The following is a 57,671-nucleotide window of genomic DNA, read 5'->3' as shown; positions in this document are numbered from 1 at the left end:
CCGATTGAATTTTTTTAGCGGTTACCTTAGGATCGTAAACCGAGATATTTGCTTGTTCATTTAATAAATAATCGGCTACATATATGGCGGCAGATTCCCGCGTATCATTAGTGTCTTTTTTAAAAGCCCAGCCTAGAAATCCTATTTTTTTTCCAGAAACGGTATTGTAAAGTGTGTTTACTATGTGATCTGCAAAGCGTCTTTTTTGGTGGTCGTTAAATAGGGTAACCTGCTCCCAATAATCGGCGACAGCGTGTAAATTATAACTACGCGCTATATATACTAAATTTAAAATATCTTTTTGAAAACAGGAACCGCCAAAACCAACCGAAGCTTGTAAAAACTTAGGACCTATTCTAGAGTCCATTCCAATAGCTTTAGCTACTTCGTTAACATTAGCTTCCGTTTTTTCGCAAAGCTCTGAAATAGCGTTTATAGAGGATATACGTTGTGCTAAAAACGCATTAGCTGTTAGTTTTGATAACTCTGAAGACCATACATTGGTTCTTAAAATTTGAGCTTCAGGCACCCAACTTGCATAAATATTAGCTAAACTTTCAATAGCTTCTTCAGACTCACCACCAATTAAAACACGATCTGGATTTAATAAGTCTTGAATGGCAGTGCCTTCAGCAAGAAATTCGGGATTTGATAAAATACTAAATTTAACATCGCTACCAGTATTATCCAAAATACTTTTAATGGCTTGCGCAGTACGAACGGGAAGTGTCGATTTTTCCACCACAATTTTGTTTGTAGTCGCTACTTTAGCAATATTTCGTGCACATAGTTCAACGAATTTTAAATCTGCCGCCATACCTTTTCCTTTTCCATAGGTTTTAGTAGGCGTGTTTACAGATATAAAAATCATTTCCGATTCATCAATGGTTTTATCAATTTCAGTTGAAAAAAACAAGTTCTTTCCTCTTGTTTCTTTAACTATGTCTCCCAATCCAGGTTCATAAATAGGCAGTTTAGAAACGTCTGGGGTGTTCCAAGCATCAATTCTGTCTTGGTTTACATCAACAACAGTAACTTTTATGTTTGGGTTTTTTTTGGCTATAACTGCCATAGTTGGTCCACCAACATATCCTGCACCAATACAACAAATTTTTGTGACTTTCATTTGTGTAATTATAAGTTTTTCCAGTACCATTTAACAGCTTCTTTAAGGCCACTATTGATATCAAATTTAGGATTATAGTTTAATAGTTTTTTAGCTTTTTCTATTGATGCTAAAGAATGCGGGATATCTCCAACACGATTGTCGCGGTGTTTTATATCTATATCTAGAATGGAAGCATCAAATTCCGAAAGGTTTTGTTTTAGTAATGTTGCTAATTGTAGAAGCGTTGTCCTGTCGCCATAAGCTACATTATATACGGTGTTTAAGGCCTCCTGATTGGTTGTAGTTAATGCAAGAATATTCATTTGTATCACATTATCGATATATGTAAAATCTCTTGAATAGCTTCCATCACCATTAATTATTGGAGATTCTTTATTTATAAATTGTTTTACAAATAAAGGAATTACAGCAGCGTAAGCACCGTCCGGATCTTGACGTTTACCAAACACATTGAAGTAGCGTAAACCAATGGTATCTAAGCCATAAGATTTTTGGAAAATATCGGCATATAATTCATTAACATATTTCGTAATGGCATATGGAGATAATGGTTTACCTATTACATCTTCTACTTTAGGTAACGCTTCGTGATCGCCATAGGTTGAGGAGCTTGCAGCATAAACAAAACGCTCAATTTTAGCGTCTTTTGCCGCTACCAACATGTTTAAAAAACCAGAAACATTTACATCGTTAGTAGTTATAGGATCATTAATAGATCGTGGCACAGAACCTAGTGCTGCTTCATGTAAAACATAATCTACATTTTCGCATGCTTTTTGGCAATCTTTTAAGTTTCTAATGTCGCCTTCAATAAGTTTAAAATTAGGGTTGCTTAAAAATGGCTCGACATTTATTCTTTTTCCGGTTGAAAAATTATCCAAACAAACCGTTTTAATAGAGTTAGCTAGTAGTGTTTCGCAAAGATTAGAGCCAATGAAACCTGCACCACCAGTAACTAAAACTGTTTTATTCTGTAAATTTTGAAACATTCAATTTGGGTTTAATTTAATTTATTCAGACAAATATGTAAAAAAATAAATTAACATATGCTTTTATTATACTAAGTAAAGGTTTTTTACGACCAAAATCATAATATCAATTAACAACAGGTTTTTGTCGGTTAAAAATTACATTATATCCTAAAGTAATACTAATACCTATTAATCATGTTGAAAAATATTTTTATGTGTTTTCGATTTTATGACACGAATTCGTAAGGGATTAAATTATACGTTTATGTCTAAAACTGTAATTATTTTTGGGTTGTTAGGAGGAAAAATACTTATAACAGTTTTTTAAATGCTAAGCTAAATAAAGTATGGTTTTAAATGGCTTTATGAAATCATAACACATTGTGCTTATAGTTTTTAAATTTTAGAATAGGAAAAAAACATAGTTAAAATTTTCCCAAAACCAAGGTAATTACTTACATAATTTATTGGGTGATTATCGATAATCTACCAACTTTTACTGTAAAAAAAATCCGAAAGGTAGTTAACCGATTTTAAATACTGTTTTGGCGAAATAACAAGATTGGAGCCTTATAAATTTAAAACAATTGCTAAATTTGTGTTAACAAAATGAAATTAGATTGATTAATAGCGAATTAATTTAATTGTAATAATTGGTGATTAAATACTTTAAACTCTCAATACTAGAATCTTTATTAAAATAGTAGATTGAAGATATTTAATAATGGGTTATTACTACGTTTAACTGTTAGATCAAATTAATTTTGTTATATGTATAGAAGAGGGCTTTTTACCACGATTTACTTAGTTGTTATTTTTATGGCTTATAGGACTATGAGTTTAACTTCTTCATGTAATAGAATTAAATAAGTTATGTTGACTAAAACAAAAATTTACTTATCATCTCCTCATATGGGGACTTCAGAACGCAAGTTTGTAACTGATGCTTTTGACACCAACTGGATAGCGCCACTTGGTCCTCATGTAGATGGTTTTGAACTTGATATAAAAAACTACCTTGGAGATACTAAGGAGGTAGCGGTTTTAAGTTCTGGTACTGCTTCTATTCATTTGGCTTTACAACTCCTTGGAGTATCTGTTGGTGATGAAGTGTTATGTCAAAGTTTTACGTTTTCTGCATCGGCTAACCCTATTTTATATCAAGGAGCTTCTCCAATATTTATTGATAGTGAACGAGATACCTGGAATATGTGTCCAGAATTGTTAGAGGTAGCTATTAAAGATAGAATTGAAAAATTTAAGAAGCCTAAGGCTATTGTGGCAGTACATTTATATGGAATGCCTTATAAAGCCAATGAAATAAATGCTGTGGCCAAAAAATATGATATTCCTGTAGTTGAAGATAGTGCAGAAGCTTTAGGAAGTTCGTATTATAATAAAAAGTGCGGTACACTTTCTGATATTGGCATTATATCATTTAATGGAAATAAAATTATAACAACATCGGGCGGAGGAGCTTTAATTGTAAACACACCAGAATTAAAAGAAAAGGCTGTGTTTTACGCTACTCAAGCACGAGACAATGCGCCGCATTACCAACATTCATCTATTGGATTTAATTATAGAATGAGTAATGTTTTAGCTGGAATAGGAAGAGGGCAGATGGAGGTTCTTGATGATAGAGTGCATGCTAGAAGACAAAATTTCGAGTTTTATAAAGAGCATTTATCTCAATTTGAAGAGATAACATTTTTAGAAGAACCAGATAATTTCTTTTCTAATAGATGGATTACATGTATAGAAACACCATCTTACGAATTAAGAGAAAAACTAAGATTAGAGTTATTAAAAGACGATATAGAATCTAGACCATTATGGAAACCCATGCATACGCAACCTCTTTTTAAAGATAGTCTGCATTATACCAACGGCACATCGGAAGACCTTTTTGAAAGAGGTCTATGTTTACCAAGTGGATCTAATTTAACACAGGATGATTTGTTAAGAATCCTAACTAATATTACTAAAACCCTCAAATCATGATAAATAATTACTTTGTAAATTTCTCTCAAAAATATGCTTCTAAGTGGTTGGTATTTGGTATCGACTTAGCCTTAATAATAGTGGCATTTTTCTTTGCTTATGTAATAAGATTTAATTTTACATTACATTTTGATGTTAACCAATTTTTAGTTGAAATACCATTTATAATAGTAGTTTCGGCTATAAGTTTTATAGTTACTGGCTCTTTTAAAAGTGTTATAAGGCATACTGGGTTTACAGACGTTGTTAATGTTTTTAAATCCGTGGCATTAATATCCTTATTCTGTATTGGTTTTGTAATTACTAATAGATCCATGAGTATTATTCCAGGATTTACAATTCCACTTTCAATTATTGTTATACATGCCTTACTAAGTTTTGTAATACTTAGTTCTAGTAGATTGGCTTTTAAAATGGGATACAATTATTTAAAGTGCAAATTTTTATCTACAAAACGTGTTTTAATTTATGGGACAGGAGACTCTGCCATGGCCACGTATAACGCATTATTAAATAATGCCAGTGTAAGTTTTAATATTGTAGCGTTTATTAATGATCAGGCTAAAAACAGCTCTAAAATTATAAATGGGGTTCCTATTTTAACTTACAAAGCTTTAAGTGAAGATTATGTTTTAGATAATGATATTGATGAAATTATTATAACACCACAAAACACAGACACTAGCAAGCTAATGCAATTAATGGATAGTTTAGCTGATTCTGGTGTTAAAATAACAAAAGTACCACCAATTGAACAATGGATTAATGGTGAGTTAAGTGCTAAACAGATTAAACAAGTTCAAGTTGATGATTTATTAGGGCGTCCACCAATTGAGATTGACAACCCTAACTTATTAAGTGAGTTTAATGGAGAAACGGTGCTTGTTACTGGTGCTGCTGGTTCTATAGGTAGTGAGTTAGTAAAACAGCTTTCTAATTTTAATGTTAAACATTTAATTTTAGTAGATCAAGCTGAATCTGCACTTTATGATGTGCAACAAGATTTAAAACGTGAAGGTAAACGTAGTTATACAGCGATTGTTGCAGATATACGAGATGGTTTACGAATTGATTCTATATTTCAAACCTATAAGCCAACAATGGTATTTCATGCGGCAGCTTATAAACATGTTCCATTAATGGAGAATGCGCCTTATGAGGCTATTAAAATTAATGTGAACGGAACAAAATTATTGGCAGATACGGCTTCTCGTTATAATGTTAAGAAATTTGTTTTTGTTTCTACAGATAAAGCGGTTAATCCAACAAGCGTTATGGGAGCTACTAAAAGAATGGCAGAAATGTATATAAGTTGTCTTCAAAAAGAAAGTAGAACCAAATTTATTACAACGCGTTTTGGTAATGTTTTAGGTTCTAACGGTTCGGTTATTCCTTTATTTAAAAAGCAAATAGAGGCTGGTAGTCCATTAACTTTAACGCATAAGGACATAACTAGATATTTTATGACTATTCCTGAAGCGGCACAATTAGTACTTGAAGCAGGAACTATGGGGAAAGGTGGAGAAATATTTATTTTGGACATGGGAGAATCGGTTAAAATTTATGACCTCGCTAAAAATATGATTAAACTTTCTGGATTAAGATACCCTGAAGATATTGATATTAAAATTACAGGACTTAGACCAGGTGAAAAGTTATATGAAGAATTATTAGCTAATGGTGAAAACACATTATCGACTTATCATAAAAAAATATTGATAAGTAAAACAAGAGAATTAGACTATGAAAAAGTAAAATCGGAAATAGAGGAGCTGTGCATTACTAATCGTTTTCAAAATAATAATATAGTCATGAAAATGAAGAGTTTAATCCCTGAATACAAATCTAACAACTCTGAGTATGAGAGATTTGATAAACGCGTTAAAACGTATAAAAAAGCTAAAGGATTATCAGATAACCCTAATTCATCAAAAAAACACTCCATATAGATTAGTTATTTTTCGGTAAAATTATTTTATAAGAAAATAACCCGTATATTTATTTCGGTTAAAGCCCTAAATGATTAAAATAAGTATGAGCAAATTGTTATTATTTTTTAAAAGACCTTTACTGTCTTTTTTAATACTCCTTTTATTATTTACCTCGTGCGCGTCAAAAAAAGATGTGGTCTATTTTCAAAATGCTAAAGATTTTGAAACCTTAGTAGACACAGATACTTTTACACCAAAATTTAAAGTTAACGATATTGTTAGTGTTTTTGTTTCTACATTCGATTTAGAGGCAGTAAAGCCTTTTAATATGTATAGATCTTCGGGTACTCAGTCAGAAATTGTTGATTATATAGTAGATATTAATGGCAATATAGATTACCCCGTATTAGGGAAAATTAAATTAATAGGCTTAACTATTGAGGAGGCTAAGGCTCTATTTAAAGAAAAACTTTCTGATTACCTTAAGGACCCTATTGTAAATATTAGAATATTAAATTTTAGAATTTCAGTTCTTGGTCAAGTTAATGCACCTGGAAGATATGAAGTTTCTGGAGAGCGAATTACGCTTCTCGAAGCCATTGCCATGGCAGGAGATTTGAATATTAAGGCAGAAAGAAAAAATGTGTTGGTTATAAGAGATTTTAATGGCACTAAAACATATTCAAGACTAGACTTAACTAGTAAAGAGTTGTTTAACTCGCCTGTATATTATCTTACACAAAATGATGTTGTATACGTGCAACCTAATAAGTCTGCAATTAGTGGTGCTTCAGGTGATTCTAGAATTGGTACCTTTATATCAGTAGCATCTTTTCTTATTACAACCTCGTTATTATTGATTACTAGAAACTAGACGAAAACATGGCATTAATAGAAAATGAAAATTTATCTAATAGCAATTCTGAGGATTTTAATTTAAAGAAAATGCTACTGACTTACTTAAAACAATGGAAATGGTTTGTTTTTAGTTGTTTAGTTTGTTTAGCAGCTACTTTTTTTAAATTACGATATACCACACCGCAATATTCTGCAGTTGCTAAAATTATGCTTATTGATGATAGTGATAAATCATCAGGCGCCTTAAAGGATTTAGCACTTTTTTCGGAGAGTGAGGACGCAAAGGTTGAGGATGAAATACAAGTTATTAAATCCAGAAGTTTTTTAAGAAACATTATAAAAAAATTACATTTAAATGTTACTTATTTTGCTAAAGGTAGAATTCAAGAATTAGAGTTATACAAGAAGTCTCCAATTACCCTAAACTTTATTGAACCAGATTCCATTATTGATAATGTAAGTTTTAGTTTTTATGCTGAAATTGTTTCAAGCACTGAGTTTACTTATAAAGTGAAAGAAGATGGAGTATCCAAGAAATATACTTTTGGAGAAACCATACCAACTAATTTTGGTGGTATGATAGTTACACCAAAAGATGGAAATTTAAATGATTATATGGGTAGCACCATTAAGGTTAAAATATCAAAATTAGAAAGTCTTTCGGAATCTTTAAAAAACAGGGTTATAATTGCGCCTTCCGGGAAGTCTTCGAAGGTACTTAGTATTATCTTAACCGATCCTGTAGTTGAAAAGGCTAAGGATATTATAAATACCCTAATTGATGAATATAACAAATCTACTATTGATAAGAAGAATGAAATCTCTAATAACACAGCAGATTTCATAAACGAGCGTGTAGAACTAATCGCTGAAGATTTAGTTAACGTTGACAATAGTATTGTTAGATTTAAAACAGGTAATAAATTGACAGATGTTAGTACCGAAGCTGCAACTTTCATGCAATCTAGTACGATTAACCAACAAGAAATGGATCAATCTAAGATAGAGTTGAGCCTTTTGAATTCCATGAAGAGTGTATTGGGCGATGAGACTGAAAAATATGAACCTATACCTTCTAACTTAGGTTTTGGAGATGCTACTATTGGTGGGCTATCTACGAAATATAATGAATTACTTCAAAGAAGAAAAACATTATTAAAAAGTGCAGGTGAGCAAAATCCAATTGTTGTTGAATTGGATCAAACGTTATCTAGTATTCGTCAAAATTTAACTCAAAGTATTGATAATTCTAGCAATTCATTAAAGATTAGAATTAATAATTTACAAAACCAATCGTCTAGAATTAATTCTAAAATTTTATCAGTACCAGGTCAAGAAAGTAAATTACGTTCTATTGAAAGGAAGCAAGGGATTAAAGAGCAATTATATTTATATTTATTGCAAAAAAGGGAGGAAGCGGCTATATCTTTAACAGCTACATCGCCAAGCGCAAAAATTATTGATGAAGCATATAATAGTAATGGAGGGCCAATTTCCCCAAATAAGAAAATTGCTTATATCGCGGCATTGTTTCTTGGTTTAGCGATTCCTTTCGGAATTATTTATGTATCAAGTTTACTAGATACTAAAATTCATAATAAAGAAGATTTAGAAAAGGAAATAAAACATATTCCTGTTTTAGGAGAAATTCCAAAATTAGCTAGTGGTGATAAATTAATTGTAGAGAAAACCGATAGATCTATTTTATCAGAATCTTTTAGAATTATTAGGACTAACTTAGATTTTGTTCGCCGAAGTAAAGATGTAAAAGATTTTAATAATGTTATTTTCGTTACTTCTACTATAAACAATGAAGGAAAATCTTTTTTTAGTTTAAACTTAGCACTTACTATGGCTAATACTAATAAAAAAGTGTTGTTAGTGGGTGGCGATATCAGAAACCCTCAAATATTTTCTGCAATTGAAAAGAACTCTAAGGATATTAAAGATAGAGGTTTAACCGAATATTTAGGCGATAATACCATATCTATCGAGGAAAGCATAAATCATTTAAACGTTAATAATATTGATATAGATGTTTTATTATCTGGTGTTGTTCCTCCAAATCCAGCAGAGTTGTTAATGAGCGATAGGTTAAAGCAGTTATTTGAGGAAGCTTCAAGCTTATATGACTATGTTATTGTGGATACAGCTCCAGCCATGTTAGTTACCGATACTTTATTAATAAGTAAGTACGCCGGACATACGGCTTATATTACTAGAGCAGATTATACAGAAAAGAAAATTTTAAATTTTGCCAAAGAATTACATGCTGAAAACAAACTTAACAATATGATGCTTGTAGTTAATGATGTGAAACAATCTAATTTTGGGTATGGTGCAAAATACGGCTATTACGGAGCTCCTAAGAAAAAAGGGTTCTTTGGAAGGTTTAAAAACTCTTAAACTATAATTAAGTTAATTAAAAAAGCATCTATGTACATAGATGCTTTTTTAATTATTTATTTTATTTTTTATTAACTAGCATAATACTGAAAGGCGTCTAAAATAACTTTATTATCCACCAAGCAATCTATCTTACAAGTTCCTATCGATTCTAAAAGAACAAAGTTGATGTTACCATGATTGTTTTTCTTATCGTATTTAAGTAGCTCTATTATAGCTTCATAATCACTTTCTTCAATGACTACCTTTTCATAATAGCTAAGAAGCAAATCTTTTATACTTTGAGTCGTTTCTTTTGGGAAATCTAACAATTCTGTTGAAATATAGCTGGCTAAAATCATACCTACAATTATGGCTTCACCATGTAATAAAGTTGTCTTGCTGTCGTTGCTTAAAAAATAGGATTCAATAGCGTGACCTAAAGTGTGACCAAAATTTAAAGTTTTTCGTAAGCCATTTTCAAAAGGATCTTCTTCAACAACATTTCTTTTTATAATTACCGACTCGTGTATTAGTTCATCTAAATTATCTAAAGTTAATTTTGATAAATCTTGAAATTTATTCCAATAGCCTTCTCCTGTAATTAAACCGTGTTTAAGCATTTCGGCTAATCCAGAACGCATTTGTTCTTTAGGTAAAGTATCCAAAAAAGATGTGTCAATAAGCACTAAATCCGGATTACTTATTACACCAATTTGATTTTTTAAATGACCTAAATCAACACCTGTTTTTCCTCCAACTGATGCATCCACCATAGATAATAATGTGGTAGGTACGTTTACATAAGAAATACCGCGTTTAAAAGTACAGGCTACAAATCCTCCTAAATCGGTAATAACACCACCACCAATATTAATCATTAAACTTTTACGGTCTGCATTAAGTTCAGAAAGCGTATTCCAAACCCCAACACAAGTGTTGATATTTTTGTTTATTTCGCCAGATTCAATTTCAATAATTTCAATAATTTTATCTGTTTCAATTCGATTTATAAACTTTGGTAAACAATGCTCATGCGTGTTTTCATCCACCAAAATAAAAATTTTAGAAAAATTAGTGCTCTTAAGGTGCTCATTTATACTACTGTAACACTTTTCATTAAAATGCACAATACTATCATTAGCTTTTATAGAATCCATAAAATATATGTTGTTTTTTAAGGCTGTGAAATTAAGGAGTTTTTACATAAAATGATAACTTAGATATAATTATATTTATCTAAATTTTTTAAAATGAATACGGATTTAATTTTTGATAATACCGAAGTTGCTTTTTCCTTAAAATCAGACTCAGAATTAGAACGCGCTTATTTTTTATTTAAAATGATATCTATAGAGCCATTAGTACGCATTGGTACTGCTGCAACTAATTTTGCAATTAAGGCGCATTTGCCCATAGAAGGCTTAATAAGATCTACCGTTTTCGATCATTTTTGTGGAGGTGTAAATGAAGAGGATTGTCTTAATGTGATTAATAATATGTTCGAAAAAGGTGTGAGTTCTGTTTTAGATTACTCTGTAGAGGGTAAAGAAAGTGAAACTGAATTTGATTCGGCAAGAGATAAAATCTTAAAAATAATCGATTTTGCTAAAGCCATTGATTCTATTCCTATTGCTGTATTTAAACCTACAGGTTTTGGGCGTATCGTATTATATGAAAAAGTATCAAAAAATGAAGGTTTAACGGCATTGGAAGAACAAGAATGGCAACGGGTTATTAGTCGTTATGAATTAGTTTGTAAAAAAGCTAAAGAAAATGATGTTGCGGTTCTTATTGATGCAGAAGAAAGCTGGATGCAAAAAGCTGCCGATAGTGTTGTAACAGCCATGATGCAAAAATATAATACCGAAAAACCAATAGTTTATAATACATTACAAATGTATAGGCACGATAGGTTGGCGTTTTTAAAACAGGAACATGAAAAAGCAAAGAATGGGAAATATTTTCTTGGGTATAAGTTGGTTAGAGGTGCCTATATGGAAAAGGAAAAAGACAGGGCAGAAGAGCATGGTTACCAATCGCCCATTTGTGGAAGTAAAGCATTAACCGACGAAAATTTTAATAAAGGTTTAAATTATATTATCGACAATTTAGATTGTATGTCCATTTTTGCCGGTACGCATAATGAAGATAGTTCGTATTTGTTAATGTCTTTAATGAAAGAAAAGGGGTTGCTAAATAACGATCCGCGTGTGTGGTTCGGTCAATTATATGGAATGAGCGACCATATTAGTTTTAATTTAGCTCATAAAGGATATAATGTTGCTAAATATGTACCGTTTGGACCGGTAAAAGATGTAATGCCATATTTAATTCGTCGAGCAGAAGAGAATACTTCGGTTGCTGGGCAAACTGGTAGAGAATTGGCATTACTTACTAAAGAGAAAAAACGCAGAAAATCATTATAAACTTAACTATATAAGCGATTTTAATTTGTCTTTTATTTCTTGATTAGTCGTTTTTGGAGTAATTTTTAATAAGTCTTGAAAACTAGTTTCTTTTATTTTTGATTTTATTTTTTGTCTCACGATAAGTAAATCCTTATCATTTGTTGGAACTAATATTTCGTTATTGGTAATTATTTCTTCATTAAATTTTTCACCAGGACGCAAGCCTATTATTTTTAGTTCAATTGTATTTGGAGCTTTTCGACATTTCAGAATTAATCTATTAATAATATCTGTAATTTTAATAGGGTCGCCCATATTAAATGTATAGGTGGTTTCTTGATAATTAGTGTTGTTAGCAAGTTTTAAAATGAGCTTACACGCTTTGTGTTTACTTATAAAGTATCTAGAAATCGCTTTGTCTGTTATAGTTATAGGTTGGCTAAATTCTATTTGTTTTTTTAATAAAGGAACTACAGATCCGTTAGATCCTAATATGTTACCAAACCTAGTGTTTATAAAAATGGTGCGGCTACTAGAGTTTAAAAAAATTATATAGTTTTCTCCAATTTTTTTTGTTAATCCCATAACATTAATAGGATTTACCGCTTTATCGGTGGAAATAAAAATAAACTTTTTAACATGAAATTCATGAGCTAAATCGGCAAGTTGTTTTGTTCCCAATACATTAACTTTTACAGCTCTAAACGCATTACTCTCCATTAATGGGACATGTTTATAAGCGGCTGTATGAAAAACAATGGAAGGTTTAAATTCTTCAAAAAGAAGATGAATTGCTTCAGGGTCTGTAATATCTACTAATTTGAATTCTACATGTTTAATAGCTTCAAACTCTAACTCTTTAATTAAATGATAGAGTGGTGACTCGGCATTGTCAATTAAAATGAGTTTTTTGTATTTACAATGTATTAGTTGGTAAACCAATCCGCTACCAATAGAACCAGCAGCTCCAGTAATTAAAATAACGTCATCTGAGAAATCAAATTGTTCTTTACTTTTTAATGAAGGTTTTAAAGTTGATTTTGAATCAAACAATCCTGAATCGTCAAGTAATTCGTCTATATAATTTTTTATTTCTAGATTCATAAAGGAGGATTGCAATTCAGCACGGATAAAATATTATTAATTTTAAGGTCTTTGAAATTTATGAATATTTTAATGTAGTAACAAATCACAATTCAACAAATATTTTAACTCTATTTGGTAATTACTTTAATAACGGTTAACCCTATAAGCTTTAAATCGAATATGAAATTTCGGCGTTTTATGTATTCCTTATTATACCTTAATTTGTCAGGTATAATCGTTTTAATAAAATAGTTTTCTGGATCTTTGGCAGCCTTTAGTAATTCTACTTCATTTCTATATTTTAAAGAGGCTAAGCCTGTAATTCCTGGTCTAACTTTAAATATTTTTAAATCATCTTCGTTATAAAAATTAACATAATAACGCAACTCTGGTCTAGGCCCTACAAAACTCATGTCGCCTTTAATAATGTTTATAAGCTGCGGGAATTCATCTATTTTAAACCGTCTTAAAAAATAGCCAATTTTAGTTATTCTAGAATCATTATTACCAAGTGTTAATAGTCCTTTTTTATTGGACTCCAATCTCATGGTTCTAAATTTATAAATATCAAAATCTATATTATTTTTACCTACACGTCCTTGAATAAAAAACACAGGTCCTCTCGAGTCTAATTTTATTAAAATAGCGATGACTATTAAAATAGGAGATAGTACTATTAAGCCTATTATGGAAAAAACAACGTCAAATAGTCGTTTTGTCATACTATTTTTTGATTATTAAATTTTGTAGTGTTGCGGTACTATCGCAGTTTTCAACAATTAAACTAAAGTCTTTGTCATTATAATTAGCATCTATAATATATACGCCACAAGGTTCTTGTCTAGGACTGCTTTCGGAAAAATTAATATCTCCTTTCTTTAGTATGTATTTAATTTCAATAGAATCAATGGTTTTCGATTTTAAAAAATCAGAAATATTTTGACTGTAAATAAGGTTTTTAGAATTAATGTTTTTTAAAACTCTCGATTCTGGACCATAACTACAAGACGTTTTTTTTCCATTTAAAAAGAATGCTAAAATAATTAATCCAATAGAAAAACCACCTAGATAATAACCAATACGTTGAATAAGATTCATTTAAAATTTTTAGTGTAGGCGAATGTTATTTTAAAATATAAGTAGATTGATATCGCTATACTTTAAATCGAACCATTCACCAACAGATTTACTTGTTAAAATGCCGTGGTAAAAGTACAATCCATTTTTTAAACCTTTGTCAAATCTTAAAGAATTTTCTATTCCGCCATCTTCAGCTATTTTAAGTAAATAAGGTGTAAAGATATTACTTATTGATATTGTAGCCGTTCTTGGGTATCTTGCAGGAATATTAGGTACACAATAGTGCACTACATTATGTTTAATATAAGTTGGTTGTCTGTGCGATGTTACATCACTTGTCTCAAAACAGCCCCCCATATCTATACTTACATCAATTATTATGGCTCCCTTTTTCATAGATCGAACCAAGTCTTCTGTAACAACTATAGGCGCTCTATTTACGCCTCTAACAGCACCAATAACAACATCACATCGCTTTAGTGCTTTAAGTAAATTTTTGGGTTGAATAGTTGAAGTAAATAAAGGTCGACCAAGTTGTGATTGTATACGTCTTAACTTGGTTATTGAGTTGTCGAAAATTTTAACACCTGCACCAAGTCCGAGGGCGCTTCTGGCAGCAAATTCACCTACAGTGCCAGCACCTAAAATAACTATTTCAATAGGAGGAACACCACTAATATTACCAAACATTAATCCATTACCATTCTTTGTGTCCGAAAGTAATTCGGATGCAATTAAAACAGAAGCAGTACCCGCAATTTCACTTAACGATCTTACTGCTGGATAACTACCATCAGTATCTCGTATAAACTCAAATGCTAAGGCTGTTATTCTTTTTGAAGCCAAAGCTTCGAAATACTTTTTGTCTTGTGTTTTTAATTGTATTGCTGAAATTAAAATAGTTTGCGGATTAATAAGTTTTATTTGCTCTAGAGTAGGAGGTTCTACCTTTAAAATCATAGGGCACGAAAACACCTTTGCTGTATCTTTGGTTATTTCGGCTCCAGCATCACTATAATCTTTGTCACTAAAACTAGCACCTTCACCAGCACCAGACTCTATTAAAACTCTATGTCCGTTGCTTACCAATGCATATACAGCATCTGGCGTTAGGCAAATACGTTTTTCTTGATAGGCAGACTCTTTAGGAACGCCAATAAAAAGCTCACCTTTTTTCTTGTAAACCTCAAGGGTTTCTTCTTGTGGTAAAAGCTGTTGTTTGGTAAAAGGCGAAAGAGGTTGTTTCGACATAATTAGATTAAATTATTAATTTTCAAATTACAAATATTTTTTTTATTCAGAAAGATTTTTAAATAAAGTAATAATTAAAATAAAATTACTTAATAATTCAGTAAATTTTTATTTAAAAAAAACTTGTTTTTTTTAATCCCTCGAGGTTATCTGTGTAATCTAATTTTTATAAATTAGCGCATGTTTAAAAAATTAATTCCTCTCTATTTTTTATTATTTGCTTCATTATGTTTTTCTCAACAATTTGGTGTTAGTGGAGTTGTAGTGGATTCTATTAATATGCCTATTGCCTATGCTAATGTGCTAATTTATAATGAAAAACAACCTGAAGATATAAAAGGTATTACTACCAATGATGACGGTTTTTTTGAATTTGATAATGTGATTAGCGGTGAATATATTTTAACGGTTAGTTATTTAGGGTTTGAGAAATTATCTAAGTCATTAACAGTCAATGGTAACCTAGATTTAGGCACCATTATTCTTAAAGAAAATATTGAAGCACTAGATGGTGTAACTGTAGTAGCTAAAAGGCCAACCGTTAGTCGTATGGTGGATAGACTAGTATTTAATGTAGAAAACTCAACCTTATCAAATAATAATGTGCTTGAAGTTTTAAAACATACTCCAGGAGTTTTAGTGATAAATGAGACGATAACAGTTAAACAAGCTACACCAACCATATATATTAATGATAGAAAAGTGAATTTATCATCAAATGAAGTTCAACAACTCTTAGAGGGTACTTCAGCCAACAATATTAAGTCTATTGAGGTAATTACAAACCCGCCAGCAAAATATGAAGCAGAAGGTGGAGCTGTTATAAATATCATAACTAGTAAAAATATTATTGCTGGTTATAGTGGAAGTATATTTAGTAATTTTAAACAGGGTTCGGAATTTCCTAAATACGCATTAGGAACTAGTCATTTTTTTAAGACTAAAAAATTAAATTTATATTTTAATTATAATATTAGTCCCCAAAAAAAGTACCGAAATAATGAGGAGTTTGTTAATTTTTATGAAAACAACCAACATACATCTAGTTGGGAAACCGACTTTGAAAGAGTTAATAAATCGGCAAATCAAAATATCAATGCAAATATTGATTATGAGTTTAATAAAAATAATAGCATAGGGTTTTCATCAAGTATCCTTGTATCACCTCAAGCTCAAAACCAAAATAATGTTAATTCAATTACGAGTGTTTTTAATGCGAATAAAGATTTAGATTCAACATTTATAACCGATAATTTAAAGGTTGATGAAATTTTAAATTTAGGATTTACATTAGATTATATTCATAAGTTTAAAAAGGAAGGTGAAAAATTGGTTATAAGTACACATCACACCAATTATGATTTTACAAGTTTTCAAGATGTAAATACAAATTATTTTTTTCCTGACGAATCGTTAATACGTAATAATAATTTTCAAACGTTTTCAGATCAGGAAATTAAACTATATTCCGGCCAATTAGATTATGAGTTGCCATTAGATAATTCTGCCTTTTTTGAAGCGGGAGTTAAAATAGCTAAAATAAATTCTAAAAATATATTGTCTCAATTTATTATTGAAGGTGAAAGTAAAGAACAGGACGTTATGAATTCTGATACTTTTTTATATAAAGAAAGTAATTTTGCTATTTATGGTAGTTATGCCAAAGAATGGGATTCTTGGAGTTTAAAATTAGGCTTAAGGACTGAGTTTACTAATGTTGAAGGAAATTCAAAAACTAATAACTCTATAAACGAAAATAAATACACAAAATTTTTCCCGTCATTACATATTTTACATAAAATAGATGACGATAATGAATTTTACATTAATTATAATAAACGAATTTTTAGACCTAGGTATAATCAATTAAACCCTTACAAATACTTTTTAAACGACAATACTTATATAACAGGAAACCCTAATTTAAAACCTCAAATAGACGACACATTTAATTTTGGCTATACTTTTAACCAGAAATATACTTTTGAGGCTTATTTTAGATATGAAACCGATCCGGCTATTGAAATTGTATTTCAAGACAATACTAATAATTTATTAAAATACATAAACTCTAATATTGATAGAAGTGTTTCTTATGGTTTAGATTTTACAACTTATACACCAATAATAAATAATTGGGACATTTATATGTTATCGTCTGTGTTTTACTATGATAGTCATTTTTATGCTTTAGAAAGTGCTAATGAATTAATTCATAAAGAGCAGTGGAGCTTATATGCCCAAGTAGTTAATTATTTTTCATTTTTAAAAGACAAAAGTTTATCAGCTGATGTATCCTTGTTTTATATGTCGTCTTATGTAGATGGGCCATCAAAAATAAGTGCACGAAATAGTTTTGATATTAATTTCAAAAAAACGTTATGGAATAATAGAGCTTCGGTAAATTTGGGGCTAAGTGATGCCTTTAACAGCCTTAACTTTAGTCAATCTACCAAGTATTTAAATCAAGATATTGTATTTGATTCTAGAATGGAAAATAGACTGATTACTTTTGGATTTAATTATAAGTTTGGAAACTTCAAATTAAATACTAATAAAAAAGCCATAGAGTTGAAGGAACGCGATAGATTAGAAAATAAATAATTTAAAAATAGTCCTTTATTGTCCCTCATAATTTTTTTGCAGTCATTTTAAACACGGGTTCAAAACCTTCTAAAGGTTTATTTACATCATTAATTCTATTTAAAATTCTTGCTCGAATTTAGTGTATAGAAGGCATTGTTATGGCCATTAAAGGATTTAAATAAGTTAGTTGGAGAATCAATATTAGTCCTTTGCTAATGGCATTATTTTCGCTGCAAAAGTCCATGTTAAAACATAAATACTTACATTATGCTCACTTTCTATTGTACAAAAAAAAGTGTTCCAGGTTTTTATGTTTGAACACTTTCATTCAAGTAAAATAAATACGGTGTTATAGCATTGAAAAGCCATAGAGCTGAAGGAATCTAACAGATTATAAAATTAATAAATTAAAAATATTCTCTAATTCTGCCCCATAAACTTTTAGGAGTAATTTTGAACTCGGCTTCAAAATCTTCTAAAGATTTATCTGCGTCATTAATTTTATTAAAAATTCTTGCCCGGATTAAATATATAGAAGGCACTATTATCGCCATTAAAGGAATTAAATATATTAGTTGGTTAGAATCAATATTAGTGCTATCCTGTTTAATTACATTAAAAATTTGATAACTATACATTGCAATAGGCACAATTAATACATGATACCACCAATGTCTACAGGTGAAAAACCAAATAAATAATAAATATAATGGCACTATTTTCCCTGCTAAGGTCCATGCTAAAACAAAAACACTTTCATTATACTTGCTATCATAAGACCCAAAAAAAGTGTCCCAAGTTTTTATGTCTGGAACACTTTCATACAAGTAAAATAAATACGGTGTTATAGCTATTAAAGTAGCAACAATACTACCAACAACCAAACTTTTTTTATCCGGCTGAAGGAACTTTAATTCTATTTTTCTCGATTTTTGATGTTTGTTCTGCATCTAAGTTAAACTGGTTTGCTGCTTGTGCCATAAATAACACGCCTCCGAAAATTGCTACTGCAACTAAATACTTTTTTGTTTTCATAATTAAAAGGGATTTAATGAATTAATACCCCAAATCTATACAAAGCTTAAGTTGAATTTTACCTCTAAATGTTAAAATTATGTTAAAACGCTAGATTTTTTAATTATTTGTTACGGGTTTTCCGTAAAACATTAAAATATATAAGAAGAACGTATTATTATTGTCATAAGTCTGGTTGGTTGGTTTGTGTTATTAAACTTAAATTTCGCTTATTATTACTATTTATTTTTATTTCAATTCGGTCAAAGTTATCAATTAACAATGGTTCAATTATTTCAGGCCATTCAATAACTTTCCAAAAATCGGAATCTAAATAATCTTCAATTCCAAAATTATAGGTCTCTTCAATATCATTAATTCTATATAAATCAAAATGATAAATCTTTTCATCATTTAAGTTATATTCATTAACAATTGAGAAAGTGGGACTACTAACCTCGTCTTTACAGCCTAATATCTTAACTATAGTTTTAATAAGTGTTGTTTTTCCAACACCCATATTTCCATAAAACAATAGGGTTTTCGATTTAGCATTTTCAATGATTTGTTTTGCAACTTGCTCAACATCATCAATTCCGTAACAAATTTCCAAATTTTCACTCATTTATATATGCAATAATAACTATTATAATTTAAAAATCCTAAAAGCATTTGCTGTTCATCGATTAAATGTGCTTTTCATGGGTTTATTTTGGATTAAACACTATGAATGGAATAATCATTTCTTCTAACGAAACGCCACCATGCTGATAGGTGTTTCTATAGTAACTCACATAATGATTATAGTTATTCGGGTAAGCGAAAAACAAATCATTTTTAGCAAATATATAAGAGCTGCTCATATTTATAGACGGTAAATGAAACTCCTTAGGGTCTTTACTGGCTAATACATCTTTCTTATCATAAGTTAAACTACGTCCTGTTTTGTATCGTAAATTCAAGCTTGTGTCTCGATCTCCTATAACTTTCGATGGGTTTTTTACATTAATAGTACCATGGTCTGTAGTTAAAATTAATTTAAAACCTAGTTGTTGGGCCTGCTGTATCATATCCAGAAGCGGGGAGTTTTTAAACCAACTTAATGTTAATGATCTATAAGCTTTATCATTGGAGGCTAATTCTTTAACAACTTCCATTTCAGTTTTAGAGTGAGAAAGCATATCTACAAAATTGTATACGATAACAGATAAATCGTTGTTTTTTAAAGATTTAAAGTTTTCTGCTAACTTCTTGCCATTTTTTAAATTTGTTATTTTATGGTATTCATAGCTTAGGTTTGATAGTCCTAATCGTTTTAATTGCGCTTCTAAAAAATCGGCTTCGTGCATGTTTTTTCCGCCTTCATCGGTATCATTTTTCCAATATTCCGGAAATAGTTTTTCCATATCACTAGGCATTAAACCAGAAAAAATGGCATTACGTGCATATTGTGTAGCAGTAGGCAGAATACTAAAAAAGGCATCTTCCTGTTCTTTTTTGTAATAATTATTAATTATTGGTTCGAAAACCTTCCATTGGTCGTATCTTAAATTATCAATTACAACCAACAGGGTTGGTTGCTCTTTACTTATTTCTGGAACTATTTTTTCTTTAAATAGTGTATGAGACATTATGGGGGCTTCTGTATAGGGCTCAAACCATTCTGCATAATTTTTTTCGATAAATTTTCCAAATTGGTTGTTTGCCTCGTTTTTTTGTGATTCTAAAATCTCAAACATGCCAATATCTTCAATATCTTCTAATTGAATTTCCCAATAAATTAGTTTTTGATACAAGCTTACCCATTCTTCATAACTATTAACCATAGATAAATCCATAGCTATTTTTCTAAACTCTTGCTGGTAATTAGATGTTGTTTTTTCTGAAATTAACCTTGAATGATCCAAATTCTTTTTTAGGCTTAAAAGAATCTGATTAGGGTTTACAGGTTTTATTAAGTAGTCGGCTATCTTATTTCCAATAGCTTCTTCCATAATATATTCTTCTTCACTTTTAGTAATCATTACCACAGGAAGATTGTCTTTTTTCTCTTTAATTTCGTGCAAGGTTTCTAAGCCGGTTAGTCCTGGCATATTTTCGTCTAAAAATACGATGTCAAAATTATGGTCTTCTAATACATCAATAGCCTCGGTACCGCTATTACAAGTTGTAACTTGATAGTTTTTCTTTTCAAGAAATAATATATGTGGCTTTAGTAAATCAATTTCATCATCAACCCAAAGTATCTTTATCATAGTATTGTATTTAATTTTATTGTTAAAACGTTTTTAATTCAAAGGGCATAATAAGCCCTTATCGTTATATTTGTATTTATTTAATGTAAAAATTTAAAGTTTGAATAAACTTAAAATATTAAACGACCCAATTTACGGATTTATTACTATTCCAAATTCGTTAATTTTCGATTTAATCCAACACAAATATTTTCAGCGCTTACGCAGAATTACTCAAATGGGTATGTCTTATTTAGTTTATCCGGGTGCGCACCACACTAGATTTCATCATGCCATTGGTTGTGTTCACTTAATGCAGCAGGCGGTTAATGTACTTCGTTTTAAAGGGGTTACCATATCTGAGGAAGAAGAAACAGGTTTATATGTAGCTATTTTGCTGCATGATATTGGCCATGGGCCCTTCTCGCACGCTATGGAACATAGTATTGTAAATAATGTGTCTCACGAGGAGATTTCATTACTTTTTATGGAGCGTTTAAATGAGGGATTTAACGGAAGTTTAACGCTTGCCATTCAAATTTTTAAAGGCGAATACCCAAGAAGGTTTATGTGCCAGCTTATTTCTGGTCAATTAGATATGGATAGAGCCGACTATCTAAAGCGCGATAGTTTTTATACGGGTGTTGCAGAAGGTAATATTAATAGCGAACGCTTAATTACCATGCTTAATGTTGTTGACGATGAATTAGTTGTTCAAGAAAAAGGAATATATAGTGTAGAGAAATTTATAATAGCTAGACGTTTAATGTATTGGCAAGTCTATTTACATAAAACAAGTTTGGCGGCAGAACAATTACTTATTAGGGTATTAAAACGGGCTAAAGAGTTACACGAATTAGGAATTAAGTTAAAAGCTAGTAATGCTCTGTTATATTTTTTGGATCATAAAATAACTCGAAATGATTTTAATGACGAAACCCTTCAGGTTTTTTCTGGTTTAGATGATTATGATATTATTTCGGCTATGAAAGAATGGCAATATCATGAGGATTTTGTGCTTAGCCATTTATGTGAAATGATCATAAATAGAAACTTGCTTAAAATCAAATTAAAAAATAAAGAAATTAAGAAAAACAGCCTTAAAAAACATATTGACCTTATTATAAAAGAGTTTAATATTTCTGAAAAAGAGGCTAAATATTTTGTTTTTCAGGGGAGTATCTCAAATCAGGCATATCAATTAAACACCAAGAGTATTAACATATTACATAAATCTGGTAAAATTCAAGATATTGTAAAAGCATCAGATCAATTGAACCTAAAAGCACTGTCAAAACCTGTTACAAAATATTATATATGTTACCCTAAGGTTAAACTTTAACACATTTTTCCTATTTTTGCGTTCAACTAAACAAAAAAATAACAACAAACTACAAGGTGTGAAATTTACAGCACAACAAATAGCAGGGATATTAGAAGGAGATGTAGTTGGTAATCCAGATATTGAAGTATCTAAACTAGCAAAAATTGAAGAAGGTTTTGAAGGTGCGTTAACCTTTTTGGCCAACCCGAAATACACGTCACATATATATTCAACTAATGCTTCGGTAACTATAGTAAATAAAACGTTTAAGCCAGAGCATGTTTTAAAAACAACCCTAATTAAGGTAGATGATGCCTATTTGGCATTTTCTAAAATTCTAGAATATTATAACTCTGTTAAATTAAATAAGGTAGGAATTGAGCAGCCATCATTTATTTCCGATTCAGCTAAATACGGTGATAATGTTTACATAGGCGCATTTAGCTATATAGGCGCTAATGTTGTGTTAGGTGATAATGTAAAGGTTTTTCCAAATGCATTTATTGGAGATAATGTAGTTATCGATGATAATTCTATTGTTTTTTCTGGAGCAAAAGTTTATTCAGAAACCATTATAGGTAAAAATTGTATTATTAATTCTGGAGTGATTATTGGGGCAGATGGATTCGGTTTTGCACCAAATGAAGATGGAAGTTATAAAAAAATACCTCAAACAGGTAATGTGATTATCGAAGACTTTGTAGATGTTGGAGCAGCAACAACAATAGACAGAGCAACCTTAGGCTCTACCATAATTAGAGCCGGTGTTAAACTGGATAATCAAATTCAAATAGCACATAATGTTGAAATTGGTCGTAATACTGTAATAGCGGCTCAAACCGGTATAGCTGGTTCCACAAAAATTGGTGAAAATTGTCAAATAGGAGGGCAAGTTGGTATTGCAGGTCATATTACTATTGGAAATAATGTAAAAATTCAAGCACAGTCCGGTATTGGTAGAAACGTTAAGGATAATGAAATCCTTCAAGGTTCTCCGGCTATAAAATTAAGCGATTATAATAAGGCTTATGTTCATTTTAAGAACTTGCCAAATATTGTTAAAAATATAAATGATTTAGAGAAAATAAATGGGAATAGTTAATACTACAATCAAACAAAAAACTATTAAAGAAGAAATTTCTTTAACTGGAGTAGGGCTGCACACAGGAAAGGATGTAACCTTAACATTTAAACCTGCAGAAGGTAATACAGGATTTTCTTTTAAAAGAGTTGATTTAGAAGGTATGCCGGTTATTGAGGCCGATGCTAACTACGTTACCAATACTCAGCGAGGTACATGTTTAGAAAAAAACGGTGTAACCATACAAACATCAGAACATGTTTTAGCAGCTTTGGTTGGTTTGGATATTGATAATGTTTTAATTGAATTGAATGCTTCTGAGCCTCCAATTATGGATGGATCATCTAAATTTTTTGTTGAAGCTATTGAAAAAGCTGGTGTTGTAGAACTTGATGCCTTTAGAGAAGAGTTTGTAGTAACAAATATTGTTTCTTATGTTGATGAAGAATCTGGAAGTGAAATTTTAGTAATGCCATCAAATGAGTATCAAATTACTACCATGGTTGATTTTGGAACGAAAGTTTTAGGAACTCAAAATGCCACTCTAAATACAATATCAGACTTTAAAAAGGATATTGCTGACTCTAGAACGTTTAGTTTTTTACATGAAATAGAAATGCTATTAGAGCATGGATTAATTAAAGGTGGCGATTTAAATAATGCCATTGTATATGTAGATAAAGCATTATCTCCTGAAACGATGGAAAAGCTTAAAGTGGCTTTCAAAAAAGATTCTATCGCTGTTAAACCTAATGGTATTTTAGACAATTTAACGTTACATCATCCTAATGAAGCGGCTAGACATAAGCTGTTAGATGTTTTAGGCGATTTAGCCTTAGTAAAAACTAGAATAAGAGGTAAGGTTATAGCAAATAAGCCAGGTCATTTTGTGAATACGCAGTTTGCAAAAAAGCTATCGAAAATAATTAAAAATGAGCGTCGTAATAATGTGCCTAATATCGATTTGAACCAACCACCATTAATGGATGTGGTTCAAATTATGGATATGTTACCACACAGACAGCCGTTTTTGTTAATTGATAAAGTATTTGAACTTACAGATAATCATGTAGTTGCTACTAAAAATGTAACCATGAATGAAGAGTTCTTTAAAGGTCATTTTCCAGGAGCTCCAGTAATGCCGGGTGTTTTAATAGTAGAAGCTATGGCCCAAACTGGTGGTATTTTAGTTTTAAACACGGTACCAGATCCTGAAAACTATTTAACATTTTTTATGAAAATGGATAATGTTAAGTTTAAACAAAAAGTAAGTCCGGGAGATACTCTAATTTTTAATTGTTCGTTAATTACACCAATACGTCGTGGTATTTGCCATATGCAAGGTTATGCATACGCTAATGGAAAATTATGTGCAGAAGCTGAATTAATGGCTCAAATATCTAAAGTAAAATAAAATTATGAACCAACCCTTAGCTTACGTACATCCTGGTGCTAAAATTGCAAAGAATGTAGTTATCGAGCCATTTACAACTATTCACAACAATGTAATAATTGGCGAAGGCACCTGGATAGGCAGTAATGTTACTATTATGGAAGGTGCTAGAATAGGTAAAAATTGTAATATTTTTCCAGGTTCAGTAATTTCTGCAGTTCCTCAAGATTTAAAATATAATGATGAAGATACCACGGTCGAAATTGGTGATAATGTAACCATTAGAGAGTGTGTTACAATCAATAGAGGTACTACCGACAGAATGAAAACTGTTGTTGGCGACAATTGTTTAATAATGGCATATTGCCATATTGCTCACGATTGTATCGTGGGTAAAAACTGTATCTTTTCAAATAATAGTACTTTAGCAGGACATATTACTATTGGTGATTATGTTGTTTTAGCAGGTATGACGGCAGTACATCAGTTTGTTTCCGTTGGAAATCATGCTTTTGTAACTGGAGGTTCTTTAGTTAGAAAAGATGTTCCTCCATTTGTTAAAGCAGCGCGTGAGCCTTTATCCTATGTTGGTATTAACTCTGTAGGTTTAAGACGCCGTGGTTATACTACCGAGAAAATTAGAGAAATTCAAGATATATTTAGAATTTTATATCAAAAAAATTATAACAATACTCAAGCTGCAGAAATTATTGAAGCGGAAATGGAAGCAACTCCAGAACGCGATGAAATTCTTCAATTTATTAAAAATTCCCATCGCGGTATCATGAAAGGATATTTTAAAGCAAATTAGAATTTTTAAATCAGCTTAAAAAACAACATTTATACAATAAAAGCATTATGGCAACTACAAGTGATATTAGAAACGGATTATGTTTACGTTACAACAACGATATATACAAAATAATTGAATTTTTACACGTTAAACCTGGTAAAGGCCCAGCGTTTGTTAGAACAAAAATGAAAAGCGTTACAAGCGGAAAAGTTTTAGATAATACATTTTCGGCAGGACATAAATTGGAAGATGTTCGTGTAGAAACACATAAATTTCAATATTTATATAACGATGGTGAATTTTATCATTTTATGAATGAAGCCGATTATACGCAAATCCGATTATTAGAAGCGGCTTTAGATAACCCTGGCTTAATGAAAGAAGGAGAAGTGGTTACTGTTTTAATTAATACTGAAGATAATGCACCTTTGTCGGTAGATTTACCTGCAAGTGTAATTTTAGAAGTTACAGCTACAGAACCTGGGGTTAAAGGGAATACGGCTACTAATGCAACTAAACCAGCAACTGTAGAAACAGGAGCAACGGTAAATGTACCTTTATTTATTAATGAAGGTGATAAAATAAAAATAGAAACAGCAAAAGGAACTTATAAAGAACGTGTTAAAGAGTAATTAATCAGTCCGCAGTTTGCAGTATTCACTAATCACTGTTTACGTATACACTGAAGACTGCAAACTGAATACTGACGACTGACTATGAAATTCCCTAAACCACACACGTTAAAACAAATTGCAGATCTGATTGACTGTAGTTTTGTTGGAAATGCAGATTTTCAAGTATTAGGCATGAATGAAATTCATGTTGTAGAACCTGGAGATATTGTATTTGTAGACCATCCTAAATATTACGGGAAAGCTTTAGAATCGGCTGCAACAATTGTATTAATCAATAAAGAAGTAAATTGTCCAGAAGGGAAGGCCTTACTTGTTAGCGACGATCCGTTTAGAGATTTCAACAAACTAACAGATTATTTTAAACCGTTTAAAACATCCAATAGCTCTATTTCAGATACAGCAAAAATTGGAAAAAACACGGTTATTCAACCCAATTGTTTTATAGGGCATAATGTAACGATTGGTGATAATTGCACCATTCATTCCAATGTAAGTATTTATGATGATGCGGTAGTTGGAAATGATGTTACCATTCATGCCAATTCAGTTTTAGGAGCTAATGCATTCTATTACAAAAACAGACCTGAAGGTTTCGATAGATTAAAATCGGGAGGACGCGTTGTTATAAAAGACCATGTGGATATAGGAGCAGGTTGCACCATTGATAGAGGTGTAACAGGCGATACCATTATTGGCGAAGGTTCAAAACTAGATAACCTTATTCAAGTTGGTCATGATACCGTTCTAGGAAAAAAATGTTTAATAGCGTCTCAAGTAGGAATTGCTGGATGCGTTGTTATTGAAGACGAGGTAACTATTTGGGGACAAGTAGGTACAACAAGCGGGATTACAATTGGTGAAAAAGCAGTGGTTCAAGGGCAATCTGGGGTTACAAAATCTATTGAAGGTGGAAAAACCTATTGGGGAACTCCGGCGCAAGAAGTTCGGAATCAATTAAGAGAAATGGCATCTATCAAACAAATTCCAAATCTTTTAAAGCGAATAAAAAATAAAGAGATTTAATATAAAAAGTGATTTCAAAAAATTACATTTGTAGAACAATATCCAAATAAGAAAATATGAGTGTTTTAGTTAACAAAGATTCAAAAATTATAGTACAAGGATTTACAGGTAGTGAAGGTACATTTCATGCAAGTCAAATGATTGAATACGGTACCAACGTTGTTGGTGGTGTAACTCCAGGTAAAGGAGGGCAAACCCATTTAGACCGTCCAGTTTTTAATACAGTACAAGATGCTGTAGAAAAAGTTGGTGCAGATACTACTATTATTTTCGTACCACCAGCATTTGCTGCAGATGCGATTATGGAAGCTGCGGATGCAGGAATAAAAGTAATTATTACAATTACAGAAGGTATTCCTGTTGCCGATATGATTACGGCTTCTAGCTACATAAAAGGTAAAGATTGTAGATTAATTGGTCCTAACTGTCCAGGTGTAATTACACCAGGTGAAGCAAAAGTTGGTATTATGCCAGGTTTTGTTTTCAAACAAGGAAAAGTTGGTATTGTTTCTAAGTCAGGAACTTTAACTTATGAGGCGGCAGACCAAGTTGTAAAACAAGGTTTAGGTATTACTACTGCTATTGGTATTGGAGGCGATCCTATTATTGGAACTACAACTAAAGAGGCGGTTGAGTTACTAATAAATGATTCAGAAACAGAAGCCGTTGTTATGATTGGTGAAATAGGTGGTCAATTAGAAGCCGATGCAGCACACTGGTACAAAGCAAGTGGAAGTAAAAAACCTGTTGTTGGTTTTATTGCTGGTGAAACTGCTCCTGCAGGTCGTACAATGGGACATGCTGGTGCTATAGTTGGTGGTAGTGATGATACTGCACAAGCTAAAAAAGCAATTATGAGAGAATGTGGAATTCACGTTGTAGATTCTCCTGCCGAGATAGGAAAAAAGATAGCTGAAGTTTTAGGCTAATCATAATACAATATATGTAAATCCGTTAGCTAATTTAGTTAACGGATTTTTTTTTAAATCATTTGGGCGCCTGCCTGCCGGTAGACAGGTTACCATAAGGTCGGGCTAACAGCAATCGCTTATTTGTGTTGCATTCGTGCAACAACAACAAAAAAGCTTCAACAAGTGCCTCAATCCCTAATGCAAAACCAACTCAAATTAAAAACAACAAGGTTTATTTCAACATAACACAGGTATTTGTTATATTTGATTACATTGAAATATACGTATAAAAACTAACCATAACATGAAACATCTAGTCTTAAAAACAATAGGGCATCATGCCATATGTTTAAGGGTGTTACATGTAACCTTAGAAAATAAATAAAAATCAAACACATGAAATTATTAGAAGGTAAAACAGCAATTATTACTGGTGCTAGTCGTGGTATTGGAAAAGGAATTGCACAGGTTTTTGCTCAACAAGGTGCAAATGTAGCATTCACTTATAGCTCTTCAGTAGATGCGGCTAACGAATTAGAGAAAGAACTTATCGCATTAGGAGTAAAGGCGAAAGGATATAAAAGTAATGCCGCAAGTTTTGATGAAGCTCAAAAACTAGCAGCCGAGGTTGCTAAAGAATTCGGAAGCATCGATATTCTTGTTAATAATGCTGGAATTACAAAAGATAATTTATTAATGCGTATTTCAGAAGAAGATTTTGATACCGTTATCGAAGTTAACTTAAAGTCAGTTTTCAACATGACAAAAGCGGTTCAAAGAACTATGCTTAAACAACGAAAAGGCTCAATTATTAACATGAGCTCTGTAGTTGGTGTAAAAGGTAACGCCGGACAAACCAATTATGCAGCCTCAAAAGCAGGAATTATTGGTTTCTCTAAATCTGTAGCTTTAGAGTTAGGTTCAAGAAACATTAGAAGTAACGTGGTTGCTCCTGGTTTTATCGAAACAGAAATGACGGCCAAGTTAGATGAAGAAACCGTTAAAGGATGGCGTGCAGGGATTCCATTAAAACGTGGCGGTACACCAGAAGATATCGCTAATGTTTGTGTCTTTTTAGGTAGTGACATGAGTGCGTATATTACAGGGCAAACATTAAACGTTGATGGCGGAATGCTAACTTAACAGATAATTTGTCATTCCTTCGAAAAAGGGAATCTCATAACTAGAAGTTATTAAACTTTAATGCAAACAGAAACACTTATTTACATTATACTTGCTGGAATTGTAGCGCTAGGTTTAGCCTTTTTTCAGTACTTTAATAAAAAGAAAGGCATGTCTAAAATCAACATGCTTTTCTCTTTTTTAAGATTTCTTTCGTTGTTTTCTGTTTTACTATTAATTATCAATCCTACTTTCGAACAAGTCAAGGTAACTACAGAAAAACCCAATTTAGTTGTCGCTTTAGATAATTCGAGCTCTATAAAACATTTAAAACAAGATCAAAAAGCCCTAGCTTTTATAAATGAATTACAGTCTAATATAGAAATTCAAAATAAATTTAATGTCAAATTTTTCACATTCGATGAACGTTTAAAAACACTTGATTCCATTAATTTTAATGGGCAACAAACTAATATTGCTAAAGCATTTAATCAGTTAAATGATATTTACAAACAAACCATAAGTCCATCTATTTTAATAACAGATGGAAACCAAACGTACGGTAACGATTATCAATTTTCCACAAATACATACAAGCAACCTATTTACCCAATTATTTTAGGCGACACCATTACCTATACCGATTTAAAAATTCAGCAGCTAAATGTAAACAAATATGCGTATTTAAAAAATCAGTTTCCTGTTGAAACTATTTTGGTGTACAATGGAAATAAAACGGTAAACTCTAAACTTGTTGTAAAAAAAGGAAATGCTACCGTATTTTCAAAAGCAATTAGCTTTTCAAAAACTAAAAGCTCAAGTGTAGTTAATTTTATGCTTCCTGCTAAAAATGTAGGTGTAAATAATTATAAAGCTACATTAATTCCGCTTGACGGTGAACAAAACACCATAAATAATTCTAAGAATTTTGCTGTAGAAGTTATAAACGAACAAACAAAAATTGTGCTTGTTAGCGATTATTCGCATCCAGATTTAGGAATGCTTAAAAAAAGTATTGAAAGTAACGAACAGCGCTCTGTTACTATTATAGATTCAAAAAAAATAATTAGTCAATTAAATGATTTTCAATTAGTTATAGTTTACCAGCCAAATATTAGGTTTAATGATTTATATACCAAAATAAAAGCATTAAACAGCAATATATTTACCATTATAGGATCTAAAACAGACCTTAACTTTATAAATAAAGTTTCTGAACAATATTCTCATTTAATTACAGGGCAAACAGAACAATATCTTCCAACATTAAATAGTAATTTTTCGCCGTATCGAATTGATAATATTAATTTTGAATCGTTTCCACCTTTGTTATCCAAGTATGGTCAAGTCAATTTTAAAATTCCTTACCAAACTATTTTAAGCAAATCAATTAATGGGGTATCTATTGAAGAACCCTTGTTGGCAACTTTTGAAACCAAAGGTAGGAGAGAAGCTGTTTTGTTTGGTGAAAATATATGGCAATGGCGTGCACAAAGTTATATAAATGAAAAATCGTTCAATGCTTTCGATGATTTTATAGGTCGATTAATACAGTATTTAGCTTCTAACAAACAAAAGAGCAGGTTAAATTTAGACTACGAACCCTTTTATACTGGAAGTAGAAATGTAATTATTAAAGCTGAGTTTTTCGATAAAAATTATGTGTTCGATCCAAGAGAAACCCTTAATATAACAGTAATCGATAAGTTTTCAAAGGTTAGTAAAACCATGCCCTTAATACTAAAAAACAATTATTATCAAGTAGATTTAAGTAGTTTACAGCCTTCCGAATATAATTTCAGTATAAAAGCTACTAAGGAAAATATGTCTAAATCTGGGAGTTTTCAAATTATAGAATATAACGTGGAACAACAATTTTTAAACGCTAATGTTATAAAGTTGCAAAAATTGAGTACTAATAGTTCTGGTAAAAGTTATTTTATTACTAATACAGAACAGGTTATTCAAGAATTATTAAACGATAATCGTTACAAGCCGATACAGAAAAGCAGTAAAAATATCATATCTTTGATAGATTGGAAATATTTATTAGCCATAATCGCGATAAGCTTAGGTTTGGAGTGGTTTTTAAGAAAATTTAACGGATTAATTTAATTTATAAAAATGGAGAAATTACCAAAAATTGCAATGCCTTTAATTATTGGGGCAGTTATACTATTTATTGTCATATCTAAATCGCTAGTTACTATCGGACCTGGAGAAGGCGGTGTTCTATTTGAACCTCTTGGAGATGGTATTAACACCGAAAGAACTTACGGAGAAGGTTTTCATATTGTGGCGCCATGGAACGATATGATAGTTCAAAAAGTGCGTCAGCAATCTATTTCAGAAAATATGAATGTACTTTCTGTTAATGGTCTAGATATTACGGTTAGTGGCACTATTTGGTTTGAGCCAGAGTTTAAAAACTTAGGTCGATTAATTCAAACAAAAGGAGTAGATTACATTCGTGAGTTATTAAACCCTGCCATAAACGCTGCTGCAAAAAGTGTAGTTGGTCGTTATACTCCAGAGCAATTATACTCTAGTAAAAGAGATATTATTGAATTGGAAATTTTAGAGGAAGTTAGGAACGAACTAGACGGACAATATGTTAATGTAAAACGAGTACTTGTTGAAAATGTTAAATTACCAACAACTATTAAAGATGCTATTGAGCGTAAACTAAAACAAGAGCAGGAATCTTTAGAGTATGAGTTTAGGTTAGTAACAGCAAAAAAAGAAGCCGAAAAAGTAATTATTGAAGCTCAGGGTAAAGCTGATGCCAATAGAATATTAAGTGCTTCTTTAACAGATAAAATTTTACAAGACAAAGGTATTGAAGCTACTGTAAAGCTTTCTGAATCTCCAAATAGCAAAACTATTATTATAGGTTCTGGAGAGAGTGGTATGCCAATAATACTTGGTAATCAATAAAAACGAATTAAATAATTCAGCTTTTAAAGCAATCCTTTAAAAATTATTAATTTTTTAAGGTGTAAAATTTAAAAATGTTGAATTGTTTTAATAATTGCATTTATTTTTAGGATTTATTCATATAAATTTTAGATATTTGTTCAGATTAAAAAAAAAGACATGACTTTTGTTCAATTACATCATCATTTTCATATTTGCTCTCAAGCGAAGTGAAAATGTATTGAATGAAATCAGCATATATTTTTAAACCCGTTTGAGACAATCAAGCGGGTTTTTTAATTCTAATGCCAACTAGATTGTTTCAAACTCATAAAAACAACATAATGAGTAAATTAAGAATTGCAGTGCAGAAATCGGGTCGTTTAAATGAAGATTCGATGCAAATATTAAAGGACATCGGAATTTCTATTGATAATGGAAAAGATCAATTAAAAGCTTCGGCTAGAAATTTCCCTGTTGAAGTGTTCTATTTAAGAAATGGAGATATCCCACAATATTTAAAAGATGGCGTGGTAGATGCTGCCATTATAGGAGAGAATGTTTTAATTGAAAAGGGCAATGACCTAAAATTTGTAGAACGTTTAGGGTTTTCAAAATGTAAGGTATCTATTGCTGTGCCTAAAGATTCTAAGGATAACTCTTTAAAAGATTTAAACGGTAAAAAAATAGCAACATCTTACCCAGAAACTGTTAAAAAGTTTTTGAAGGAGCAAAATATTGATGCACAATTACACATCATTAATGGCTCGGTAGAAATTGCACCAAATATAGGGTTAGCCGATGGAATTTGCGATATCGTTTCTAGTGGTAGCACCTTGTTTAAAAACGGTTTAAAAGAGATTGAAGTATTACTAAAATCTGAGGCCGTATTGGCCGTTTCTCCGGTTTTAGATGCCGAAAAGCAAGCCATTTTAGATACTATTCAATTTAGAATTCAATCGGTTTTAAAAGGTAGAGATTCTAAATATGTATTGCTTAACGCACCAAATGATAAATTAGATGCTATTATTTCGTTATTACCAGGTATGAAAAGTCCAACGGTATTGCCTTTAGCTGAAAAAGGATGGAGTTCTGTTCATTCTGTAATTCCGAAAAATGACTTTTGGAATATTATAGATGGTCTAAAAGCAAATGGAGCACAAGGCATTTTAGTATGTCCAATTGAAAAAATGGTACTTTAAACTGTATTTTGTCATTTCTGCGTATGTGGAAATCTCATGATTTTAACTCAAAGTTAATAAGAATGCAAATCATAAATAATCCAAATAAAGAAAGTTGGTCTGATGTTTTAAAAAGACCAACGCAAACAGTTGGTGATATAGAATCAATCGTTAATGAGATATTTAAAGACGTATCTGTTAATGGTGATGACTCGATAAAAAAATATACAGAAAAATTTGATGGTATTCGTTTAGAAAATAATGTGGTTTCAATTACAGAGATTGAACATGCCATTGTTAAGGTACCAGAAAAACTTAAAAATGCTATTTTAAAAGCTAAGGCTAATATTGAAGCATTTCATATAGCTCAAAAAACACCAAAAGTAGAAATAGAAACTGCAGAAGGTGTGCAATGCTGGCAAGAAAAACGACCTATTCAAAAAGTAGGTTTGTATATCCCTGGAGGAACAGCGCCTTTATTTTCAACCGTTTTAATGTTGGCAGTGCCGGCTCAAATTGCGGGTTGTAAGGAGGTAGTTTTGTGTTCGCCACCAAATAAAGACGGCGAGTTAGCTCCTGAAATTTTATTTGCTGCGCAACTTTGTGGCGTTACTAAAATTATAAAAGTAGGTGGTATTCAAGCTATTGCTGGACTAACATTTGGAACAGAAACCATTCCTCAGGTTTATAAAATTTTCGGACCAGGAAATCAGTTTGTTACCGTTGCAAAACAATTAGCCACCAAACACGGGGTAGCTATTGATATGCCTGCTGGCCCAAGCGAATTACTAATTGTTGCCGATAAAACTGCAAATGCTTCATATATTGCTTCAGATTTGTTAAGTCAAGCGGAGCATGGTACAGATAGTCAAGTAATTTTAGTGGCAACTTCAAAACAATTGATTGATATTGTATCAAATGAAGTTGAAAAACAATTAAATATCCTTCCGCGTAAAGCAATTGCTGAAAAATCTATTGCGAACTCGAAGTTAATTTATGTTGAAAATGATGAAACAGCATTAGAGTTAATTAATGAATACGGGCCGGAACATTTTATTATTTGTGCAGAAAATGAAGATTTGTATGTTGATGGTATAATCAATGCTGGTTCTATATTTATAGGTGATTACACACCGGAAAGTGCTGGTGATTATGCTTCGGGAACCAACCATACCTTACCAACAAACGGTTTTTCTAAAGCTTATTCAGGAGTAAATTTAGATAGCTTTTTAAAGAGCATGACGTTTCAAAAGATATCAAAAATAGGTCTTTTAAATATTGGAGAAACTATCGAGTTAATGGCAGAGGCCGAAGGCTTACAGGCGCATAAAAACGCTGTAACAATTAGATTAAAGGATTTAAAATAAATTTGTCATTCCGCTGAAAGCAGGAATCTCATGAACCAAGTTTGTTAGATAATTATATAAAAATGTTCAATTTAGAAAATATAATCCGACCAACCATTAAAGCACTAAAACCGTATTCATCGGCAAGAGATGAGTTTCAAGGCAATAGTGATGATATGGTGTTTTTAGATGCGAATGAAAACCCATTTGAAAATGGAGTTAATCGCTATCCTGACCCACAACAAAGAACGGTTAAGTCCTTACTTTCTAAAATAAAAGGCATTCCGCAAGAAAACATTCTTTTAGGAAATGGAAGTGACGAAGTTTTAGATTTAATTTTTAGAGCCTTCTGCGAACCCAACCAAGATAATATCATTACGTTACCGCCAACTTACGGTATGTATAGCGTATTGGCTAATATTAATGCTATAGACATTATAAGTGTTCAGCTAGATGGTAGTTTTCAGCCTAAAGTAGACGAGATTTTAAAGGAAGCTAATAGCAACTCTAAAGTCCTCTTTTTATGCTCACCAAATAATCCAACAGGAAATAGTTTTGAAGCTAAATCTATAGAACGTTTAATTAAAGAGTTTAAAGGTATTGTTGTCATTGACGAAGCTTATATCGATTTTTCAAATGATGAAAGTTGGATAAGCAGATTAAATGAATTTCCGAATTTAGTAGTTATTCAAACGCTTTCTAAGGCTTTTGGTATGGCTGGAATTCGTTTGGGAATTTGCTTTGCTTCACAAGATATTATTTCGATTTTAAACCGTATTAAGCCACCATATAATGTTAATGAGTTAACTCAACAAAAAGCGATTTCTCAATTAGAACAATTTGAACAAACTCAACAACAAGTTAAAGAAATATTAGAAGAACGAAATGCTTTAGTTACAAAATTGAAATCGGTAAACTATATTTCAAAAATATACCCTTCCGATGCTAACTTTGTTTTGGCTAAGGTGGATGATGCTACAAAACGCTACAATCAACTTATTGAAAAGGGGATTGTAATAAGAAATAGAACGACACAACCAGGATGCGAGAATTGTTTACGCTTTACAATTGGAACACCTAGAGAAAACAGAATATTAATAGATACTTTAAAATCTATATAATGAAAAAAGTACTTTTTATAGACAGAGATGGCACGTTGGTTTTAGAGCCGCCTGTTGATTATCAATTAGATAGTTTAGAGAAGCTAGAATATTACCCAAAAGTGTTTCAATACATGGCTAAAATAGCTAGTGAGTTGGATTATGAGTTGGTTATGGTTACTAATCAAGATGGCTTGGGTACAGATAGCTTTCCAGAAGATACATTTTGGCCAGCCCAAAATAAAATAATTGATGCTTTTACTAAAGAAGGTGTTGTGTTTTCTGAAGTGCTTATAGATAAATCGTTTCCTCATGAAAATGCAGAAACGCGTAAACCTAGAACAGGTTTATTAACTAAGTACTTTTCTGAAGATTATGATTTAGAAAACTCTTTTGTTTTAGGAGATAGAATAACAGATATGGAATTGGCCAAAAACTTAGGAGCAAAGGGTATTTATTTATCAGAAAATCCAGAATTAGGAGCCGAGGAAATTGAAACTTCAAAACAAGATATTCTAGATTGTATTGCCCTAACAAGCACCGATTGGTCGGCTATTTATAAGTTTTTAAAGCTTGAAGGTCGTATTGAAGAAATCACACGTAACACCAATGAAACCAAGATCTATATAAAATTAAACTTAGATGGTTCAGGGAAGAATGATATCAATACGGGTTTGTCTTTCTTCGACCATATGTTAGATCAAATTGGTCGCCATGGTGCCATGGATTTAACCGTTAAGGTGGATGGCGATTTAGAAGTTGATGAACATCATACTATTGAAGATACCATGATTGCTTTAGGCGAATTATTCAATAAAGCCTTAGGTAATAAATTAGGGATTGAACGTTACGGATTCTGTTTGCCAATGGATGATTGTTTGGCTCAAGTTGCTGTCGATTTTGGAGGTAGAAATTGGTTAGAGTGGGATGCCGAATTTAAACGTGAAAAGATTGGTGATATGCCAACTGAAATGTTTTTCCACTTATTTAAGTCTTTTACAGATGGTGCTAAATGTAATTTAAATGTAAAGGCAGAAGGTGTTAACGAGCATCATAAAATAGAAGGTATTTTTAAGGCTTTTGCAAAAGCAATGAAAATGGCTGTAAAAAGAGATCCTAACAAAATGTTTTTACCATCAACTAAAGGAATGCTTTAATGAAATTAGTTATAATAAATTATGGTGCTGGAAATATAAAAAGTATTCAGTTTGCTTTTAAAAGATTAGGTGTAGATGCTGTTTTATCTGATAACCCTGATGAAATTAGAGCTGCCGATAAAGTTATATTCCCAGGTGTTGGCGAGGCTAGTTCTGCCATGGTAATGCTTAGAGAAAGTGGTTTAGACAAAGTAATCCCTACTTTAAAGCAGCCTGTTTTAGGAATCTGCTTGGGTATGCAATTACTTTGTAAATATTCTGAAGAAGGAAATACAGAAGGTATTGGTGTTTTTCAAACAAATGTAAAACGTTTTTCAAACGAAGTTAAGGTCCCACAAATGGGATGGAATGTTATAAAAGATTTAAAATCCGATTTATTTAAAGGTATAAAAGAAAATGAATATATGTATTTGGTACATAGTTATTATGCCGAGCATTGTAACGAAACTATTGCTAAAACAGATTACGGCCTTAATTATGCATCGGCATTACAACATGAAAACTTTTATGGCGTGCAGTTTCATCCTGAAAAGAGTAGTTTAGCGGGCGAACAAATATTAAAGAATTTTTTAGATTTATAACATGAGAATTATACCAGCAATAGATATTATAGACGGAAAGTGTGTTCGACTTACAAAAGGAGATTACGATACTAAAAAGGTATACAATGAAAATCCTTTAGAAGTAGCTAAAATGTTTGAAGCTTCGGGAATTGAGTATTTGCATTTAGTAGATTTAGATGGAGCAAAAGCTAAGCATATAGTAAACTATAAGGTGCTTGAACAAATAGCTTCAAAAACGAAGTTAAAAATAGATTTTGGCGGTGGTTTAAAAACGAATGAAGATTTGCATATTGCTTTTAATTCTGGAGCCAGACAAATCACAGGAGGTAGTATTGCGGTAAAAGATGCTGATACTTTTGAAGGTTGGATTTCAAAATATGGTGGAAATAAAATTATTTTAGGTGCCGACAGCGATGACGGAAAGGTATCCATAAGTGGTTGGATGGAGCAAAGTAAAGAAGATGTTATTCCATTTATAAAGGGGTATCAGAAAAAAGGTATTCAATATGTTATTTGTACTGATATTTCAAAAGATGGCATGTTAGAAGGGCCATCATTCGATTTGTATAAAGAAATAATAACGTCATGCACCAATAGTAGTAGCGGTCAGTCTATAAAACTAATAGCATCAGGAGGGATTTCTCATATTGATGAATTGCCTAAATTAATCGAATTAGGTTGCGAAGGTGTTATTATTGGGAAAGCTATATATGAAAATAGAATAAAACTTCACCAACTAGAAAAATTTGTATAATGCTAACAAAGAGAATTATACCCTGTTTAGATATTAAAAACGGACGTACTGTAAAAGGTGTCAATTTCGTTGATTTAAGAGATGCAGGCGATCCAGTCGAACTAGCTAAACAATATGCAAATCAAGGTGCAGACGAATTAGTGTTCTTGGATATTTCAGCGACTTTAGAAGGACGAGGAACAACTTTAGATATGGTTTTGCATGTCGCAGAGCAAGTTAATATACCTTTTACCGTTGGTGGTGGTATTTCAAGTGTAGAACATGTTGATGCTTTGTTGCAATGTGGTGCAGATAAAGTATCTATCAATTCTTCTGCGGTTAAAAGACCTGAATTGGTAAACGAATTGTCAAATAAATTTGGAAGTCAATGTGTGGTAGTTGCCATTGATGCCAAACAAGTTGATGGACAATGGAAAGTGCATTTAGCAGGAGGTAGTATCCCAACAGAAATTGATTTGTTCGAATGGGCAAAAGAAGTTGAAGAACGAGGTGCTGGAGAAATTTTATTTACCTCCATGAATCATGATGGTACTAAAAATGGTTTTGCAAATAAAGCCTTAGCAAAATTATCAGAAGAATTAAATATTCCTATTATAGCTTCTGGTGGAGCTGGTAATGTACAGCATTTTGTAGATACGTTTAAAGAAGGAAAATCTGATGCAGCTTTGGCGGCAAGTGTATTTCATTTTGGTGAAATTCCAATTCCAGAATTAAAGAAAGAATTAAAAAAGAATAATATAGAAGTACGATTATAAATCGCACGTGTTATACTGAACTTGTTTCGGCATTTCAATAATAAAAAATAATCATGACCATAAAATACGACCAAAACGGATTAGTACCAGCTATCATTCAAGATGCAACAACAAAAAACGTGTTAATGTTGGGCTATATGAATGAGGAAGCTTACCAAAAAACATTAGCTACAAAACAAGTTACTTTTTTTAGTAGAAGTAAACAACGTCTTTGGACTAAAGGTGAAGAAAGCGGAAATATTTTAAACCTAGTAGATATAAAAAATGATTGTGATAACGATTCATTACTTATTCAGGTAAATCCTGTTGGACCTACGTGTCATACAGGAACAGATACTTGTTGGAAAGAAGTTAATAATTCTAATTATGGTTTCTTTTCAACCCTCGAAAACGTTATTGCCGAACGTGTAGCTAATAAAGATACAAAAAAATCTTATGTGGCTAGTTTATTTTCAAAAGGTATAAATAAAGTTGCTCAAAAAGTAGGTGAGGAGGCTGTTGAAACGGTTATTGAAGCTATGGATAATAACGATGAATTGTTTTTATATGAATCGGCCGATTTAATGTTTCACTACTTAATGCTTTTACAAGCCAAAGGGTTTACCTTAAAAGATATTGAAAAAGAATTAATAGGAAGACATAAATAATAAAAAAAGGCTTTAGTGAAAACTAAAGCCTTTTTTTATATTCTAATATTAATTAAGCAAGCCATCCTTTTGAAGCAGAAAATCTTGAAAACCATAGAAAGGCAAAAGCAAAAACTATAATCATAAGCACCATTGCAATGCTTGCCGCTTCTCCGGTTACTAAGCCATAGCCCATTTGTAATATAACCGCAATTAGCGATATCATCCAAAATGTTGTTGCAATTCTTTTTCTTAGTAGTAAAAAAACAGCACCTAAAACGCCTGTAAAAACGGCAATAGCAAAAGCAGCCATAGTCCATGATGGTGCATTGGCAGCAAGCTCAAGTTGTTCTTGAGTAAATGAACTCCTATAGCGTTCTGTATTATAGGCTTGCCCTAAATAGCCATCTACTCCAAGTCCGTTCCAAATCAAGGCAATGCTACTTACAATCCAAAACCAAAAAGGTGGCTTATTAGTTAATGTGTTGGTCATAATGTTAATTTTTTAGTTAGTATTAAATAATACAAGTTATAAATTTTTTGTCACAATTAATAAATAGTCTATTTTCCGAACCAATTTAATTTTGAAATGAAAAAGTACTTTTACGTTATTACCATACAATACTTAGGATATCGTTTTCATGGATGGCAAAAGCAGCCCGATGTAAAAACTCTTCATTTAATGGTAGATAGAACCTTAAATTTTATATTGGAAGGCAAGTATTTTAAAAGTTTAAGTTCAGGACGAACTGATGCTATGGTTTCAGCAGAAAATGCAGCTTTCGAGCTTTTTTTAAGAGAACCTATAGAAGATCAAAATGCGTTTTTAAAATTGTTTAACCATAACCTTCCTCAAGATATCCGTGCTCTTGATATTCGAGAAGTTGATGCAAAATTCAATATTATCAATCATTCAAAAATTAAAGAATACCTTTATCTATTCACTTATGGTGAAAAATGCCATCCATTTTGTGCACCTATTATGACCACCATTTTAGACGATTTGGATATCGATTTAATGAAACAGGGCGCTAAGCTTTTTGAAGGCGAAAATTTCTTAAAAACCTATTGTTATAAACCTACAGATCATGGTGTTTATACACGAACCATATTAACTTGCGAGTTAATTGAAAACCATATCTATTCCGCTAATTACTTTCCCAAAAAAACCTATTTATTAAGGGTTAGGGGCAAGGGGTTTATGCGCAATCAAATCCGGTTAATGATGGGAACACTTATAGACTTGGGTAAGGGAAAACTAAGCATAAAAGATATTCAAGATAGTTTGGTTGCAGATAGTAATGTAAAGATGAATTATATAGCTCCTGCTTCAGGTTTAATACTTAATAAAATAGAGTTTGAGTAATCTTTAAGGTATCTAAAACCTTTTTTTAAAGCTTTTTCTAACACATTTAATTCCAAAACTTCTTGTTTCTTTTGAAATGAGCAAGGATTTTTATCAAACGAACAAATCGTATTGCTAGTCATATTATAATTTAGCGGTGAGAGAGAATGGTAGTTATAACCGTTCTTTTAGAAGTAATAACCTAAAAATTATAATTATGAACTATTTAAATATGAATGAAGAGGATGTATTACCTGTGGTGATGGAATTAAATATTTTATTAGCAGATTACCATATATACTACCAAAAACTTCGAAGCAATCATTGGAATGTAAACGGTAAAAACTTTTTTGATTTACATGACAAATTTGAAGAATTATACAATCATGCACAATTAAAAATCGATGCTATTGCAGAACGTGTTCTTACGCTAAGATATAATCCTATGAGTAAAATGAAGGATTATCTTAAAGCTGCTACTATACATGAAGATAGACCAATTAAATCGGATCATGACATGGTTGAAGAAACCTTAAATGATCATAAGATTTTACTTAATCAAATGTCTCAGGTAATAGTAAAAGCAGAACAAATTTCGGATGAAGGTACCATAGATTTAATTGGAGCTTACATAAGGGAATTAGAGAAATCTAGTTGGATGCTTAGTGCTTGGTTAACTAGAAAAGTCGATCAGCCCAAACATAGGGAACTTCAAAGTTAATGCACTCTAAAGTAACTTATTGTTTAACTATCAAATCCTTAAAAAAATATAATTATGAAAAACGAATTTAATAAAGCATACGAACTTATTTCCGGTAAATTAACGGGCTGGTTAGAGACTATTATTTCAAACCTGCCAAACCTGTTTATAGCCATTATTGTTATGGTGGTATTTTATTATATCTCCAAATACGTTTCAAGGCTAGTAGGAAAGTTGGTTTCTAAAAAAGTAGATCAAGACTCATTAGTTTCTATAATTTCCAAAATAACTGCTGTTACCATTATAGCCTTAGGATTATTTTTGGCCTTAGGTGTTTTAAACTTAAGTAAAACTTTAGAGACTTTAATTGGCGCCGCAGGTGTGTCAGGTTTAGTAATTGGTTTAGCCCTTCAAGGTACTTTGAGTAATACCTTTGCTGGTATAGTACTAAGTTTTAGGAAAAATGTAGAACTAGGGCAGTGGGTAGAAACCAATGGGTTTTCAGGTGAAGTTGTTGAAATTAGTTTAAAAAACTTTGTTCTTAAAGAAGCTGATAACAATTTGGTTTTAATTCCTAATAAATCCATTCTAGAAAATCCATTAAAAAACTATTCGTTAACTACCAAAATGCGAGTGTTTATTGAATGTGGTGTTGGTTATGAATCTGATTTAGAAGAAGTAAAACGATTAACTAAGGAAACCATTTCCAATACATTCGATCAAGTAAAAACACCAGAAGATGTAGAATTTTATTATACCGAATTTGGGGGTAGTTCTATTAATTATTTATGTCGTTTTTGGATAGAATCAGAAAGTATGCTTGAAAAGTTAAAGGCAAAAACAAATGCCATTATTGAAATTAAAAAAGCTTACGATAAGGCCGGAATTAATATTCCATTCCCAATACGTACATTACAGTTTGATAATAAATTATCTATAGATAAACAGGTTTTAAACGAAGAGTTTTCAAATAATTAAGTTTTAGCAGAAGTATTAAAAATGAAATTATTAACTCAATTAAATTAAAAAATATCATGAAAAATTTAGCATTAATAGTATTACTAATATTTAGTAGTACCATAATGGCTCAAGAGAAGCCATCAGAAATAAAAGAAGAAGTAGAAGTAAAAACTATTAAATACAAGGATAGTGATAACACCACAGAAAGTAAAGTTAAGGTGATAACCAGAGAAACATCAAACGTGAAATTAAAAGACGCTGATGCAAAAAAAGTAAATCAAGATCGTGTTTTATCAACCAAAAAGGTTGAAAAAATGATTATGGTAGATGATGATGCCGATGCCGATTACGATTTTCTTACCAAAGAAACTTATTATGTTTCTGGCGATAAAAATTATAAATTCACTCCAAATAAAAAAGGGTTTGATATCGCTTTTAATACTAATACAAATGAGTTTGTAAAAACAGCAAACGCTTGGGAATCGTCAGCAAACGGTCATTATATAGTACGTGGAGATAATAAAAATGGCATTGGGTATTTTGATAGTGAAGGAAACTTTATAGTAGAATATTACGACAACCATTTAGAAGATATCATGAAAATTAAATATAATAAAGCTGTTAGCGGCCTCAAATAACATTTTCATGTTAAGATAAAAATAAAAGTTCCGATTGATTCGGGACTTTTTGTATTTTAGAACCTTAGAAAACCAAAATTAATTATGAGTGTACAGGTGCCAAAGTCCGTTTTTACATTTTTCAAAAAATTAGAAAAAAATAATAACCGCGACTGGTTTAATGAGCATAAGCCAGAATTTAAGGCTGCTGAAAAAGAGGTTAAAGAAGTTTATAATGCCGTGCTCGAAAACCTTAACAAACATGATGAAATAGATAAATTAAAACTTTTTAGAATTTATCGCGATGTACGTTTTTCAAAAAACAAGTTACCCTATAAAACGCATTTTGGAGGATCGTTTCATAGAACCAAACCAAGATTAAGAGGTGGTTATTATTTACACCTTCAGCCAAATGACGAAAGTTTTATCGCAACAGGCTTTTGGCAACCCGAAAAAGAAGATTTAATGCGGATTCGAAAAGAATTTGAAATGGATGATTCTGAAATTAGAGACATTTTAGCTAATAAAGATTTTAATGCCGTTTGGAGCGACTCTTTTATTGGAGATGAAGTTAAATCTGCACCAAGAGGCTTTGCAAAAGATCATCCTGCTATAGATTTAATCAAGAAAAAACAATACATTTTTACTAAAAAATATACCGATAAAGACGTTTTAAACCCCAATTTCATAAAAGAAATAGACGATGCGTTTAAAGCGATACGTCCGTTTTTTGATTATATGAGCGATGTATTAACCACAGATTTAAATGGAGTTTCTTTAATAGAATAATGCCCATTTAAATTTTAAACCGCTGTAAGCATTTCAGGTTTTTCAAAAACTTGAATATGGCTTAAAAGGCGCTCTTTTACGATATTCATCATACGCTTATTTAAGGACGAAGAATTTTCAATATAAATTAAATATTCTTCAACAGTAAAAATGCCAATAATCATGCCTTTCATCGAATTACGTAGTTTCATATCTTTTTGAATCGCATTTTCAATATAATCCATACGCTTGTCTAAGCACAAATCATAAAATACAGATTTGTGTTTTTTAATATAATTCCTAAAAACTTCAAGTAATAAATCATTTTGAAATTTTATGATAGGGCGTAGTACTACGTTCTGAAAGCGCTCATCAGAACTCATTTCATCGTTAATGGTAGTGCTTAAAATTTCTGGTCGAATACTTTTAAGATTGAATTGTCTAGAGTCCATTTTTTAAGATTTTTCCTAAAATTATTGAATATACCCGCTTCATTTAATTTTTCGAATTATAATTGTTAACGAGGTTATCAACATTCAAGATTTTTTTATCTTTAAAAAAAAATAAAACTATGAGATTTCACACCAGAAAATGGATTAAGCCAGAAGATTTAAATGCCAATGGCACCTTGTTTGGAGGGCGATTATTGCAATGGATTGACGAGGAGGCAGCTTTATATTCTATCGTACAATTAGAAAACCAAAAAGTAGTAACTAAATACATTAGTGAAATAGATTTTAAATCATCTGCTAAACAAGGCGATGTTGTTGAAATAGGTATTAAAGCTGTAAACTTCGGGAAATCATCCTTAACGCTAAGCTGCGAAGTTAGAAATATGAGAACAAGAGAAACTATAATAACCATTTCAAATATTGTTATGGTTAATATTGGTCCTGATGGGCAGGTTTTACCACACGGAAAAACGGAAGTTGAATTCGTAAAAGACAGATTATAGTCTAATATTCCATTTTATCTTTAAAAATTATAACCATTTTTTTGATTTTATTGCATAAAATGCAAGGAATCATGCATCCATTATATATTTTATAAAAATAGAATATCCATGCAGTCTAAACTTTCGATTATCTGTATTATAATTTAACTTTGTGGACTTTTAAAATTTAAATTATTTATGAGCAAAACATTGTTTGACAAAGTATGGGATTCGCATGTTGTTAGAAATATTGCAGATGGACCAGACGTATTGTATATAGACCGTCATTTAATTCATGAAGTTACAAGTCCTGTAGCATTTGTTGGGTTAGAAAGTAGAGGCTTGAGTGTTTTATACCCAGAGCGCACATTTGCTGTTGCCGATCATAACACGCCAACTATTAACCAACATTTACCAGTTGAAGATCCGTTATCGGCTAATCAGTTAAAAACATTAGAGGATAACGCTAATAAATATGGTATTAGCCACTGGGGACTTGGTCATCAAAATAATGGTATTGTTCACGTTGTAGGACCAGAAAATGGAATTACAGTTCCTGGAGCTACAATTGTTTGTGGAGATTCACATACATCAACTCACGGTGCCTTTGGAGCTATTGCTTTTGGTATTGGTACTTCGGAGGTTGAAATGGTGTTAACTACACAATGTATTATGCAACCAAAGCCAAAGAAAATGCGCATTAGCGTTAATGGTTCATTAAATAAAGGGGTTACACCTAAAGATGTTGGTTTGTATATTATTTCAAAATTAACAACTTCTGGTGCTACTGGATATTTTGTTGAATATGCTGGAGATGTTTTTGAAAATATGTCTATGGAAGGCCGTATGACGGTTTGTAACTTATCTATTGAGATGGGTGCTCGTGGTGGTATGATTGCTCCAGATGACAAAACTTTCGATTATATCAAAGGACGTCCTAAAACGCCTAAAGGGGAAGGTTGGGACACCGCAATGGAATATTGGAAAACATTAAAAACGGATGATGATGCTGTTTTTGATAAAGAAGTAACGTTTGATGCCAACGATATTGAACCAATGATTACATATGGTACAAATCCAGGTATGGGAATGGGGATTTCTAATAACATTCCAACTGCAGAATCTGTTGAAGGTGGTAAGTCTACTTACGATAAATCTTTAGCCTATATGGGTTACGCAGAAGATGAGCAAATGATTGGTAAGAAAATCGATTACGTATTTATTGGTAGTTGTACTAACGGTCGTATTGAAGATTTTAGAGCCTTTGCATCTATTGTAAAAGGAAGAAAAAAGGCTGATAATGTAACGGCTTGGTTAGTTCCAGGATCGCATATTGTAGAAGCTAAGATTAAAGAAGAAGGTTTACTTGATATTTTTGAAGAAGCTGGTTTTGTTTTAAGAGAACCAGGGTGTTCGGCTTGTTTAGCGATGAATGATGATAAAGTACCTGCAGGAAAATATGCAGTGAGTACATCTAATAGAAATTTTGAAGGTCGTCAAGGACCAGGATCTAGAACATTATTAGCTAGTCCATTAGTAGCTGCGGCTGCTGCGGTAACTGGAGTAGTAACCGATCCAAGAGAATTACTATAAAAATAGCTATTAGCTTTTAGCCGTTTGCTATGAGCTAAAAATAATAATATTAAAATTACGCCAATGGCTAAAAGCTAAAGGCAAAAAGCAAATTAATATGGCTTACGATAAATTTACAACATTAACGAGTACTGCAGTTCCTTTACCTATAGAGAATGTGGATACCGATCAAATTATACCAGCACGTTTTTTAAAAGCTACAAAACGAGAAGGTTTTGGAGATAATTTATTTCGTGACTGGCGATACAATGGTGATAATACACCAAAACAGGATTTTGTTTTAAACAATCCTATTTACAAAGGAAAAATATTAGTAGGAGGAAAGAACTTTGGTTCTGGATCTTCTAGAGAGCATGCAGCATGGGCGGTTTACGATTATGGATTCCGTTGTGTAGTATCTAGTTTCTTTGCAGATATTTTTAAAAATAACTGTTTAAATATTGGGGTGTTACCAGTACAAATTAGTCCAGAATTCTCTAACGAGATTTTCGAAGCTATTTATGCCGATGCTAACACCGAGTTAGAAGTAAACTTAGAGAAACAAACCATTACATTATTATCTTCTGGTACTACAGAATCATTTGATATTAATGGTTACAAAAAAGGAAACATGTTAAATGGTTTTGATGATATCGACTATTTACAAAGCATGAAAAGTGAGATTGAAACATTCACAGAATCTCGTCCTTTCTAAATAATGGCGGTAAAACGAATTGAAATAATGGATACGACATTGCGCGATGGTGAACAGACCTCGAGCGTGTCGTTTTCTGCTTCTGAGAAACTTACAATTGCCAAGCTTTTACTAGAAGAGTTAAAGGTTGATCGTATTGAAATTGCTTCGGCACGTGTGTCGGAAGGTGAACTTCAAGCGGTAAAGGATGTAACCAATTGGGCATCTAAAAACAACCATTTACAAGCGGTTGAAGTTTTAACTTTTGTTGATAAAGGAGTGTCTATTAATTGGATGCTTGAAGCAGGAGCACAGGTTCAAAATTTATTAACTAAAGGTTCATTAAATCATTTAACTCATCAACTTAAAAAAACTCCTAATCAGCATTTTAGCGAAATAAAAGAAAACATTGCGTTAGCTGAAAAACATGGTATATCGACCAATGTTTATTTGGAAGATTGGAGTAATGGTATGCGAAACTCGAAAGCTTATGTTTTTGAGTTTTTAGAGTTTTTATCTACGCAACCAGTAAAGCGTATTATGCTTCCAGATACCTTAGGTGTTTTAACACCCCAGGAATCATACAACTTTATAAAAGAGATTAAGGATTTATATCCGAATTTACATTTTGATTTCCATGCGCACAACGATTATGATTTGGGTGTATCGAACATTATGGAAGGTTTAAAAGCAGGAGCCGATGGTTTACATTTAACGGTAAACGGTATGGGCGAACGCGCCGGAAATGCACCTATGGCAAGTAGTGTTGCTGTAATTAACGATTTTATGCCAGATATTGAAATTGGCGTAAATGAAACGTTTTTGTTTACCATTAGTAAATTGGTTGAAACCTTTTCTGGTGTTATGATTCCGTCTAATAAACCTGTTGTTGGCGCCAATGTTTTTACGCAAACTGCTGGTATTCATGCCGATGGAGATAATAAAAACAATCTATATTTTAGCGAATTAATGCCTGAGCGTTTTGGTAGAACACGCCAATATGCGTTAGGGAAATCGTCTGGAAAGGCCAATATACAGAAGAATTTACAAGAATTGGGTCTTCAGCTTAATGATGAAGATTTAAAGAAAGTTACCCAACGAATTATAGAGTTGGGCGATAAAAAACAGGTGGTTACCAAAGAGGATTTGCCTTATATTATTTCGGATGTTTTAGATAGAACATATGAAGAGAAAGTTACGGTAAATAGTTATGTGTTAACACACTCGAAAGGATTAAAACCTTCTACAACGGTTTCAATTACCATTAACAATGAAACTTTTGAAGAAAGTTCGCAAGGCGATGGTCAGTTTGATGCCTTTATGAATGCCATTAAAAGAGTGTTTAAAAAGAAGAAGTTGGAGCTTGCCGCATTAATAGATTATGCGGTTAGAATACCACCAGGAAGTAATTCGGACGCTTTATGCGAAACCATTATTACATGGAGAAATAGTGGTGGAGAATTTAAAACACGTGGTTTAGATTCTGACCAAACGGTTTCGGCAATTAAGGCAACTGAGAAGATGCTGAATATAATTGTGAGCTAGAAGGATTGGAGCAAGTTAGTTTGTTGGCGGTTAATATTAACGGTTAAGGGAATACTTGCTACTGAAAACTAGCCCGCGCTAGGGATTGAGCGGTCTGTTTGAGCTCACCGACAATAGGAGGAAGCGAGTAGTGAAAGCCCGACCCTTGTGGTAGCGCCCAACGTCTTGATAAATACCGAAAATCACCGGTATACTGGAAATGACATAAAAATTATAAATTAAAGATTAAAATAAATAAAGATGAAATTTAATATTGCAGTTTTAGCAGGTGATGGTATTGGACCTGAAGTAATGGCTCAAGCACAAAAAGTTAGTGAAGCGGTTGCTGAAAAATTTGGACATGAAATAACTTGGAAACCAGCATTAACAGGTGCGGCAGCAATTGATGCTGTTGGAGAACCTTACCCAGATAGTACGCACCAAGTTTGTTTAGCTTCGGATGCTGTTTTATTTGGTGCTATTGGTTTGCCTCGTTTTGATAACGATCCTTCGGCAAAAGTAAGACCTGAGAATGGTTTGCTACAAATGCGTAAGCAACTTGGTTTATTTGCTAATTTACGTCCAACATTTACGTTTCCTTCGTTATTAGATAAATCGCCTTTAAAACAAGAACGTATTGAGGGTACTGATTTAGTGTTCTTACGTGAGTTAACAGGTGGTATCTATTTTGGTGAAAAAGGTAGAAGAGATGATGGAGAAACAGCTTATGATAACTGTGTTTACACACGTGCTGAAGTACAGCGTTTAGCTAAAAAAGGTTTTGAATTAGCCATGACACGTTCTAAAAGATTATGTTGTGTTGATAAAGCTAACGTTATGGAAACATCTCGTTTATGGAGAGAAACGGTTCAGGCTATGGAAAAAGATTATCCTGAGGTTGAAGTAAGTTACGAGCTTGTTGATGCTGTTGCGATGCGTTTAGTACAATGGCCAAATAGCTACGATGTTTTAATTACTGAAAATTTATTTGGTGATATTTTAACTGATGAAGCGTCTGTAATTTCTGGATCTATGGGATTAATGCCATCGGCATCTATGGGATCTGATATTGCTTTATTTGAGCCAATTCATGGATCTTACCCACAAGCAACAGGATTAAATATTGCAAACCCAATGGCTATGGTATTATCTGCAGCTATGATGTTTGAAATTGCTTTTAATTTACCTGAAGAAGGAAAAGTTATTAGAGATGCGGTAAATAAAGCATTGGCAGAAGGTGTGGTTACTGAAGATTTAGCCGATGGTGGAAAAGCATACGGAACTAAAGAGGTTGGAGATTTTTTAGCTGCTAATATCTAAGCTAAGACAATCACATATATATATATTTATTAAAAAGCCTAATAAACAAATGTTTATTAGGCTTTTTTTATGTTTAGCATATTTTCTAAAAAAAGAAATATTTTAATTATTTACACTAATGGAGTTACTAGGCAATTCAAAAATTTCCAAATTAAAATAGGGAAGTGCCGCGATTAAATGATCGAAGATATCAGACATAATATACTCGTAATTTTCCCAACGTTTATCGCTACTAAAAGCATAAACTTCTAGTGGAATACCTTGAGTTGTTGGCGTTAATTGACGTGCCATAATCATCATGTCCTTATTAATTGCAGAATGATTTTTTAAATAGGAATCTATATATTTTCTAAAAAGCCCCAAATTGGTAAGGTTTCTACCATTCAATAACAGTGTTTTATCAATATTGTGGCTACTATTATACTCGGCAATATCCTTTTGTCTAGTTTCTATATAAGATGAAATAAGCTGAATACTTTTTAGCTTTTCAACCTCGGCATCTGTTAAGTATTTTACACCATCTTGTTTAATATATAGAGCCCTTTTAATTCGTCGTCCATTTGAACTGGTCATACCACGCCAGTTTTTAAAGGAATCGGAAATAAGCGCATAAGTTGGAATAGTAGTAATGGTTTTATCGAAATTCTGAACCTTAACCGTTGCTAAAGTAATTTCGGTAACATCGCCATCGGCACCATATTTTTCGAAGGTGATCCAATCGCCAATACGAACCATATCGTTAATAGATACTTGAATACTAGCTACAAATCCCATGATGGTATCTTTAAACACTAATATGATAACTGCCGAAATAGCACCAAGCCCAGTAACAAACGATAAAAACGGAATACCAGTAATTATGGCTATGGCAGACATAAAACCGCCTAACCAAGCAAAAATCATAAATACTTGAATATAACTGGCTATGGGTTTATCTTTTAAACTTGGTAAAGTTTTGAAAAAGTCTTTTAGCGTGTGAAGAATACTTCGAACGATCCATAGGGTTAATATGATACCAAATACCTGTAATCCTTTTTCAAAAGTATTTTCAAATGCTGGGAAATCGTAAAATACAACAGGAAAAAACTCTAAAGTTATAAGTAAAGGAATAATATGGGCTACATTTCTAGGTACTTTATTTTTAACTAAAAAATCGTCAAAATTAGATTTTGATACCGCAGCAAATTTTATAAATGCCTGTACTAAAAGTTTTCGTGTAATAAAATCGACAATAAATACCACCACCAACAGGGCTACTAATAAGCCCAGCATGTTTAAGTATTTAGCTGTGGTTTCAGAAAAACTAGCTGCAATTAAATAGTCATACAGCCAATGTTTGAAATTAATCATTTACTACTGGTTTTAAATATTTTTTTTCAATGTAAAACGTACCAAATGGAATAACTGAAGCTATTAATACAATTAACAAGGTTTTGTTAGTCCATTTCATGTCCTTCATCAATAAAAATGCCAATACAACATAAAGCATAAATAGCACACCATGTGGCATACCTAATAGCTTAACATACTCAGGATTACCTGACATATATTTTATAGGAGTGGCAATAAATAATAATAAAAGGTAAGATACACCTTCTAACAAAGCTACAATTCTGAAAATATTTAAAAATGAAAACATAGTATAAATTTATAGTGTAAAAATAGATAGAAAAAGAATAGTTATAGCTTTTAAAAGCGTTATTATTCAACAGTTTTACTTAATAATGAACTAAAACACATTGAAAATAATAGCGCCATAAATGGCAAAACGAACAAACCGTAAAGCACCATATAGCATCACGTTATGAAACGAAAACTCTATTATTCCGGCTGTTAAACAAGCAATTGAAAAGGGTAGTGGTAATACCGCACCAACCATAATTAAAAAACCACCCCATTTTTTGGAGTTTTTTAATTGCTTTTCCATTTTAGTTTCAAGGTAATTATGAACCGATGGCATTTTGGTTATAGAGCGTCCCATCCAATACGACACTAAACCACCGCTATAAGATAAAATAGCTAATAGACTTAAATATAACCATGGACTATACATTTTACCGGCCCATGCAATAAAAATTTCTGGCGGAACAAGACCTAATAAGGTTTCTGAAACAAAAAAGAAACTGAGTACGCCGTAAGCTGGAAGAATTTCGGTAAGACGAACTAAGGCTTCGTTAATATCAAAAAAATGATTTAGCGTATATACCGCAATAACAATTGCTATAATATAAGGAAATGATTTTTTGACAGCTTCCCAAACAAACGTATAAAACCCCGTATATTTATAATACTGGTGCAACAATTGTAGTCGCGATTTTTGAGTTTTATCTTTTTGTTCTGGTTTCATGGTTTACTAGAAATAAAGGGACTGCAAATATAATACTAGATTAGGATTAAAATGAATAAAAATTTGACTTTAGAAGAACTTTAACATGAATTTAGAGTTATTTTATTGTTGTATTAAAAAAGTAGTGGTTTTTTTAACTAAAGTGTTGTAAACTAGGGTTGTTGATATATACTATTAAAATGAATATTGAATTTTATGTTGTTGTTTCAAATAAAAATTAAAATGGATAAAGAAATATTCTATTTTACATAATATAAATTATAGTACACTTTTAATTTTTGATTATCCAGTGGATGTTTGAATATTAAAACAATAATTATTTCAATTGTTAATCCTTACTATAATTTATTTTTAAATAAAACCTTCCACTGGAAGCTCTTATTTAAAAAGTATGTAAAATATCCCAAGAAGATTTTAGATTTAAAAGAATACTCAATACTGGGGTCATTAAACTTTATCGTTTTGCTTCTCGTATAGTTTTAATATTCTGTACAATCATCCATAATTTTTTAAATACGAGATTCTCAAGAAACATCTCGTTAAATAAAATGAACTATAATTAGCCGTTATGTAAAATAGCCGCTACCAAGCGCTCGATTGTTTTATAAAATCAAATAGCTCTGGCAATTTATTTATAACACAATTATCCATCGCTTGCCTGAGTTTATATTGAGCGCAGTCGAAATACCAAAAAAAAGCTAACCTTTTCGCTCTTATTAAAAATCGCTTATTCAATAAAATGTACGACATAAAAAATTTTAGACGATTCTCGTAAGCTTGCCACAAGAGTATAAAATTTTCCCTTGCTCAAATCCTTGCTTAAAAATTTCTATACACTTGTTATGTGTAGAACTTCAATTAATCTTTTTTTATGTTTCATTATCTTTTGTCTTGAAACAAAAGAAACAAAAATTCAAGTCTGCATATAATTTTGGAAACAATTAACGGCTCATTCGCTATATTTTAGGAAACATTGTAACTATTAACATTGCTTTGAATTCCTTTGTATAATTGAAACTCTTAAGAAACTGTATTACTAAACTTCTAAAATATGCACACTCATTTCACCTATTGTTTTAGCCAAAATTTTATGAGGACGAGCTTAAAATCGAGATTATATTTTACATAATGTTATTGAATTAAACTATTTCCAATTAACGACATTTCAATTTCATAAAAATCATCGTCCTTATAACTATTTGTGATATGAATTTGAGCATTAAGCAACGCTTCTTGCTCGTCTTTACCTTTTATAATAAATTCATATTTTCTAGCACGTTCATCATCATTTGTAAAAGCTTCTATTTTGTAGTCTTTAATCATTTTGAATAAAATTTTTGTTTAATATGTAAAAAACACGCTAGCTAAATGTCCTCTCTTCATTATAATTATAGTTTCAGGAGTTTTTATTGAGTAAATCAATTCGTCAATAGTTTCTTTATATTCAAGTACTACACAAGCAATCCCTACCAAACCTGATTTACTTGAATCATCAAAATCCTTTTCCTCTACTAAATATACTTTGTTCGGGTCTGCAATTTCTTGAACAAATAAAGAGCCTTTGGCAGGTTCAATTTCACTAAAAATTCGTCTTTTATTCATTTCAATAATCAATTAAATGGATTAACTCTTCTATTGTAAACCGTAACTCACTTTTTACATTATCAATGTCAGGTTTCTTTGCTACAAATCTTCTATTATGAGCACTTACATCTGCAAGTTTTTTGATTTTAGGGAGACCTAATTTCGTGTTTCTACCAATGTTCCAATCACTATGATTTAGAAATTTACCTATCAAATCACTTAACATATAAAAATGCCCTTCTTTATTTTGTATTTCAGATGATTTATTAAACTTCTCAAAAGCTTCAATTATTAGAGTCTCCAAAAGCTTCCTAATCATTACTAAAGAGGCATCATATAATCCGTAATCGTAACATACAATCGCTTGCTTTGCCACACTTTCTAAATATCCTCTTGTATTATTAAAAAGTTCAATAGGAAAAAGATTAGTGGATGGTATTACACTAATGTTTTCAATACCAAACATACTATCGAATTTCTTATTTGTATCTCTCGATAGAGCGTAAATGCCATTATTTTTTTTAATTAAAACAGGTGTTTTTCCAATTGACTTTGAATGCAATAGCTGTTGAATATGATTTGGCAGTTTTAAATGCTCATCTTCAAAACATCCTTCAACATCCTCAATAGAAAAGGTTTTGGTATTATTAACTGCCATAAAAAAATATGCCATATATATAACCTTATCTGTGTTATTCTTCGAAGAAAAGCCATCTACAGAATCAATATAACTTGATATATTCATTAATTAGGGCTTTTTAATTTTTCAATATGAAGTTCACCAATACGTGAAAGTTTCCAAGATTTACCTTCAGCTTTTTCAATCCAAAAATCTCTATTTTTCACATTTGCAATAGTCTGTCTTAATAAAGTTGGTCTATTATCTAATTTGAGAACTTTATAAGCAAAATCGACATTTCCATCACTAAAGGAATTTGTACCACAAATTTCACTAATATAATATCCGATAGCCAATATTCTTTCATTAGTAGATTTTGGATTACCAATACTTTCAAGAAATTTTTCAAGAGATATCTTTTTGCTATTTATGTCAAATTTTTCAATAGCAACAGATTTTGGAATTACTTTGGATGAACTTTTGCTTCCTTTGGCTTCGGCCTTATTTACTTTTTTAGTAGTTTCTTTTCTTGATGTTACTTTTTTCGCATTACTTTTTTTATTGCCAGAAATTAAAGATTTCACATTCTTAATTCCATCATCTGTAAACTTTAACTCTCCAACTTTTTGGGTCTTAAAAGAACTTCTAAAAGCTTTTTTCCAATTTGTACCTAAGTTTTTAAACCTTGATTCTGTTATTCTTTCTTCTTTATATTTAGAATAAACAGATTCTTTCGAAAAAGTACTTGCTCCAAAATTTGAGAGATAAAATGCATAGACTATCAACCATTCTTTTTCACTAAAATCCATCTTCATTGACAAATCATCTAGATGAGGATAATCAAGGTTAGACACAGAATCAGAATCATCATTGCGATTAGCATTATGTATTTCTGGTACATCAATAATATCTGCACTATCATTCTCATCGTCTAACTCCTTATTAAAATTTTCCGCAACATCATTATTATTTGCTCCAAGCATAATTGGTGTGCCTTTCATCATTCCAGTAACGAGTTCAGAGACATCTTTACCAACTTCATCAGTAAAAGCTAATTCATAAGACCTTTCATCTTTTGTTTCTTTAAACTTTATGGTATTAAGAGCTTCCTTATTGTTCGTTTCTGACAATGTGGTTTTGCCACAATCTGAACAAAAATTTGCATCCTTCAAAAGTGGTTTATCACAAGAATCACACTTCAATTTATTTCCACAATTACTACAAAAGTTTGAATCCAAACTTTGTTTATTTCCACAATTAACACAGTCAATTTTACTCATTTTTACAAATATTAGTAACCCATTAATTTAGGGTATGAATTATAATAAAGTTGTTTAGGAGAATTATTATAAAGGAGGAGTAAAAATAAAACTACTTCTTCGTTTAAAAAGGCAAAACAAAGAAGAGTTATAAACAAGTAATTAACACTATGGTTAAAAGCGAGTTACAATTAAGATATATATCTTTTTAAACAAGCCTTATAAATAAACAAGTCATTTCACACACATTATGCTTCCCTCCTACGTCGTCGCATAAAAAGTGTTCCATTAACATTGTAGAAGAAACTTTTAGAAGAAATTTTTTTAAGAAACTTAAGAAGAACCTTTCGCTTTTAACCAAAGCTCAGGTTACATAACGCAGAACATTATAGTACATTTTATAACAATTAGCGAAATAGCGCTTTTGGGCGATATTTGACATAATGAGTTTTCGGTAGTATTCGATAATATCTAACTTTATTATTCTTTATACAACGAATTAAATGCATTAATATGACTTTCGTATAGTGCAGAAACATCAAAATCATAATAAACTACTGTCATTTTACCAAATTGTGAAATATTTGATCTCAAATTCTTAACAGACTTAGGAGCATAGTCATATCTATCATATAATCTATAAAGTGGCTTTTGTTTATATTGATAATTCTTTCCTAATGTTTCAACAAGACTTAAATGATAATTCTCATAATTGCTTTTCGCCAAATTTTCGAATTTAATCTTCACTCTTTTTAATTCTATAAAAGCTTGATCTATATTAGAAAATGTTTTATTGCCAATGTTACCTTCAATTTTTAGTGATTTCTCAAAGCTATCATCATAAGTGCATTCAACAAAAGAGTTAAAACTAAAATTTGCTTCATCAGAGATTAAGTTATTAATATCACAGCCTTTAAATATAGCTCCGTCGAACCTTGTATTTTTAAAATCCAAGTTTTCAAATTTACAATTTTCAAATCTCGTTGGTGAAAATATTTTTAAATCAAATTCTTCCAAGCTTTCATCATTTATAAAAGGGTTATTTGTAGCTTCTGATTGAAAAGTACAATTAATAAAAGTACTATTAGAAAAATCTACATTAAAAAAATTTGTGCTATTAAAGTTCACACTTCTAAATTCAATTCCTCTAAATATTTCTGGTTCATTGATAAAGTATCCTCCATTAAGATTTACACCTGAAACAGTAATAATTTCTGTAGAGTCTTTAGCTATAATTTTTTTTGAAGAAACATATTCCTTAAAAGCCTCTTGTAATACTGGACTTGCAAAAGCTTCACCACTTTGTAGTTTTAACCTACTTGATCTAATATTATCAGATAGTATTTGTTCTCTAAAAAAATTATTCTGTTTTTCAATCAAATCATTTTGATCCAACAAAATATTATTTTGTAAATGCAAAATAAAAATACTAATTAATGCAATAATGCCTCCAGTACCGGCGACAACACCTGGAGAGAAAAAAATTCGCCATATTAATGCTTTCTTAGATGACGTAATTCGTCCGTCACCTTTTGACCATTTTTTATTTCGAAATAAATAATTTGTAATTACTTGAATTGGTCTATGTTCTTGTTCAATTAATTTTTCCTCAATTTCATTTAACCTTTTGTTAGTTTCATTCATATTTAATTTATTAAATTAAGAGATAATCTTTTTTTTTGATAAAAAAAAGAAACAAAAAAATCATGACTGCATAAACTTTTGGAAACATTGTAACTCGTTAAGATTGCTTTGAAATTCGTTGCGTATTTAAAACTATTAAGAAACTTTATCGTTTTGCTTCTCGT

General features: G+C 31.4%; 55 protein-coding genes (1 of these 55 only partly in view). 34 read left to right on the top strand and 21 right to left on the bottom strand.

All coding sequences use genetic code 11. The features are described 5' to 3' along the window. Together ABJM36_RS05020 and ABJM36_RS05015 are read right to left on the bottom strand one after the other, a co-directional pair. A protein-coding gene (locus tag ABJM36_RS05020; protein ID WP_348449819.1) for a nucleotide sugar dehydrogenase crosses the window boundary here: on the bottom strand, positions 1-1,126 show its 5' portion. Its footprint begins 254 nt before the window's first position; only the first 1,126 of its 1,380 coding nucleotides appear in the window; it begins with the start codon at positions 1,124-1,126; its stop codon lies beyond the left edge, outside the window. Positions 1,127-1,134: 8 nt separating this feature from the next. Beyond that, complete coding sequence (locus ABJM36_RS05015; RefSeq protein ID WP_348449817.1) at positions 1,135-2,118, bottom strand: SDR family oxidoreductase; 984 nt, start codon at positions 2,116-2,118, stop codon at positions 1,135-1,137. Between the two features lie 855 nt (positions 2,119-2,973). On the opposite strand from ABJM36_RS05015, the gene ABJM36_RS05010 reads away from it, so the two are divergent. The 4 genes from ABJM36_RS05010 to ABJM36_RS04995 all read left to right on the top strand — a co-directional run bounded on the left by ABJM36_RS05010 (position 2,974) and on the right by ABJM36_RS04995 (position 9,299). Next, on the top strand, positions 2,974-4,104 hold the full coding sequence (locus ABJM36_RS05010; RefSeq protein WP_348449815.1) for a DegT/DnrJ/EryC1/StrS family aminotransferase: 1,131 nt from the start codon (positions 2,974-2,976) through the stop codon (positions 4,102-4,104). Continuing rightward, on the top strand, positions 4,101-6,053 hold the full coding sequence (locus ABJM36_RS05005; RefSeq protein ID WP_348449813.1) for a nucleoside-diphosphate sugar epimerase/dehydratase: 1,953 nt from the start codon (positions 4,101-4,103) through the stop codon (positions 6,051-6,053). Before ABJM36_RS05010 ends, ABJM36_RS05005 begins: the two co-directional genes overlap by 4 nt. 85 nt (positions 6,054-6,138) lie before the next feature. After that, positions 6,139-6,909 carry a polysaccharide biosynthesis/export family protein gene (locus tag ABJM36_RS05000; RefSeq protein ID WP_348449811.1) on the top strand — a complete coding sequence of 257 codons (771 nt, stop codon included), beginning with the start codon at positions 6,139-6,141 and terminating at the stop codon, positions 6,907-6,909. 8 nt (positions 6,910-6,917) lie between these two features. Beyond that, positions 6,918-9,299, top strand: a complete 2,382-nt coding sequence (locus tag ABJM36_RS04995; protein WP_348449809.1) for a polysaccharide biosynthesis tyrosine autokinase — start codon at positions 6,918-6,920, stop codon at positions 9,297-9,299. Between the two features lie 71 nt (positions 9,300-9,370). On the opposite strand, the gene aroB is transcribed toward ABJM36_RS04995, so the two are convergent. After that, positions 9,371-10,438 (bottom strand): 3-dehydroquinate synthase, encoded by a 1,068-nt coding sequence (gene aroB, locus ABJM36_RS04990; RefSeq protein WP_348449807.1) that lies wholly within the window; start codon positions 10,436-10,438, stop codon positions 9,371-9,373. A gap of 93 nt (positions 10,439-10,531) precedes the next feature. Here aroB and ABJM36_RS04985 point away from each other — a divergent pair, with 93 nt between their 5' ends. Then, a complete protein-coding gene (locus ABJM36_RS04985) occupies positions 10,532-11,707 on the top strand; it encodes a proline dehydrogenase family protein (protein ID WP_348449805.1) in 1,176 nt (391 codons plus the stop codon). A gap of 6 nt (positions 11,708-11,713) precedes the next feature. Here ABJM36_RS04985 and ABJM36_RS04980 read toward each other — a convergent pair whose 3' ends face one another. The 4 genes from ABJM36_RS04980 to ABJM36_RS04965 all read right to left on the bottom strand — a co-directional run bounded on the left by ABJM36_RS04980 (position 11,714) and on the right by ABJM36_RS04965 (position 15,106). Further along, positions 11,714-12,793, bottom strand: a complete 1,080-nt coding sequence (locus tag ABJM36_RS04980; RefSeq protein ID WP_348449803.1) for a polysaccharide biosynthesis protein — start codon at positions 12,791-12,793, stop codon at positions 11,714-11,716. A 110-nt stretch (positions 12,794-12,903) separates the two neighbouring features. Then, the gene (locus ABJM36_RS04975; RefSeq protein WP_348449801.1) at positions 12,904-13,497 is read right to left on the bottom strand and encodes a sugar transferase; all 594 of its coding nucleotides are present in this window, start codon (positions 13,495-13,497) and stop codon (positions 12,904-12,906) included. A 1-nt stretch (position 13,498) separates the two neighbouring features. Further along, positions 13,499-13,873 (bottom strand): hypothetical protein, encoded by a 375-nt coding sequence (locus ABJM36_RS04970; RefSeq protein ID WP_348449799.1) that lies wholly within the window; start codon positions 13,871-13,873, stop codon positions 13,499-13,501. 30 nt (positions 13,874-13,903) lie between these two features. Continuing rightward, the gene (locus tag ABJM36_RS04965) at positions 13,904-15,106 is read right to left on the bottom strand and encodes an alanine dehydrogenase (protein WP_348449797.1); all 1,203 of its coding nucleotides are present in this window, start codon (positions 15,104-15,106) and stop codon (positions 13,904-13,906) included. Positions 15,107-15,286: 180 nt separating this feature from the next. Here ABJM36_RS04965 and ABJM36_RS04960 point away from each other — a divergent pair, with 180 nt between their 5' ends. Further along, positions 15,287-17,710 carry an outer membrane beta-barrel family protein gene (locus ABJM36_RS04960; protein WP_348449795.1) on the top strand — a complete coding sequence of 808 codons (2,424 nt, stop codon included), beginning with the start codon at positions 15,287-15,289 and terminating at the stop codon, positions 17,708-17,710. A 389-nt stretch (positions 17,711-18,099) separates the two neighbouring features. Here ABJM36_RS04960 and ABJM36_RS04955 read toward each other — a convergent pair whose 3' ends face one another. The 4 genes from ABJM36_RS04955 to ABJM36_RS04940 all read right to left on the bottom strand — a co-directional run bounded on the left by ABJM36_RS04955 (position 18,100) and on the right by ABJM36_RS04940 (position 20,961). Then, positions 18,100-18,642, bottom strand: a complete 543-nt coding sequence (locus tag ABJM36_RS04955; protein ID WP_348449793.1) for a hypothetical protein — start codon at positions 18,640-18,642, stop codon at positions 18,100-18,102. After that, a complete protein-coding gene (locus ABJM36_RS04950; RefSeq protein ID WP_348449791.1) occupies positions 18,584-18,727 on the bottom strand; it encodes a hypothetical protein in 144 nt (47 codons plus the stop codon). Before ABJM36_RS04950 ends, ABJM36_RS04955 begins: the two co-directional genes overlap by 59 nt. A 163-nt stretch (positions 18,728-18,890) precedes the next feature. After that, on the bottom strand, positions 18,891-19,331 hold the full coding sequence (gene tsaE, locus ABJM36_RS04945) for a tRNA (adenosine(37)-N6)-threonylcarbamoyltransferase complex ATPase subunit type 1 TsaE (RefSeq protein WP_348449789.1): 441 nt from the start codon (positions 19,329-19,331) through the stop codon (positions 18,891-18,893). A gap of 82 nt (positions 19,332-19,413) precedes the next feature. Next, on the bottom strand, positions 19,414-20,961 hold the full coding sequence (locus tag ABJM36_RS04940; protein ID WP_348449787.1) for a PglZ domain-containing protein: 1,548 nt from the start codon (positions 20,959-20,961) through the stop codon (positions 19,414-19,416). A gap of 100 nt (positions 20,962-21,061) precedes the next feature. Here ABJM36_RS04940 and ABJM36_RS04935 point away from each other — a divergent pair, with 100 nt between their 5' ends. From ABJM36_RS04935 to hisIE, 18 genes are all read left to right on the top strand, one after another. Beyond that, positions 21,062-22,282, top strand: coding sequence for an HD domain-containing protein (locus ABJM36_RS04935; RefSeq protein WP_348449785.1), 1,221 nt, complete (start codon positions 21,062-21,064; stop codon positions 22,280-22,282). Positions 22,283-22,340: 58 nt separating this feature from the next. Beyond that, on the top strand, positions 22,341-23,366 hold the full coding sequence (gene lpxD, locus ABJM36_RS04930) for a UDP-3-O-(3-hydroxymyristoyl)glucosamine N-acyltransferase (RefSeq protein ID WP_348449783.1): 1,026 nt from the start codon (positions 22,341-22,343) through the stop codon (positions 23,364-23,366). After that, positions 23,353-24,759 (top strand): bifunctional UDP-3-O-[3-hydroxymyristoyl] N-acetylglucosamine deacetylase/3-hydroxyacyl-ACP dehydratase, encoded by a 1,407-nt coding sequence (locus tag ABJM36_RS04925; protein ID WP_348449781.1) that lies wholly within the window; start codon positions 23,353-23,355, stop codon positions 24,757-24,759. The genes lpxD and ABJM36_RS04925 overlap by 14 nt, the downstream gene beginning before the upstream one ends. A gap of 4 nt (positions 24,760-24,763) precedes the next feature. Continuing rightward, positions 24,764-25,549 carry an acyl-ACP--UDP-N-acetylglucosamine O-acyltransferase gene (lpxA, locus tag ABJM36_RS04920; RefSeq protein ID WP_348449779.1) on the top strand — a complete coding sequence of 262 codons (786 nt, stop codon included), beginning with the start codon at positions 24,764-24,766 and terminating at the stop codon, positions 25,547-25,549. A gap of 47 nt (positions 25,550-25,596) precedes the next feature. Beyond that, complete coding sequence (gene efp, locus ABJM36_RS04915) at positions 25,597-26,163, top strand: elongation factor P (protein ID WP_348449777.1); 567 nt, start codon at positions 25,597-25,599, stop codon at positions 26,161-26,163. Positions 26,164-26,247: 84 nt separating this feature from the next. Further along, entirely contained in the window at positions 26,248-27,189 is a 942-nt protein-coding gene (locus ABJM36_RS04910; RefSeq protein ID WP_348449775.1) for a UDP-3-O-(3-hydroxymyristoyl)glucosamine N-acyltransferase, read from the top strand. 56 nt (positions 27,190-27,245) lie between these two features. Further along, on the top strand, positions 27,246-28,118 hold the full coding sequence (sucD, locus tag ABJM36_RS04905) for a succinate--CoA ligase subunit alpha (RefSeq protein ID WP_348449773.1): 873 nt from the start codon (positions 27,246-27,248) through the stop codon (positions 28,116-28,118). Between the two features lie 378 nt (positions 28,119-28,496). Continuing rightward, on the top strand, positions 28,497-29,243 hold the full coding sequence (fabG, locus tag ABJM36_RS04900) for a 3-oxoacyl-[acyl-carrier-protein] reductase (protein ID WP_348449771.1): 747 nt from the start codon (positions 28,497-28,499) through the stop codon (positions 29,241-29,243). Between the two features lie 60 nt (positions 29,244-29,303). Continuing rightward, positions 29,304-31,337: a VWA domain-containing protein gene (locus tag ABJM36_RS04895; RefSeq protein WP_348449769.1), complete on the top strand. Its 2,034-nt coding sequence runs from the start codon at positions 29,304-29,306 to the stop codon at positions 31,335-31,337. A gap of 9 nt (positions 31,338-31,346) precedes the next feature. Beyond that, complete coding sequence (locus tag ABJM36_RS04890) at positions 31,347-32,159, top strand: prohibitin family protein (RefSeq protein WP_348449767.1); 813 nt, start codon at positions 31,347-31,349, stop codon at positions 32,157-32,159. A gap of 323 nt (positions 32,160-32,482) precedes the next feature. Continuing rightward, on the top strand, positions 32,483-33,340 hold the full coding sequence (hisG, locus tag ABJM36_RS04885) for an ATP phosphoribosyltransferase (protein ID WP_348449765.1): 858 nt from the start codon (positions 32,483-32,485) through the stop codon (positions 33,338-33,340). A 62-nt stretch (positions 33,341-33,402) separates the two neighbouring features. Next, positions 33,403-34,686 (top strand): histidinol dehydrogenase, encoded by a 1,284-nt coding sequence (gene hisD / locus ABJM36_RS04880; protein WP_348449763.1) that lies wholly within the window; start codon positions 33,403-33,405, stop codon positions 34,684-34,686. Between the two features lie 62 nt (positions 34,687-34,748). Further along, positions 34,749-35,786 carry a histidinol-phosphate transaminase gene (gene hisC / locus ABJM36_RS04875; protein ID WP_348449761.1) on the top strand — a complete coding sequence of 346 codons (1,038 nt, stop codon included), beginning with the start codon at positions 34,749-34,751 and terminating at the stop codon, positions 35,784-35,786. After that, positions 35,786-36,922, top strand: coding sequence for a bifunctional histidinol-phosphatase/imidazoleglycerol-phosphate dehydratase HisB (hisB, locus tag ABJM36_RS04870; RefSeq protein ID WP_348449759.1), 1,137 nt, complete (start codon positions 35,786-35,788; stop codon positions 36,920-36,922). Before hisC ends, hisB begins: the two co-directional genes overlap by 1 nt. Further along, positions 36,922-37,503, top strand: coding sequence for an imidazole glycerol phosphate synthase subunit HisH (hisH, locus tag ABJM36_RS04865; RefSeq protein WP_348449757.1), 582 nt, complete (start codon positions 36,922-36,924; stop codon positions 37,501-37,503). Before hisB ends, hisH begins: the two co-directional genes overlap by 1 nt. A gap of 1 nt (position 37,504) precedes the next feature. Further along, a complete protein-coding gene (gene hisA / locus ABJM36_RS04860; protein ID WP_348449755.1) occupies positions 37,505-38,239 on the top strand; it encodes a 1-(5-phosphoribosyl)-5-[(5-phosphoribosylamino)methylideneamino]imidazole-4-carboxamide isomerase in 735 nt (244 codons plus the stop codon). Continuing rightward, positions 38,239-38,994: an imidazole glycerol phosphate synthase subunit HisF gene (gene hisF, locus ABJM36_RS04855; protein ID WP_348449753.1), complete on the top strand. Its 756-nt coding sequence runs from the start codon at positions 38,239-38,241 to the stop codon at positions 38,992-38,994. The genes hisA and hisF overlap by 1 nt, the downstream gene beginning before the upstream one ends. Positions 38,995-39,047: 53 nt before the next feature. Beyond that, entirely contained in the window at positions 39,048-39,641 is a 594-nt protein-coding gene (gene hisIE / locus ABJM36_RS04850; RefSeq protein ID WP_348449751.1) for a bifunctional phosphoribosyl-AMP cyclohydrolase/phosphoribosyl-ATP diphosphatase HisIE, read from the top strand. A gap of 52 nt (positions 39,642-39,693) precedes the next feature. Here hisIE and ABJM36_RS04845 read toward each other — a convergent pair whose 3' ends face one another. Then, entirely contained in the window at positions 39,694-40,113 is a 420-nt protein-coding gene (locus ABJM36_RS04845; RefSeq protein ID WP_348449749.1) for a hypothetical protein, read from the bottom strand. A 96-nt stretch (positions 40,114-40,209) separates the two neighbouring features. On the opposite strand from ABJM36_RS04845, the gene ABJM36_RS04840 reads away from it, so the two are divergent. The 5 genes from ABJM36_RS04840 (at position 40,210) to ABJM36_RS04820 (ending at position 44,031) form a co-directional block, all read left to right on the top strand. Further along, positions 40,210-40,986: a tRNA pseudouridine(38-40) synthase TruA gene (locus tag ABJM36_RS04840; RefSeq protein WP_348449747.1), complete on the top strand. Its 777-nt coding sequence runs from the start codon at positions 40,210-40,212 to the stop codon at positions 40,984-40,986. A gap of 196 nt (positions 40,987-41,182) precedes the next feature. After that, positions 41,183-41,686 (top strand): DNA starvation/stationary phase protection protein, encoded by a 504-nt coding sequence (locus tag ABJM36_RS04835; protein ID WP_348449745.1) that lies wholly within the window; start codon positions 41,183-41,185, stop codon positions 41,684-41,686. A 54-nt stretch (positions 41,687-41,740) separates the two neighbouring features. Then, complete coding sequence (locus tag ABJM36_RS04830) at positions 41,741-42,643, top strand: mechanosensitive ion channel family protein (RefSeq protein ID WP_348449743.1); 903 nt, start codon at positions 41,741-41,743, stop codon at positions 42,641-42,643. A 56-nt stretch (positions 42,644-42,699) separates the two neighbouring features. Further along, positions 42,700-43,263 (top strand): hypothetical protein, encoded by a 564-nt coding sequence (locus ABJM36_RS04825; protein WP_348449741.1) that lies wholly within the window; start codon positions 42,700-42,702, stop codon positions 43,261-43,263. An 84-nt stretch (positions 43,264-43,347) separates the two neighbouring features. Next, a complete protein-coding gene (locus ABJM36_RS04820) occupies positions 43,348-44,031 on the top strand; it encodes a DUF2461 domain-containing protein (RefSeq protein ID WP_348449739.1) in 684 nt (227 codons plus the stop codon). Between the two features lie 14 nt (positions 44,032-44,045). Here the strand turns inward: ABJM36_RS04820 and ABJM36_RS04815 are convergent, their stop codons facing one another. Beyond that, on the bottom strand, positions 44,046-44,462 hold the full coding sequence (locus tag ABJM36_RS04815; RefSeq protein WP_348449737.1) for a glyoxalase: 417 nt from the start codon (positions 44,460-44,462) through the stop codon (positions 44,046-44,048). A gap of 119 nt (positions 44,463-44,581) precedes the next feature. Between ABJM36_RS04815 and ABJM36_RS04810 the strand changes: the two genes are divergently transcribed. The 5 genes from ABJM36_RS04810 to leuB all read left to right on the top strand — a co-directional run bounded on the left by ABJM36_RS04810 (position 44,582) and on the right by leuB (position 50,054). Further along, positions 44,582-44,965 (top strand): hotdog domain-containing protein, encoded by a 384-nt coding sequence (locus ABJM36_RS04810; protein ID WP_348449735.1) that lies wholly within the window; start codon positions 44,582-44,584, stop codon positions 44,963-44,965. Positions 44,966-45,142: 177 nt separating this feature from the next. Continuing rightward, positions 45,143-46,537 (top strand): 3-isopropylmalate dehydratase large subunit, encoded by a 1,395-nt coding sequence (gene leuC / locus ABJM36_RS04805; protein WP_348449733.1) that lies wholly within the window; start codon positions 45,143-45,145, stop codon positions 46,535-46,537. 97 nt (positions 46,538-46,634) lie between these two features. Continuing rightward, entirely contained in the window at positions 46,635-47,231 is a 597-nt protein-coding gene (gene leuD, locus ABJM36_RS04800) for a 3-isopropylmalate dehydratase small subunit (RefSeq protein WP_348449731.1), read from the top strand. A 3-nt stretch (positions 47,232-47,234) separates the two neighbouring features. Then, positions 47,235-48,755, top strand: coding sequence for an alpha-isopropylmalate synthase regulatory domain-containing protein (locus ABJM36_RS04795; RefSeq protein WP_348449729.1), 1,521 nt, complete (start codon positions 47,235-47,237; stop codon positions 48,753-48,755). A gap of 240 nt (positions 48,756-48,995) precedes the next feature. Then, entirely contained in the window at positions 48,996-50,054 is a 1,059-nt protein-coding gene (leuB, locus tag ABJM36_RS04790) for a 3-isopropylmalate dehydrogenase (RefSeq protein WP_348449727.1), read from the top strand. A gap of 102 nt (positions 50,055-50,156) precedes the next feature. On the opposite strand, the gene ABJM36_RS04785 is transcribed toward leuB, so the two are convergent. The 8 genes from ABJM36_RS04785 to ABJM36_RS04750 all read right to left on the bottom strand — a co-directional run bounded on the left by ABJM36_RS04785 (position 50,157) and on the right by ABJM36_RS04750 (position 57,507). Beyond that, positions 50,157-51,404, bottom strand: a complete 1,248-nt coding sequence (locus tag ABJM36_RS04785) for a mechanosensitive ion channel domain-containing protein (RefSeq protein WP_348449725.1) — start codon at positions 51,402-51,404, stop codon at positions 50,157-50,159. Next, the gene (locus ABJM36_RS04780) at positions 51,397-51,693 is read right to left on the bottom strand and encodes a DUF3817 domain-containing protein (protein ID WP_348449723.1); all 297 of its coding nucleotides are present in this window, start codon (positions 51,691-51,693) and stop codon (positions 51,397-51,399) included. The genes ABJM36_RS04785 and ABJM36_RS04780 overlap by 8 nt, the downstream gene beginning before the upstream one ends. 90 nt (positions 51,694-51,783) lie before the next feature. Then, the gene (locus ABJM36_RS04775) at positions 51,784-52,401 is read right to left on the bottom strand and encodes a VTT domain-containing protein (RefSeq protein WP_348449721.1); all 618 of its coding nucleotides are present in this window, start codon (positions 52,399-52,401) and stop codon (positions 51,784-51,786) included. Between the two features lie 1,131 nt (positions 52,402-53,532). Beyond that, entirely contained in the window at positions 53,533-53,724 is a 192-nt protein-coding gene (locus ABJM36_RS04770) for a hypothetical protein (RefSeq protein ID WP_348449719.1), read from the bottom strand. Positions 53,725-53,742: 18 nt separating this feature from the next. Beyond that, a complete protein-coding gene (locus ABJM36_RS04765) occupies positions 53,743-54,003 on the bottom strand; it encodes a hypothetical protein (RefSeq protein WP_348449717.1) in 261 nt (86 codons plus the stop codon). Between the two features lies 1 nt (position 54,004). Continuing rightward, a complete protein-coding gene (locus tag ABJM36_RS04760) occupies positions 54,005-54,730 on the bottom strand; it encodes a hypothetical protein (protein WP_348449715.1) in 726 nt (241 codons plus the stop codon). Continuing rightward, entirely contained in the window at positions 54,730-55,884 is a 1,155-nt protein-coding gene (locus ABJM36_RS04755) for a zinc ribbon domain-containing protein (protein WP_348449713.1), read from the bottom strand. The genes ABJM36_RS04760 and ABJM36_RS04755 overlap by 1 nt, the downstream gene beginning before the upstream one ends. Before the next feature lie 459 nt (positions 55,885-56,343). Further along, the gene (locus ABJM36_RS04750; RefSeq protein WP_348449711.1) at positions 56,344-57,507 is read right to left on the bottom strand and encodes a pentapeptide repeat-containing protein; all 1,164 of its coding nucleotides are present in this window, start codon (positions 57,505-57,507) and stop codon (positions 56,344-56,346) included. Positions 57,508-57,671: the final 164 nt, after the last annotated feature.

It is taken from the genome of Algibacter sp., assembly GCF_039977455.1.
Classification (GTDB): Bacteria; Bacteroidota; Bacteroidia; order Flavobacteriales; family Flavobacteriaceae; genus Algibacter_B.
This window is presented reverse-complemented; position numbering and strand designations above follow the sequence as displayed.

Excerpts from the sequence above, each read along its gene's own strand:
- ABJM36_RS05015 (WP_348449817.1), bottom strand. The coding sequence starts at position 2,118 with ATGTTTCAAAATTTACAGAATAAAACAGTTTTAGTTACTGGTGGTGCA.
- ABJM36_RS05010 (WP_348449815.1), top strand. The coding sequence starts at position 2,974 with ATGTTGACTAAAACAAAAATTTACTTATCATCTCCTCATATGGGGACT.
- ABJM36_RS05005 (WP_348449813.1), top strand. The coding sequence starts at position 4,101 with ATGATAAATAATTACTTTGTAAATTTCTCTCAAAAATATGCTTCTAAG.
- ABJM36_RS05000 (WP_348449811.1), top strand. The coding sequence starts at position 6,139 with ATGAGCAAATTGTTATTATTTTTTAAAAGACCTTTACTGTCTTTTTTA.
- ABJM36_RS04995 (WP_348449809.1), top strand. The coding sequence starts at position 6,918 with ATGGCATTAATAGAAAATGAAAATTTATCTAATAGCAATTCTGAGGAT.
- aroB (WP_348449807.1), bottom strand. The coding sequence starts at position 10,438 with ATGGATTCTATAAAAGCTAATGATAGTATTGTGCATTTTAATGAAAAG.
- ABJM36_RS04985 (WP_348449805.1), top strand. The coding sequence starts at position 10,532 with ATGAATACGGATTTAATTTTTGATAATACCGAAGTTGCTTTTTCCTTA.
- ABJM36_RS04980 (WP_348449803.1), bottom strand. The coding sequence starts at position 12,793 with ATGAATCTAGAAATAAAAAATTATATAGACGAATTACTTGACGATTCA.
- ABJM36_RS04975 (WP_348449801.1), bottom strand. The coding sequence starts at position 13,497 with ATGACAAAACGACTATTTGACGTTGTTTTTTCCATAATAGGCTTAATA.
- ABJM36_RS04970 (WP_348449799.1), bottom strand. The coding sequence starts at position 13,873 with ATGAATCTTATTCAACGTATTGGTTATTATCTAGGTGGTTTTTCTATT.
- ABJM36_RS04965 (WP_348449797.1), bottom strand. The coding sequence starts at position 15,106 with ATGTCGAAACAACCTCTTTCGCCTTTTACCAAACAACAGCTTTTACCA.
- ABJM36_RS04960 (WP_348449795.1), top strand. The coding sequence starts at position 15,287 with ATGTTTAAAAAATTAATTCCTCTCTATTTTTTATTATTTGCTTCATTA.
- ABJM36_RS04955 (WP_348449793.1), bottom strand. The coding sequence starts at position 18,642 with ATGCAGAACAAACATCAAAAATCGAGAAAAATAGAATTAAAGTTCCTT.
- ABJM36_RS04950 (WP_348449791.1), bottom strand. The coding sequence starts at position 18,727 with ATGAAAACAAAAAAGTATTTAGTTGCAGTAGCAATTTTCGGAGGCGTG.
- tsaE (WP_348449789.1), bottom strand. The coding sequence starts at position 19,331 with ATGAGTGAAAATTTGGAAATTTGTTACGGAATTGATGATGTTGAGCAA.
- ABJM36_RS04940 (WP_348449787.1), bottom strand. The coding sequence starts at position 20,961 with ATGATAAAGATACTTTGGGTTGATGATGAAATTGATTTACTAAAGCCA.
- ABJM36_RS04925 (WP_348449781.1), top strand. The coding sequence starts at position 23,353 with ATGGGAATAGTTAATACTACAATCAAACAAAAAACTATTAAAGAAGAA.
- lpxA (WP_348449779.1), top strand. The coding sequence starts at position 24,764 with ATGAACCAACCCTTAGCTTACGTACATCCTGGTGCTAAAATTGCAAAG.
- efp (WP_348449777.1), top strand. The coding sequence starts at position 25,597 with ATGGCAACTACAAGTGATATTAGAAACGGATTATGTTTACGTTACAAC.
- ABJM36_RS04910 (WP_348449775.1), top strand. The coding sequence starts at position 26,248 with ATGAAATTCCCTAAACCACACACGTTAAAACAAATTGCAGATCTGATT.
- sucD (WP_348449773.1), top strand. The coding sequence starts at position 27,246 with ATGAGTGTTTTAGTTAACAAAGATTCAAAAATTATAGTACAAGGATTT.
- fabG (WP_348449771.1), top strand. The coding sequence starts at position 28,497 with ATGAAATTATTAGAAGGTAAAACAGCAATTATTACTGGTGCTAGTCGT.
- ABJM36_RS04895 (WP_348449769.1), top strand. The coding sequence starts at position 29,304 with ATGCAAACAGAAACACTTATTTACATTATACTTGCTGGAATTGTAGCG.
- ABJM36_RS04890 (WP_348449767.1), top strand. The coding sequence starts at position 31,347 with ATGGAGAAATTACCAAAAATTGCAATGCCTTTAATTATTGGGGCAGTT.
- hisG (WP_348449765.1), top strand. The coding sequence starts at position 32,483 with ATGAGTAAATTAAGAATTGCAGTGCAGAAATCGGGTCGTTTAAATGAA.
- hisD (WP_348449763.1), top strand. The coding sequence starts at position 33,403 with ATGCAAATCATAAATAATCCAAATAAAGAAAGTTGGTCTGATGTTTTA.
- hisC (WP_348449761.1), top strand. The coding sequence starts at position 34,749 with ATGTTCAATTTAGAAAATATAATCCGACCAACCATTAAAGCACTAAAA.
- hisB (WP_348449759.1), top strand. The coding sequence starts at position 35,786 with ATGAAAAAAGTACTTTTTATAGACAGAGATGGCACGTTGGTTTTAGAG.
- hisH (WP_348449757.1), top strand. The coding sequence starts at position 36,922 with ATGAAATTAGTTATAATAAATTATGGTGCTGGAAATATAAAAAGTATT.
- hisA (WP_348449755.1), top strand. The coding sequence starts at position 37,505 with ATGAGAATTATACCAGCAATAGATATTATAGACGGAAAGTGTGTTCGA.
- hisF (WP_348449753.1), top strand. The coding sequence starts at position 38,239 with ATGCTAACAAAGAGAATTATACCCTGTTTAGATATTAAAAACGGACGT.
- hisIE (WP_348449751.1), top strand. The coding sequence starts at position 39,048 with ATGACCATAAAATACGACCAAAACGGATTAGTACCAGCTATCATTCAA.
- ABJM36_RS04845 (WP_348449749.1), bottom strand. The coding sequence starts at position 40,113 with ATGACCAACACATTAACTAATAAGCCACCTTTTTGGTTTTGGATTGTA.
- ABJM36_RS04840 (WP_348449747.1), top strand. The coding sequence starts at position 40,210 with ATGAAAAAGTACTTTTACGTTATTACCATACAATACTTAGGATATCGT.
- ABJM36_RS04835 (WP_348449745.1), top strand. The coding sequence starts at position 41,183 with ATGAACTATTTAAATATGAATGAAGAGGATGTATTACCTGTGGTGATG.
- ABJM36_RS04830 (WP_348449743.1), top strand. The coding sequence starts at position 41,741 with ATGAAAAACGAATTTAATAAAGCATACGAACTTATTTCCGGTAAATTA.
- ABJM36_RS04825 (WP_348449741.1), top strand. The coding sequence starts at position 42,700 with ATGAAAAATTTAGCATTAATAGTATTACTAATATTTAGTAGTACCATA.
- ABJM36_RS04820 (WP_348449739.1), top strand. The coding sequence starts at position 43,348 with ATGAGTGTACAGGTGCCAAAGTCCGTTTTTACATTTTTCAAAAAATTA.
- ABJM36_RS04815 (WP_348449737.1), bottom strand. The coding sequence starts at position 44,462 with ATGGACTCTAGACAATTCAATCTTAAAAGTATTCGACCAGAAATTTTA.
- ABJM36_RS04810 (WP_348449735.1), top strand. The coding sequence starts at position 44,582 with ATGAGATTTCACACCAGAAAATGGATTAAGCCAGAAGATTTAAATGCC.
- leuC (WP_348449733.1), top strand. The coding sequence starts at position 45,143 with ATGAGCAAAACATTGTTTGACAAAGTATGGGATTCGCATGTTGTTAGA.
- leuD (WP_348449731.1), top strand. The coding sequence starts at position 46,635 with ATGGCTTACGATAAATTTACAACATTAACGAGTACTGCAGTTCCTTTA.
- ABJM36_RS04795 (WP_348449729.1), top strand. The coding sequence starts at position 47,235 with ATGGCGGTAAAACGAATTGAAATAATGGATACGACATTGCGCGATGGT.
- leuB (WP_348449727.1), top strand. The coding sequence starts at position 48,996 with ATGAAATTTAATATTGCAGTTTTAGCAGGTGATGGTATTGGACCTGAA.
- ABJM36_RS04785 (WP_348449725.1), bottom strand. The coding sequence starts at position 51,404 with ATGATTAATTTCAAACATTGGCTGTATGACTATTTAATTGCAGCTAGT.
- ABJM36_RS04780 (WP_348449723.1), bottom strand. The coding sequence starts at position 51,693 with ATGTTTTCATTTTTAAATATTTTCAGAATTGTAGCTTTGTTAGAAGGT.
- ABJM36_RS04775 (WP_348449721.1), bottom strand. The coding sequence starts at position 52,401 with ATGAAACCAGAACAAAAAGATAAAACTCAAAAATCGCGACTACAATTG.
- ABJM36_RS04770 (WP_348449719.1), bottom strand. The coding sequence starts at position 53,724 with ATGATTAAAGACTACAAAATAGAAGCTTTTACAAATGATGATGAACGT.
- ABJM36_RS04765 (WP_348449717.1), bottom strand. The coding sequence starts at position 54,003 with ATGAATAAAAGACGAATTTTTAGTGAAATTGAACCTGCCAAAGGCTCT.
- ABJM36_RS04760 (WP_348449715.1), bottom strand. The coding sequence starts at position 54,730 with ATGAATATATCAAGTTATATTGATTCTGTAGATGGCTTTTCTTCGAAG.
- ABJM36_RS04755 (WP_348449713.1), bottom strand. The coding sequence starts at position 55,884 with ATGAGTAAAATTGACTGTGTTAATTGTGGAAATAAACAAAGTTTGGAT.
- ABJM36_RS04750 (WP_348449711.1), bottom strand. The coding sequence starts at position 57,507 with ATGAATGAAACTAACAAAAGGTTAAATGAAATTGAGGAAAAATTAATT.